63 protein-coding genes and 1 pseudogene (1 of these 64 only partly in view) are annotated in these 56,865 nt (G+C 44.4%); 16 read left to right on the forward strand and 48 right to left on the reverse strand.

Annotated features, from left to right (window positions below):
- Nucleotides 1-303 precede the first annotated feature (303 nt).
- Complete coding sequence (gene helD, locus M1K46_RS14155; RefSeq protein WP_256226471.1) at nt 304-2,652, reverse strand: RNA polymerase recycling motor HelD; 2,349 nt, start codon at nt 2,650-2,652, stop codon at nt 304-306.
- Nucleotides 2,653-3,021: 369 nt separating this feature from the next.
- Here helD and M1K46_RS14160 point away from each other — a divergent pair, with 369 nt between their 5' ends.
- Nucleotides 3,022-4,383 (forward strand): alkaline phosphatase, encoded by a 1,362-nt coding sequence (locus M1K46_RS14160; protein ID WP_305585348.1) that lies wholly within the window; start codon nt 3,022-3,024, stop codon nt 4,381-4,383.
- 196 nt (nt 4,384-4,579) lie between these two features.
- Here the strand turns inward: M1K46_RS14160 and M1K46_RS14165 are convergent, their stop codons facing one another.
- The 3 genes from M1K46_RS14165 to M1K46_RS14175 all read right to left on the reverse strand — a co-directional run bounded on the left by M1K46_RS14165 (nt 4,580) and on the right by M1K46_RS14175 (nt 7,193).
- Nucleotides 4,580-5,116: a GNAT family N-acetyltransferase gene (locus M1K46_RS14165; protein ID WP_256226472.1), complete on the reverse strand. Its 537-nt coding sequence runs from the start codon at nt 5,114-5,116 to the stop codon at nt 4,580-4,582.
- Between the two features lie 117 nt (nt 5,117-5,233).
- Nucleotides 5,234-5,479, reverse strand: coding sequence for a DUF3949 domain-containing protein (locus M1K46_RS14170; RefSeq protein WP_053355338.1), 246 nt, complete (start codon nt 5,477-5,479; stop codon nt 5,234-5,236).
- 61 nt (nt 5,480-5,540) lie between these two features.
- The gene (locus M1K46_RS14175; RefSeq protein WP_256226473.1) at nt 5,541-7,193 is read right to left on the reverse strand and encodes a diguanylate cyclase domain-containing protein; all 1,653 of its coding nucleotides are present in this window, start codon (nt 7,191-7,193) and stop codon (nt 5,541-5,543) included.
- A gap of 171 nt (nt 7,194-7,364) precedes the next feature.
- On the opposite strand from M1K46_RS14175, the gene M1K46_RS14180 reads away from it, so the two are divergent.
- From M1K46_RS14180 to M1K46_RS14190, 3 genes are all read left to right on the forward strand, one after another.
- The gene (locus M1K46_RS14180) at nt 7,365-7,550 is read left to right on the forward strand and encodes a hypothetical protein (protein ID WP_053355340.1); all 186 of its coding nucleotides are present in this window, start codon (nt 7,365-7,367) and stop codon (nt 7,548-7,550) included.
- A gap of 5 nt (nt 7,551-7,555) precedes the next feature.
- Complete coding sequence (locus M1K46_RS14185) at nt 7,556-8,380, forward strand: serine/threonine protein kinase (protein ID WP_256226474.1); 825 nt, start codon at nt 7,556-7,558, stop codon at nt 8,378-8,380.
- 98 nt (nt 8,381-8,478) lie between these two features.
- Nucleotides 8,479-8,793, forward strand: coding sequence for a hypothetical protein (locus tag M1K46_RS14190; RefSeq protein WP_053355341.1), 315 nt, complete (start codon nt 8,479-8,481; stop codon nt 8,791-8,793).
- On the opposite strand, the gene M1K46_RS14195 is transcribed toward M1K46_RS14190, so the two are convergent.
- A complete protein-coding gene (locus M1K46_RS14195) occupies nt 8,780-9,463 on the reverse strand; it encodes a diphthine--ammonia ligase (RefSeq protein WP_256226476.1) in 684 nt (227 codons plus the stop codon). The genes M1K46_RS14190 and M1K46_RS14195 overlap by 14 nt on opposite strands.
- A 92-nt stretch (nt 9,464-9,555) precedes the next feature.
- Between M1K46_RS14195 and M1K46_RS14200 the strand changes: the two genes are divergently transcribed.
- Nucleotides 9,556-10,020: an HIT family protein gene (locus tag M1K46_RS14200; protein ID WP_256226477.1), complete on the forward strand. Its 465-nt coding sequence runs from the start codon at nt 9,556-9,558 to the stop codon at nt 10,018-10,020.
- Complete coding sequence (locus M1K46_RS14205) at nt 10,001-10,840, forward strand: protein phosphatase 2C domain-containing protein (RefSeq protein ID WP_256226478.1); 840 nt, start codon at nt 10,001-10,003, stop codon at nt 10,838-10,840. Before M1K46_RS14200 ends, M1K46_RS14205 begins: the two co-directional genes overlap by 20 nt.
- Before the next feature lie 80 nt (nt 10,841-10,920).
- Here the strand turns inward: M1K46_RS14205 and M1K46_RS14210 are convergent, their stop codons facing one another.
- The 21 genes and pseudogenes from M1K46_RS14210 to M1K46_RS14310 all read right to left on the reverse strand — a co-directional run bounded on the left by M1K46_RS14210 (nt 10,921) and on the right by M1K46_RS14310 (nt 29,574).
- On the reverse strand, nt 10,921-12,453 hold the full coding sequence (locus M1K46_RS14210; RefSeq protein WP_256226479.1) for an MDR family MFS transporter: 1,533 nt from the start codon (nt 12,451-12,453) through the stop codon (nt 10,921-10,923).
- A 158-nt stretch (nt 12,454-12,611) separates the two neighbouring features.
- Nucleotides 12,612-13,370, reverse strand: a complete 759-nt coding sequence (locus M1K46_RS14215) for an ABC transporter permease (protein WP_256226480.1) — start codon at nt 13,368-13,370, stop codon at nt 12,612-12,614.
- Nucleotides 13,371-13,372: 2 nt separating this feature from the next.
- Nucleotides 13,373-14,134, reverse strand: a complete 762-nt coding sequence (locus tag M1K46_RS14220) for an ABC transporter ATP-binding protein (protein ID WP_256226481.1) — start codon at nt 14,132-14,134, stop codon at nt 13,373-13,375.
- 13 nt (nt 14,135-14,147) lie between these two features.
- A pseudogene (locus tag M1K46_RS14225) lies at nt 14,148-14,345 on the reverse strand (pentapeptide repeat-containing protein); the annotation flags it as partial.
- A gap of 88 nt (nt 14,346-14,433) precedes the next feature.
- On the reverse strand, nt 14,434-15,144 hold the full coding sequence (locus M1K46_RS14230) for a cytoplasmic protein (protein ID WP_256226483.1): 711 nt from the start codon (nt 15,142-15,144) through the stop codon (nt 14,434-14,436).
- A 23-nt stretch (nt 15,145-15,167) separates the two neighbouring features.
- On the reverse strand, nt 15,168-15,890 hold the full coding sequence (locus tag M1K46_RS14235; protein WP_256226484.1) for a polymer-forming cytoskeletal protein: 723 nt from the start codon (nt 15,888-15,890) through the stop codon (nt 15,168-15,170).
- Between the two features lie 12 nt (nt 15,891-15,902).
- A complete protein-coding gene (locus M1K46_RS14240) occupies nt 15,903-16,526 on the reverse strand; it encodes a YhbD family protein (RefSeq protein WP_091007195.1) in 624 nt (207 codons plus the stop codon).
- A gap of 206 nt (nt 16,527-16,732) precedes the next feature.
- A complete protein-coding gene (locus M1K46_RS14245; protein WP_256226486.1) occupies nt 16,733-17,209 on the reverse strand; it encodes a hypothetical protein in 477 nt (158 codons plus the stop codon).
- Nucleotides 17,210-17,234: 25 nt separating this feature from the next.
- Complete coding sequence (locus M1K46_RS14250) at nt 17,235-18,080, reverse strand: STAS domain-containing protein (protein ID WP_053355350.1); 846 nt, start codon at nt 18,078-18,080, stop codon at nt 17,235-17,237.
- A gap of 185 nt (nt 18,081-18,265) precedes the next feature.
- Nucleotides 18,266-19,471 (reverse strand): M20 family metallopeptidase, encoded by a 1,206-nt coding sequence (locus M1K46_RS14255; RefSeq protein WP_309144590.1) that lies wholly within the window; start codon nt 19,469-19,471, stop codon nt 18,266-18,268.
- Entirely contained in the window at nt 19,447-20,088 is a 642-nt protein-coding gene (locus M1K46_RS14260; protein ID WP_309144592.1) for a pyroglutamyl-peptidase I, read from the reverse strand. The genes M1K46_RS14255 and M1K46_RS14260 overlap by 25 nt, the downstream gene beginning before the upstream one ends.
- Before the next feature lie 5 nt (nt 20,089-20,093).
- Nucleotides 20,094-22,076, reverse strand: coding sequence for a S9 family peptidase (locus tag M1K46_RS14265; protein ID WP_256226488.1), 1,983 nt, complete (start codon nt 22,074-22,076; stop codon nt 20,094-20,096).
- A 27-nt stretch (nt 22,077-22,103) separates the two neighbouring features.
- Nucleotides 22,104-22,457: a DUF3899 domain-containing protein gene (locus M1K46_RS14270; protein WP_256226489.1), complete on the reverse strand. Its 354-nt coding sequence runs from the start codon at nt 22,455-22,457 to the stop codon at nt 22,104-22,106.
- A gap of 68 nt (nt 22,458-22,525) precedes the next feature.
- On the reverse strand, nt 22,526-24,136 hold the full coding sequence (locus M1K46_RS14275) for a peptide ABC transporter substrate-binding protein (RefSeq protein WP_375162210.1): 1,611 nt from the start codon (nt 24,134-24,136) through the stop codon (nt 22,526-22,528).
- Nucleotides 24,137-24,167: 31 nt separating this feature from the next.
- Entirely contained in the window at nt 24,168-25,118 is a 951-nt protein-coding gene (locus tag M1K46_RS14280; protein ID WP_256226491.1) for an ABC transporter ATP-binding protein, read from the reverse strand.
- Nucleotides 25,115-26,134, reverse strand: a complete 1,020-nt coding sequence (locus tag M1K46_RS14285) for an ABC transporter ATP-binding protein (RefSeq protein WP_091007213.1) — start codon at nt 26,132-26,134, stop codon at nt 25,115-25,117. The genes M1K46_RS14280 and M1K46_RS14285 overlap by 4 nt, the downstream gene beginning before the upstream one ends.
- A 10-nt stretch (nt 26,135-26,144) precedes the next feature.
- On the reverse strand, nt 26,145-27,092 hold the full coding sequence (locus M1K46_RS14290) for an ABC transporter permease (RefSeq protein ID WP_256226492.1): 948 nt from the start codon (nt 27,090-27,092) through the stop codon (nt 26,145-26,147).
- Between the two features lies 1 nt (nt 27,093).
- The gene (locus M1K46_RS14295) at nt 27,094-28,020 is read right to left on the reverse strand and encodes an ABC transporter permease (protein ID WP_305585573.1); all 927 of its coding nucleotides are present in this window, start codon (nt 28,018-28,020) and stop codon (nt 27,094-27,096) included.
- A 39-nt stretch (nt 28,021-28,059) separates the two neighbouring features.
- Nucleotides 28,060-28,908, reverse strand: coding sequence for a M55 family metallopeptidase (locus tag M1K46_RS14300; protein ID WP_256226494.1), 849 nt, complete (start codon nt 28,906-28,908; stop codon nt 28,060-28,062).
- 13 nt (nt 28,909-28,921) lie between these two features.
- Complete coding sequence (locus M1K46_RS14305) at nt 28,922-29,053, reverse strand: hypothetical protein (protein ID WP_255357575.1); 132 nt, start codon at nt 29,051-29,053, stop codon at nt 28,922-28,924.
- A gap of 71 nt (nt 29,054-29,124) precedes the next feature.
- Nucleotides 29,125-29,574 (reverse strand): Lrp/AsnC family transcriptional regulator, encoded by a 450-nt coding sequence (locus M1K46_RS14310; RefSeq protein ID WP_256226495.1) that lies wholly within the window; start codon nt 29,572-29,574, stop codon nt 29,125-29,127.
- Between the two features lie 191 nt (nt 29,575-29,765).
- Here M1K46_RS14310 and M1K46_RS14315 point away from each other — a divergent pair, with 191 nt between their 5' ends.
- Nucleotides 29,766-30,923, forward strand: coding sequence for an amidohydrolase (locus tag M1K46_RS14315; protein WP_256226496.1), 1,158 nt, complete (start codon nt 29,766-29,768; stop codon nt 30,921-30,923).
- Nucleotides 30,924-30,940: 17 nt separating this feature from the next.
- On the opposite strand, the gene msrA is transcribed toward M1K46_RS14315, so the two are convergent.
- The 3 genes from msrA to M1K46_RS14330 form a co-directional block, all read right to left on the reverse strand.
- Nucleotides 30,941-31,486, reverse strand: a complete 546-nt coding sequence (msrA, locus tag M1K46_RS14320; RefSeq protein WP_256226497.1) for a peptide-methionine (S)-S-oxide reductase MsrA — start codon at nt 31,484-31,486, stop codon at nt 30,941-30,943.
- Nucleotides 31,487-31,938: 452 nt separating this feature from the next.
- Complete coding sequence (locus M1K46_RS14325; RefSeq protein ID WP_256226498.1) at nt 31,939-32,769, reverse strand: aldo/keto reductase; 831 nt, start codon at nt 32,767-32,769, stop codon at nt 31,939-31,941.
- A gap of 169 nt (nt 32,770-32,938) precedes the next feature.
- Nucleotides 32,939-34,615, reverse strand: coding sequence for a methyl-accepting chemotaxis protein (locus M1K46_RS14330; protein ID WP_256226499.1), 1,677 nt, complete (start codon nt 34,613-34,615; stop codon nt 32,939-32,941).
- Between the two features lie 158 nt (nt 34,616-34,773).
- Here M1K46_RS14330 and M1K46_RS14335 point away from each other — a divergent pair, with 158 nt between their 5' ends.
- On the forward strand, nt 34,774-36,870 hold the full coding sequence (locus M1K46_RS14335) for a DNA topoisomerase III (protein ID WP_256226500.1): 2,097 nt from the start codon (nt 34,774-34,776) through the stop codon (nt 36,868-36,870).
- A gap of 76 nt (nt 36,871-36,946) precedes the next feature.
- Here the strand turns inward: M1K46_RS14335 and M1K46_RS14340 are convergent, their stop codons facing one another.
- A complete protein-coding gene (locus tag M1K46_RS14340) occupies nt 36,947-38,440 on the reverse strand; it encodes a helix-turn-helix transcriptional regulator (protein ID WP_256226501.1) in 1,494 nt (497 codons plus the stop codon).
- Between the two features lie 203 nt (nt 38,441-38,643).
- Here M1K46_RS14340 and M1K46_RS14345 point away from each other — a divergent pair, with 203 nt between their 5' ends.
- The 5 genes from M1K46_RS14345 to M1K46_RS14365 all read left to right on the forward strand — a co-directional run bounded on the left by M1K46_RS14345 (nt 38,644) and on the right by M1K46_RS14365 (nt 41,850).
- Nucleotides 38,644-39,243, forward strand: a complete 600-nt coding sequence (locus tag M1K46_RS14345; RefSeq protein ID WP_256226502.1) for a DUF6230 family protein — start codon at nt 38,644-38,646, stop codon at nt 39,241-39,243.
- Nucleotides 39,244-39,260: 17 nt separating this feature from the next.
- The gene (locus M1K46_RS14350; RefSeq protein ID WP_053355358.1) at nt 39,261-39,674 is read left to right on the forward strand and encodes a DUF6114 domain-containing protein; all 414 of its coding nucleotides are present in this window, start codon (nt 39,261-39,263) and stop codon (nt 39,672-39,674) included.
- On the forward strand, nt 39,671-40,918 hold the full coding sequence (locus tag M1K46_RS14355) for a hypothetical protein (RefSeq protein WP_256226503.1): 1,248 nt from the start codon (nt 39,671-39,673) through the stop codon (nt 40,916-40,918). The genes M1K46_RS14350 and M1K46_RS14355 overlap by 4 nt, the downstream gene beginning before the upstream one ends.
- Before the next feature lie 118 nt (nt 40,919-41,036).
- The gene (locus tag M1K46_RS14360; protein ID WP_062236214.1) at nt 41,037-41,453 is read left to right on the forward strand and encodes a GNAT family N-acetyltransferase; all 417 of its coding nucleotides are present in this window, start codon (nt 41,037-41,039) and stop codon (nt 41,451-41,453) included.
- Between the two features lie 109 nt (nt 41,454-41,562).
- Nucleotides 41,563-41,850, forward strand: a complete 288-nt coding sequence (locus M1K46_RS14365; protein ID WP_256226505.1) for a DUF3817 domain-containing protein — start codon at nt 41,563-41,565, stop codon at nt 41,848-41,850.
- A 70-nt stretch (nt 41,851-41,920) separates the two neighbouring features.
- On the opposite strand, the gene M1K46_RS14370 is transcribed toward M1K46_RS14365, so the two are convergent.
- The 3 genes from M1K46_RS14370 to M1K46_RS14380 form a co-directional block, all read right to left on the reverse strand.
- Complete coding sequence (locus M1K46_RS14370) at nt 41,921-42,661, reverse strand: amino acid ABC transporter ATP-binding protein (RefSeq protein ID WP_305585374.1); 741 nt, start codon at nt 42,659-42,661, stop codon at nt 41,921-41,923.
- Nucleotides 42,662-42,673: 12 nt separating this feature from the next.
- The gene (locus M1K46_RS14375) at nt 42,674-43,336 is read right to left on the reverse strand and encodes an amino acid ABC transporter permease (protein WP_053355363.1); all 663 of its coding nucleotides are present in this window, start codon (nt 43,334-43,336) and stop codon (nt 42,674-42,676) included.
- A 62-nt stretch (nt 43,337-43,398) separates the two neighbouring features.
- Nucleotides 43,399-44,184 (reverse strand): transporter substrate-binding domain-containing protein, encoded by a 786-nt coding sequence (locus tag M1K46_RS14380; protein WP_256226507.1) that lies wholly within the window; start codon nt 44,182-44,184, stop codon nt 43,399-43,401.
- Nucleotides 44,185-44,531: 347 nt separating this feature from the next.
- Between M1K46_RS14380 and M1K46_RS14385 the strand changes: the two genes are divergently transcribed.
- On the forward strand, nt 44,532-45,116 hold the full coding sequence (locus M1K46_RS14385) for a hypothetical protein (protein WP_256226509.1): 585 nt from the start codon (nt 44,532-44,534) through the stop codon (nt 45,114-45,116).
- Between the two features lie 48 nt (nt 45,117-45,164).
- Here the strand turns inward: M1K46_RS14385 and M1K46_RS25645 are convergent, their stop codons facing one another.
- Nucleotides 45,165-45,404 carry an STAS domain-containing protein gene (locus M1K46_RS25645; protein WP_305585378.1) on the reverse strand — a complete coding sequence of 80 codons (240 nt, stop codon included), beginning with the start codon at nt 45,402-45,404 and terminating at the stop codon, nt 45,165-45,167.
- A gap of 163 nt (nt 45,405-45,567) precedes the next feature.
- Nucleotides 45,568-45,840: a PAS domain-containing protein gene (locus M1K46_RS25650; RefSeq protein WP_305585381.1), complete on the reverse strand. Its 273-nt coding sequence runs from the start codon at nt 45,838-45,840 to the stop codon at nt 45,568-45,570.
- 218 nt (nt 45,841-46,058) lie between these two features.
- On the opposite strand from M1K46_RS25650, the gene M1K46_RS14395 reads away from it, so the two are divergent.
- Nucleotides 46,059-46,298 (forward strand): hypothetical protein, encoded by a 240-nt coding sequence (locus tag M1K46_RS14395; RefSeq protein ID WP_256226510.1) that lies wholly within the window; start codon nt 46,059-46,061, stop codon nt 46,296-46,298.
- Here M1K46_RS14395 and M1K46_RS14400 read toward each other — a convergent pair.
- From M1K46_RS14400 to M1K46_RS14415, 4 genes are all read right to left on the reverse strand, one after another.
- Nucleotides 46,276-46,557: a DUF5316 family protein gene (locus M1K46_RS14400; protein ID WP_256226511.1), complete on the reverse strand. Its 282-nt coding sequence runs from the start codon at nt 46,555-46,557 to the stop codon at nt 46,276-46,278. The two genes, M1K46_RS14395 and M1K46_RS14400, sit on opposite strands and share 23 nt — an antisense overlap.
- Nucleotides 46,558-46,620: 63 nt before the next feature.
- On the reverse strand, nt 46,621-46,944 hold the full coding sequence (locus M1K46_RS14405) for a hypothetical protein (protein ID WP_256226512.1): 324 nt from the start codon (nt 46,942-46,944) through the stop codon (nt 46,621-46,623).
- Between the two features lie 155 nt (nt 46,945-47,099).
- Nucleotides 47,100-47,759 carry a type 1 glutamine amidotransferase domain-containing protein gene (locus tag M1K46_RS14410; RefSeq protein ID WP_256226513.1) on the reverse strand — a complete coding sequence of 220 codons (660 nt, stop codon included), beginning with the start codon at nt 47,757-47,759 and terminating at the stop codon, nt 47,100-47,102.
- A gap of 151 nt (nt 47,760-47,910) precedes the next feature.
- Complete coding sequence (locus M1K46_RS14415) at nt 47,911-48,516, reverse strand: histidine phosphatase family protein (protein ID WP_256226514.1); 606 nt, start codon at nt 48,514-48,516, stop codon at nt 47,911-47,913.
- 157 nt (nt 48,517-48,673) lie between these two features.
- Between M1K46_RS14415 and M1K46_RS14420 the strand changes: the two genes are divergently transcribed.
- On the forward strand, nt 48,674-49,129 hold the full coding sequence (locus tag M1K46_RS14420; RefSeq protein WP_256226515.1) for a hypothetical protein: 456 nt from the start codon (nt 48,674-48,676) through the stop codon (nt 49,127-49,129).
- A 32-nt stretch (nt 49,130-49,161) separates the two neighbouring features.
- On the opposite strand, the gene M1K46_RS14425 is transcribed toward M1K46_RS14420, so the two are convergent.
- The 9 genes from M1K46_RS14425 to M1K46_RS14465 all read right to left on the reverse strand — a co-directional run.
- Nucleotides 49,162-49,398 carry a DUF2164 domain-containing protein gene (locus tag M1K46_RS14425; RefSeq protein WP_053355371.1) on the reverse strand — a complete coding sequence of 79 codons (237 nt, stop codon included), beginning with the start codon at nt 49,396-49,398 and terminating at the stop codon, nt 49,162-49,164.
- A 95-nt stretch (nt 49,399-49,493) separates the two neighbouring features.
- Nucleotides 49,494-50,714 (reverse strand): ABC transporter permease, encoded by a 1,221-nt coding sequence (locus M1K46_RS14430; RefSeq protein WP_256226516.1) that lies wholly within the window; start codon nt 50,712-50,714, stop codon nt 49,494-49,496.
- A gap of 1 nt (nt 50,715) precedes the next feature.
- Complete coding sequence (locus tag M1K46_RS14435) at nt 50,716-51,600, reverse strand: ABC transporter ATP-binding protein (RefSeq protein WP_256226517.1); 885 nt, start codon at nt 51,598-51,600, stop codon at nt 50,716-50,718.
- Nucleotides 51,601-51,789: 189 nt separating this feature from the next.
- Nucleotides 51,790-52,269 (reverse strand): GNAT family N-acetyltransferase, encoded by a 480-nt coding sequence (locus tag M1K46_RS14440; protein ID WP_256226518.1) that lies wholly within the window; start codon nt 52,267-52,269, stop codon nt 51,790-51,792.
- Nucleotides 52,270-52,307: 38 nt separating this feature from the next.
- Entirely contained in the window at nt 52,308-53,042 is a 735-nt protein-coding gene (locus M1K46_RS14445) for a PAS domain-containing protein (RefSeq protein ID WP_256226519.1), read from the reverse strand.
- Nucleotides 53,043-53,170: 128 nt separating this feature from the next.
- Nucleotides 53,171-54,454, reverse strand: coding sequence for an isocitrate lyase (aceA, locus tag M1K46_RS14450; protein WP_053355376.1), 1,284 nt, complete (start codon nt 54,452-54,454; stop codon nt 53,171-53,173).
- 13 nt (nt 54,455-54,467) lie between these two features.
- A complete protein-coding gene (gene aceB / locus M1K46_RS14455; protein ID WP_256226520.1) occupies nt 54,468-56,069 on the reverse strand; it encodes a malate synthase A in 1,602 nt (533 codons plus the stop codon).
- Entirely contained in the window at nt 56,054-56,236 is a 183-nt protein-coding gene (locus tag M1K46_RS14460; protein ID WP_375162206.1) for a hypothetical protein, read from the reverse strand. The genes aceB and M1K46_RS14460 overlap by 16 nt, the downstream gene beginning before the upstream one ends.
- A 458-nt stretch (nt 56,237-56,694) precedes the next feature.
- Nucleotides 56,695-56,865: the final stretch of an aldo/keto reductase gene (locus M1K46_RS14465; RefSeq protein WP_091007276.1), read on the reverse strand. It continues 654 nt past the right edge of the window; 171 of the gene's 825 nt are visible here — the last part of the coding sequence; the start codon falls outside the window, past its right edge; its stop codon occupies nt 56,695-56,697.

Consider the following 56,865-nt stretch of genomic DNA (forward strand, 5'->3'; position numbering starts at 1 on the left):
TGATTTCCGTTCCAGGCTGCTCGCTTTCCGCGGGGCGTGCGGTGAGCCTCTTGGTGCAAGCACCGGCGGGAGTCTCACCTGTCACGCTAGTCCCGCAGGAGTCTCGCATCTTCCACTTCAATTAACTTTTCATTGAAGATTTTTCAAGCCAAAAAGGGGCTGCCTGAAGGTCAATTTTCGACTTTCTGGACAGCCCCTCATGATGTTGGAAAACTGCTTTTAAGGCAGGTTTCATGATGTTGGAAAACTGCTTTTAAGACAGGTTTCATGTCTTGGAAAACTGCATTTCGGGCAGGTTTTTTGTCAATTTTCTCTCACAAAGGAATCTTGAGGAACCGCAGTGATGAACGGAGAAATCGCTCCACGGGAAAACAGATACAGTTCGTGCATGGCACGGGTACACACCGTATAAAACAGCCTGCGATCACTTTCTTTGCCGTATTGCAAATTTGACGCATTGTATACCAGAACCGCATCGAACTCGATCCCTTTAGCAAGATAAGATGGAATGATCAGCGTATCCTGCTTGAAAGAAAAAGAATCTTTCTTCATGAGTTCTACATGAACCTGGTCTTTCAGGCTTTCGTAAGCTTCCTCACATTCTTTCGCGGTCTTGCATATCACAGCGATCGTCTTTACCTGTTTATCCTGCAGTTTACGGATCGTGCCTGCAATGGCTCGAGTATGGTCCTCTTTCTTTTCGTACTGTTTCAGCACCGGCTTTTCTCCATCACGGTTAAAGGGAATGATGGATTCCTTCTCATTTAGCATTTCCCGTGTAAATTCAACGATCTGTCTTGTGGAACGATAGCTTCGCGTTAAAATAATGCGTTCTGTATGGTCTTTTCCATAACGCTCATACAGCATCTGAAACGCATCACCCGTGGAATGGGCATAAATCGATTGATTGAGATCACCCAAAACGGTCATTTTGCTTCGTGGAAACAGGCGCTGAATGAAGGCAAACTGAAACGGAGAATAGTCCTGTGCCTCATCTATAAATACATGGCGTACTGCCGTATTGGTCTGAAACCCTTCCAGCCGTTCTTTTAAATATAAGTAAGGAGTTGCATCCTCATATAAAAGTTCTCCATTGCTTAATGTTTCAGCAGTCAGCCTGGAGATTTCTTTCCAGCTGCCAGGAAGCAGATACTTCTCCTCCCTCTCCCAGGATAACCCCTCGCCTGTAAACAGCCTCATGTACAGCGCCTTAAGATTAATAAACGTTAAGGACTTGATCCTCTTTTTCAATGGCTTAAATGCTTTGGAAACCACATACGCCGATAACAGTCTCTGCTCCTGTTCAAAATCATTAAACGAATCTTCCGTGTATTGCTTTTTCTTCATTAGTTTTTGATAGAGCCTGACGTACACTTCTTTATCGAGCAGCTGTATTTTTTCTTCCACCCACGGTTCTTTCCGTTCGGTCTTTTCCCGTTTCCTGACCTCACTCACGAGCCATTCGGATACGAGCTTCATGCGGTTCGGAATGGAAACCGAAGAGGAGTAAGAATAGAATTTTTCTTTGATCTGTTCTGCTGAGACCAAGACTCTCCCTCTAAATGAAACAGATTTAAAGAGCATATCCTCATTGCGCAGATGAGTGATATACGCTTCAATCACGTTCATGAAATCAAGCGACGCTTTAAAACGGATGCCCTCCAGCCTGACTTTGTGATCCGGATGGTCTTCCTCAGTAAGTACGGCCTCCATCTGTTCCAACGGATCTTCAAGATCGTAGGAATCACCAAGATGGTGATACACATACTGCTGAAACGTCGTCTGCAGCATATTTTCTTCACCCAGCTCAGGCAAAACGTTTGAGACATAGCTGTTGAACACGTTGTTGGGAGAAAAGAGTACGATCTGGTTGGCCGAAAGTGTTTCTCTGTATCGATATAAGAGGTAAGCGACACGCTGAAGGGCCGCTGACGTTTTTCCGCACCCGGCAGCTCCTTGAACAATCAGAAGGTTCCCCTTCGTATTCCGGATAATTTGGTTCTGTTCTTTTTGGATAGTGGCCACGATACTTTTCATCTGAGGATTAGCCTGCCGGCTCAGTACTTCCTGCAGCAATTCATCGCCAATGGTCACACCCGTATCAAACATGCTCTTGATCTGGGCATTCCGAATGATATATTGCCGTTTCAGCTCCATCTCTCCTGAAACGGTACCTTCTGGCGCCTCGTATTCCGCTCTGCCAAGTGAATGGTCATAGTATAGACTGGAGATGGGCGCCCTCCAGTCATATACTAGAAATTCATCTGCCTTTTCATCATAAAACGAAGCGATTCCGAGATAAATTCGATCTGTCTTGGCATCCTTCACTTCTTTAAAATCTATTCTTCCGAAGTAAGGGGAGTCACTCAGTTTTACAAGGCTTTTTTTCTGGTCTTCAGCGTTTTTATGGCTGCGTTCCAATTCAGACAGCAATTCTGCCTGCTGCTTAATACTGGCTGCGGTTTCTGCTGCCTCATGCGCATCATCAAAATTGACGGTCACATCTTCCCAGAAGTCTTTTCTGATCTGGACCACATCTTCTTTTTTCCCGCCAAGATGCTCCTCAAGAACATTCATTTTCTTTTTTACTTGATCAACAACCGAATTAACGCGTTCCTGTTCTCTTTGCCATTCTGTTTCCCACTGGTTCATAACCCCTCTCCTTTATCTGCAAATTTCCATGCTAAAATTCTTGACAAAACTACCACTTACCTATTATAATAAACTTGGGTAGATTTAATCTTATATTAACAATTTCCGGTAAGTCGCAAACTTCATTTTAGCACACCGGCTGTACGTCAAGCAATGCTTTTTCTAAATAATTGAGTAAATAAAACTGCTAAAGAGCCATGGGAACGTTCCTGGCTCTTTTTTTTGTGTCAACTCCTTTGTTTACCACCTCAGCACCTCTTGTAATCTAGTACCATTTAGGCAATACCTATGGTCCATTGAGTGCCTGAAAGATTATGAATATACTTAATTTGACAAATAAATATAAAAAAATTACAGGAGGGGACGACAATGATAAGGGATAATTTTAAACGCTGGCTTCCGCTGGCCTTGGTAACTGCTGTCGGGCTTGGTGGCCTTTCAACCTCAATGCATGGTGATGCCAAAAACCTTAATACAAAAAAGGAACCGGAAATTAAGAATGTGATCTTTCTGATCGGTGATGGTATGGGGCCTGCGGCTACAACCGCACTGCGCTACTGGAAAGATGATCTGAATACGGTTGAAATGGAGAAAACAGCATTTGACCGCTATTTTGTCGGTAAACAAATGACCTATGCTGATGACCCTGATGAGAACATAACGGATTCAGCTTCTGCTGCCACAGCCATGTCGACTGGGGAAAAAACGTACAATGCAGCCATTGCTGTTGACAATGACAAATCTGAATTGAAGACTGTCCTTGAGGCCGCAAAGGCTCGCGGTAAATCTACCGGACTAGTTGCTACCTCAGAACTTGCCCATGCTACCCCCGCTTCTTTCGGTGCCCATGACCCGAGTCGAAAAAACATGAACGAGATTGCCAGTGACTATTTTGATGAGAAAATTAACCGCAAACATAAAGTGGATGTGCTCCTCGGGGGTGGTTCAGCCAACTTTATCCGTGATGACAGAAACTTGGTGAACGAGTTCAAAAATGCAGGCTTTAGTTATGTTACAACTAAAGAACAGCTTCTTCATAACAAGAACGAACAGATCCTGGGTCTTTTCTCTAAGGGCGGAATGCCTAAAATGATCGACCGCAATCATGACCTCCCTTCCCTGAAAGAGATGACCAACTCTGCGATCCAGAGGCTTGACCGGGATAAAGACGGCTTCTTCCTGATGGTTGAAGGCAGCCAGATCGACTGGGCGGAGCATGATAATGACATCGTCGGAACGATGAGCGAGATGCAGGACTTTGAAAAAGCCTTTCAGGCTGCTGTCCAGTTCGCCAAAAAGGACAAGCATACACTCGTTGTCGCCACAGCAGACCACTCAACCGGTGGTTTATCAATCGGAGCGAACGGCAAATACAACTGGTTCGCTGATCCGGTTAGAGCCTTTAAGCGCACACCTGATTTCCTCGGTGAAACCATTGCATCAGGAGCTGATGTGGAACAAACACTGCAAAAATATATAGATCTTACGTTAACCGAGTCTGAGATCCATAGTGTAAAAGAAGCTGCAAAAACAAAAGATATGGTTAAAATCGATGCTGCCATCGAAAAAATAGCCGATCTCCGTTCCAACACAGGCTGGACAACCACAGGCCATACGGGCGAGGATGTTAACGTTTATGCGTACGGACCAGGCAAGGAGAAGTTCGCCGGGTTAATCAACAATACCGATCAGGCGAAAAACATCTTCAAAATCATTCATACAGGGAAATAAGAAAAGTCCTGTTCAAGTCTGACAAGCGCTGGAACTCTTACGCAGCAACACGCTTTTTGTGTTGAGGTGAAAGAGTGAAGCGACCAAAGACGAATTGTGATTTTTCATTTCGTCCTCCGAGGACTTATGTTGAAAACGGTACTTCCGTTTTCAACCCTGGGCGCTGGAGCTAGACATTACAACCATGGCTTTTCTTTTATTGTTTCGGCTTGTCATAGATGTTAAAGCCGCTTTCACTTGTTCCGCGAAACGTAAAGCCAGCACCGCTGTAGAACCGGTTTAAGCTTTCATTGCTGGCAATGCAGTCCAGGCGGATGACGGATTTTCCGTTAAACGAAATGCCATTCGTTACCCAGTCCAGGATATCTGCTCCCAAATTTTTCCCAGCGGTGTTTCGGTCAATCGCCAGACGGTGAAGGTAGATCGCTTCCTCAAAATCATCTCCCCAAAGCTCAAGATCCCAAGCACTCGCCTTCTGAGGGAGCATGACCACCCCTACCATTTTATTTTCTTTATTTTTAAAAACGAACACGTCTCCGTCTAAAATGGATTGAGCCATTCCATGAACATCTTTACCTTCAAGCAGTTCGCTCCACTGCGTCGATCCTTTGCTCTGCAGCCATTGTGCTGTCCGGACAAGCAATGCCATAACTTCCTCTGTATCCCCTGCAGCAGCCTGGAACGCCCGGACTTCATGATTGACTGCTGGAATTGTAATGTTAAAATTCTTCAAGCTGATCCTCCTCATTCCGCATTCCTTTTTAAATTATCAACTATTCGGTAAAAAAACAACTAAATGACATAGGAAAAGCAGCAGCGCTTTTTAATAAGCACCGCTGCTTTTAGAACATTATCGATGTTTCAATTTATAAATCAGACTGGCGACAAGAGCAGACGGCAGATTAAAAAGGTTGCCCTGCACATGATAATGAAGCTGCTCTTCCTGTACTGGCATTTGATCATACATTTCCTGCTGGCTTAACGAAGTGTTTCGGCTCCGCTCTTTCATCCCGGAAATATAGGAATATTGAATAGGAATCATAATGATAAAATACAGAATGGCAATAGCTCCGAAAAAGATATACGCAGATGTCATGAAACCTCTCCTCTTTTTTCCATATTATAACATCTGTTTCTTTTCAGTACATTTTCTTTTCTTATTGCACGGCTTGTATTGATGGAAGATCGATAAAATTAACTTGGTTTTTACCTGATTTTTTTGAAAGATATAACGCCTGATCTGCCAGCTTCATCACATCTTCAATATCTTCACCGTTCATGGGCCAAACTGCACCGCCAATGCTGCAGCCGATTGTTAAACTGTTTCCATTGAACATAAAACGTTCATTAAGCACACTGATGATCCTGCTCCCGATCCGCTTCCCTTCCTCAATCGGTTCACCTGATGAAGATTCGATGAGAAGAACAAATTCATCTCCTCCCAATCTGGCGACATACTCACCTTTCCTCAGGCTCCGTTTTAACCGTTTTCCTACCTCCTTCAGAAGTTCATCGCCGATATGATGGCCGTATGTATCATTGACATACTTAAAGCCATCTAAATCCATAAACAGAAGAGTGAAATACCCGTCAGCAACCACCCTTGCACTCCGGATAGCCTGTTCAACCTGCAAATAAAGGGAGAGGCGGTTCGGCAGTCCAGTCAATGCATCGTTATGCGCCAGATCTTCCATTCTGCCAAGCTCTGATTCTGTTTCACTTAATGAAGCAACAAGATTTCGAAGGGAAGACGAAAGAACCTCAATGTCCTTTATCCCTCTCACTTGCGGAATCTCTACTCTATTTCCTTTACGAAGTTCATAGGCTGCGTTTGTAATTTGCTGCAGCGGACCTGCAATTTTTCCTGCGAGCAGCCAGCCGGCAATTGCGAACAGCACTGAACAAATACCTCCAAAAAACAAGATAAAGGACTGGAGGTTTTTTGCAGGAATAAATGCAGCATCTTCCGGTTGCCTGACAATGATAGCCCAACCGAGACCTTGATAGTCCAAATGACCCTGTCCCAATGCATAACCGGTTAAATAAGTTTTTCCATCCGGCCATCTCTCAAGGTTCCAATTATTTTTCTTTTGCTGTGCCTGTTTTACACTTTTAAGATGCAATGGTTTTCCAAGCAAATGCTTTGGACCGAGAAGGATCGTGTTCTGTTTGGCGCTGACAATGAAAATTTCTGTACTTCCCCTCTCACTTTTCATGGGCTGCAATACAGTATCCCGGATCTCTCTTGACCACTCCCAGCTCAGGTGTGCGGCCAATACCCCTTTGAAATCGCCGTTTTTCCTATATACAGGTATGCTGATATCCACGAACTGCACCGGCTCACCGGACGGATTAGGAAGCAGCTTTGCCAGAAGAACCGCATCATGGACATCTCCTATGAAAGGAGCCTTTTTCGCTCGCTGGAATACAGGGCGTTCCTCAATGTTTTTACCTTTTAAAATTCCTTGTGTGGATGCGATGACATTGCCTTTTTTATCAGTCAGACCAACCCATGAAAACGAGGGAATGCTGTCATGCAGACGATTTAGCATTTTTTCAATGCTTTCCAGGTGCTTCTGTTCTTTAAGCTGATCGAGTTCACTCAGCACTTTAATCTCACCATAACGCGACCACATAAAGTAATCCAGCTTATCAGCCATCTGATAGGCGTTCTGTGACAGCGTTACTCCAATTTCCTTTTTAAAATCAGCTCCCGACCTCTTGCTGATGGTGATGCTTAAAATGCCCGACAAAATAAAAATCAAAATAGCAATTGTTAGTGCGACTAGTGTTCTTAGCTTAATAGACAACTTGGTTTGCTCACTTTCTACAACAAGTAAAATACTATTCTAATATCGGCAGAAAATCTTTTTGTTGCAGTTTCTTCACGTAATTTCTATGGATTAGCCTACAGCAAATTTGGGCAAAAATGAAACTAAACTGAAGTAGAGCCGTATAGTTAGGAAAGGAGTTGATTTTTCATGTTAAAAAAATTATTGAAATCATTACTTGGCGGAAGCCACAAACGATACAGCAGCAGTGATTATCATAAACATTCATATAAGAAGTTCAGCAGCAGCGACCATGGGAAAAAACATTACGGAAAAAGCCATGGTCATTCTTATTACAAAGGAAAACGCAGAAAAAGCGGCTTCTTCAGCAGCTGATATCCATGATGTTTCATTGGGCAAAGGATCTGTATCGGCTGATCCTAGACCGGCCGCTTAAGCCGGGCACTATCCTATTTGGCCGTTATCGGATCAATAAAATGCTAGGCATGGGGAGTTACGGAATTACTTATACAGCTTTAGATAAGGATTCCGGAAAAACAGTGGCGGTTAAGCAGCTGAGGAAAACAAAGGCTTGGACAAAAGCTGGCCGGCAATTCTTTGAGCGGGAGACCGGAATTCATAAGCAGCTAAAATGTCCTTCCATCCCTTCTGTTCATCAAGCAGGGCAGGATAAGGGCCGGTTCATTGTTATGGATTATGTTTCCGGAAAAACGTTTGAGGATTTAATTTTTGAAGAGGGCATTCGCTATACGGAGGTGGAAGCTCTTGCCGTTTTGAAAGAGGTGCTGATCATTATCAGTTCCTTCCATGAAAAAGGAATCGTTCATCGGGATCTCCGTATTCCCAATATTATTTCGGACCATGGAAAATTGCACATTATCGATTTCGGTCTTGCTTGCAGGCTTTACAGAAAACAAGAACACCATAATCAGCGCAAGACAGTTAATAATCTGATGCGAGAGGTATCTGTCGAAAGTGACTTTTATGCTCTTGGCCACTTTCTCCTGTTTCTGCTCTATTCGAATTATGAACCTGATACAAAGAAAGAAAAAAGCTGGGAGGAAGAGCTTACATTGTCTCCGGAAGTCCACAGACTGATAAGAAGACTGCTTCAGATCGACGAGAGCTTCAGGTCTGCAGTAGAAATCATTGATGAAATAAGCTTTCTGCTGCCCGAAAACAAACATGAAATGAAAACGATATAAATAAAGGAGAACTGGTCTCAGTTCTCCTTTTCTCTCTGTTCACTTTCTTCCAATCCTTGAATAATTTAGTGTGACGTTTAAATGACAGGAGGGTTCATATGCTTCCTCTTTTTGATGATCAGCACCATCATTGCGGATGGCTTGATCATGGGAGAATACTTGATTTATACGGGCGAGTTGCCGTAGCTGTGCCGGCTGTACCAGGGGTCCCTGCCGTTCCTGCTGTTCCTGCGGTGCCTTTCACGACGGCTCCTCATCCTCCCGTGCCATTATCCTTTTCTTCTCCTTATTCATTTCCGCATTATTCATCACCGTACTATTCACCCTACCCATCTCCTTACTCCTACTCCATCTCCTATCCGTTTCCGCCATGGCCGCCATTATCCTTTCCAGGCTGGCTCACTCCCTATTGATTGCTGCTGATTGCAATGAGAGCTCCATTCGCTTTGTTGTTTCGAGTTCTACGATTTCACCCGATGTTACGGGAATGGCACGGCGAAACAGCGGTCCACTGTATACGTAACTGTGGTATTCGCCCGCCTCCCCCATCGGACAGATGCCGGTTTCTTGAATATCGTTTAAGAACGAAGCGTCTATTTCTCTTCCCAGCCACTTCTCTTCAAGATGCGCGTTGGATACTCTAATAATTTTAGCTTTATATCCAGACTCAACGAAATTTTTTAATGCTGAAGGTGCTTCTTCTTTTTTCATCCATAGCGGGTAAACGGCTTCGAGACCCGTTTGTTCGGCAACGTTTTCGCCCCATTGTCTGTGTTCATCCAAATACAGGTCACCGAAAGCCACTCCATCCAATTTGTATTTTTGTTTGAAGGATTTTAGCTCTGATATAAAATTAGCTGTGTATGACTCGAAAGAACACGGAATCCATTCAAGCGGAACGCCGAGTGCATCAGCCTGGGCCTGAATGAGTTCTGTTCTCTCTCCATGTCCAAACGTTCGGCCGATTTCTTTCGGAAGGGTCGTCATTAGACATGCCACTTCTTCTCCTTGTTTCACAAGCTGATCAAGCACCATGCACGCATCCTTTCCTCCACTCCATGAGAGCGCCCATCTTTTAGCCATTATGATTCCTCCTCTATCATTTGGAAAACTATTCCTTAATTAACTGATATCGTATATAATTTGAAAAAAATCTAAAAAGGGGGCTGTCCTGTATGAGTGATTCCTGTTTTATATGCAACAAGCACAAAGGTACGATAAACACAGCCGGAAAAATGATTTTCGAAGATGATTATGTATACATCGGACATATCGATAAAGGCTGCAACCCGGCTTATCTCGGCTATGTCATGATTGATTTAAAGCGCCATGTGCCTACATTGGCTGATATGAACCTGGAAGAAGCAAAGTCTTTTGGGATGGCCATGGCAAGGATCAGCAAAGCCCTCAAAAAAAGCGAAGGAGCCGAACACATTTACGCCCGTGTTTCCGGACATGGTGTTCCTCATCTTCACATGCATCTTACTCCCCGCTATCCCGGGACACCTGAAGAGTACTGGGGGCCACGGGAAGTATTAGACTGGGAGAACGCTCCGTACGGCACCGGAGAAGAAGTCGATGCGGTGTGCGAGAGGCTGAGAGCACATATGGAGATGGATTATGAAACAGTTAATGAATGAAATAAACTGGGTCGGCAGCTCTCATACTTATATTGATCAGCCTGATATCTCTTCCCTTCATCATATCACGGTCGGAAGATATGGTGGAAACTCTCTTTCTGGTGCCAATAAGAATGAAGACGGATGCCTCGTATGGGCTTGCGAAAAGGGAGATTGGGAGTTTGCCGTCATCCTGGATGCCCATTATAGTGCAGTGAGTGCCCAGCTTGTCGTTGAAGAGCTGGAAGCTGAAAAAGAGCGGTTGCTTGAAGCGGTCAGACTTCAGGCACCTGATTGTTTTACAGAGGTGGAGTCACGCATAGTTTCGTTGTTTAAGAGCGCTGAATTTCGCGGGAAGTGCCAAAGGGTAAAAGGTGAAACCGCCTGCCTGATCGCGTTCCGCAAAGAAAATTATGTGTGGTGGCTTTCAATCGGCGATTGCGTGCTCTATCTGTTCCATCCTGAACTTGCGGACTTTAAGCAGTATCAATTGAATCAGCGGAACTTTTATGAGTGGATCGGGAAGGTGAATACGTTTGAATTGCCTGTTCCTAGTTACAGCTCAGGTGTGCGTGAGCTTCGCAAAGGAAAAACCGTACTGCTTCTTGCTACGGATGGGATGATTGAGTGCCCTGATGCTGGTTTTGAGGATGCGGAGAAGGTGTATCGTCAGTTTGCTGATGACAGCATGGTGGAGGAAGGTGTACAGCGGCTTCTGCATTCGGTGGAGACTCATCATTGCCGCGACAGTGCCACATTGATAGCCTGGACAGTACATAACACAGAAGAAGGAAGCGAACCGAGCGACGGTCGCGTTCCGCCAGAGCTGAGAAAAGAATAAAAGAACGTAAAAAACGCGAAAACGCGGTGCCGAATAGTTTGGCATCGCGTTTTTTTATTTCGGGTGTCATATTTCGGGTGTCAGGCACCTTCTTTTGATACTTGTGTAACGCCGGTGCCTGGCACCGTCATTCGGTCCTTGCTCATGAGGAAGACGAACAGGAAGGCAACCGCTGCCGGAATGAGTGCCCACATGAAGGTATGGACGATGGAGCCGGACAAGGCGGCGGTGATCTTTTCCAGTATTGGCGCCGGAATCGCCGCCCTCGCCTGTTCAGAAAGAATCTGTCGGGCATCGCCTGCTCCGCTGCCCGGCATCGTTCCTCCCATTCCTTTAAATGTTTCCTTGAGCAGTGATGCCAGGTCGCTCCTCTGAATCGTACCGAAGATGGTAATTCCGAGCGTCATGCCGAGTGAACGGATAAAGTTGCTCGTTGATGTAGCGGATCCCCTCTGATGCATGCCGAAATTATGGATAGCGGCCATGCTGAGAACCGAGAAGGAGAATCCTACTCCAAGACCGACGACGATCATGTACAGCGTTAGTACCAGTCTGCTTGTATCCGGCGTGATCGTGCTCAATAAAGCAAATCCAGCAATCATGATGACTCCAGAAAGGAACATGATGCTGCGATAACTCATTTTAGAAGTAAGGAAGCCTCCGATCTGTGCTGAAACCACAGAACCCAGCATCATCGGCAGCAGGATCAGCCCTGAGTTGGTCGCTGTTCCACCGTACACGCCTTGAACAAAAATAGGAATATAAACGGTAGCAGCCATGAAAGTAGCACCATAAAAGAACGCGACAACAGTGCTCCCCGCAAACAAGCGGTTCTGAAACATTTTAAAGGAGATGATCGGTTCTTCCGCTTTTCGTTCCACTCCCAGGAACAGCAGGAACAGGATAGTAAAGCCGGCAAACAGACTGATGATCTGCCAAGAGTCCCAATCAAACTTCTGACCGCCGAGCTCCAGCGCAAACATAAGGCAAACAACTGCTCCAATCAGCGTAACAGCTCCGAGCCAGTCAATTTTTTGCTTCGTATGAACGTGTGATTCTTTGTAGAATAAGCCAACGAATACTAACGCAAGGATTCCGAGCGGCAGGTTAATGTAGAAAACCCAATGCCAGCTGATGTTATCGGTGATATAAGCTCCCAAAAGGGGACCGAAAATGCTGGAAAGCCCGAAGACCGCTCCAAACAGTCCGCCCATCTTTCCTCGCTTTTCTGGAGGAAAGATATCAAAAACAATGGTAAACGCTATCGGAATCAAAGCTCCTCCGCCAATCCCCTGAATCGCCCGGTAGATGCCGAGCTGAAGAATGCTGTCGGCCGTTCCGCATAGTGAAGAACCTGCCATAAACAGAATCAGTCCAAAAATAAAGAATCGTTTTCTGCCGTACATATCCGACAGCTTCCCGAAGATCGGCATTCCTGCCATTTCAGCTACCATGTAAGCAGAGACAACCCATACAAAGCTTTCAAGGCCGCCCAGATCACCCACGATCGTTCCCATCGCAGTAACAACAATCGTGTTATCCATCGATGCCATCAGGATGGCAAGCAGCAGCCCCGCTACTACAAATCCTAACCTGCTCCTTTTTTGACTCATTTTAATTCTCCCTATACACGTTTTAATTTTTTCAATCCCTTATTAAACCCGGCCTTATTGTTATATGCCGCCGAATAAGCTTCCTGAACCATTCCTTGTGGTGCCTTTTATTGCGGTTATAGCTGTACCTCTGCTAAACTATTTTTTCGTCACATTCTTCATACACGCTTTTTATACGTTCTCATTGCAAAGACATAAGCCACTATCATAATTCCAACGCACCACGCAAGAGCAATCCATATATCATTACCCACTGGCTGACTTGACAACAACGCACGAATGGATTCCACTATAGAGGTTACCGGCTGATTTTCGGCAAAGGCGCGAACTGCCGACGGCATCGACTTGGTTGGTACAAACGCTGAACTGATAAACGGCAGGAAGATTAGAGGATAGGAAAAGGCGCTTACACCGTCCACCGATTTTGCGGACAGTCCGGCAATCGCCGCGATCCAAGTCAGGGCGAGCGTAAACAGCGCGAGTATACCGGCTACAGCGAGCCATGACAGCACCCCGGCCGATGATTGAAAGCCCATAATGAGCGCTACGAGAATGATTACGACTACAGAAATGGCATTGGATACCAGCGAGGTTAGCACGTGCCCCCACAACACGGTGGAACGTGTAATCGGCATGGAGTGGAACCTCTCAAATATGCCCCTTTGCTTATCTAAAAACAGGCGGTAAGCCGTATAAGATATACCACTCGCAATCGCTATCAGCAATATGCCGGGCATCAGGTAGTTCACATAATTATCCGTACCGGTTTGGATTGCACCGCCAAACACATAGACGAACAGCAGCAATAATGCAATCGGCGTGATGCTGACCGTAATGATGGTGTCCATGCTTCGCAAAATATGGCGCATGGAACGTCCAAGCATAACACCCATGTCGCTGAAAAAATGTGTATTCATTGTTACTTTTCCTCCTTTTTATTGATGATTGCGAGGAAGATCTCTTCCAATGAAGGTTGTTTTTCCACATACTCCACCTTTGCAGGTGGAAATAGCTTTTTCAGTTCCTCAAGCGTGCCGTTGGCAATAATCCTGCCCTCATGCAAAATGGCAATTCTATCTGCAAGCTGTTCAGCCTCCTCCAAATACTGAGTGGTCAAGAATACAGTCGTACCGCTCTCAGCAAGTTCTTTGACTATCTTCCAAACCTCGATGCGCCCCTCGGGGTCTAGCCCGGTAGTCGGTTCGTCGAGGAAAATAATCTGCGGTTTTCCCACAAGGCTCATGGCGATATCGAGCCTGCGGCGCATGCCGCCTGAATAAGTAGACGTCCTGCGATCAGCGGCCTCCAGCAAACTGAACCGTTTTAGCAGCTCATCCGCTACTTGGCGTGGATGTTTAAGGTGCCGCAGTTTGGCAATCATGATCAGATTTTCCCGCCCTGTCAAAACCTCATCCACAGCGGCGAATTGCCCGGTCAGGCTGATTGACTGCCGCACTTCATCGTCCTTTGACACAACCTCGAATCCGTTTACGAAGGCAGTCCCTCCATTAGGTTTCAGCAGCGTGGTGAGGATTTTGACAATCGTTGTCTTACCTGCACCGTTGGAGCCAAGCAGAGCAAAAATATCTCCCTTTTCCACCTCGAAATCTACACTCTTAAGGACCTGAAGCTTCTTGAAGGATTTTTGCAAACCTTTTACTTGAATGGACTTGTTTGGCATATTCTTCTCCTCCTTATATAACAGTAACCTTTGATAAATCTGCTTCCTTGCCTTTTAGCGCTGCATAGGTCAGTTTATCCATCATTGCGCCATCAAAACAGATGGATTTAATAGCACGGTAATATTTCTTAGACAAGGTAATCCTCGAAATGAAAGACACATTTTTGAGTGTTGCGCCTCTAAACGAAACTTCTTTTATCGCTGCCTTTTCAAGGGTTCCCATACCCGCTTTTGACGGAGAAGCAGTTTCATTCATATTCCTCCTGGCTCCTGGCGACTGCCTTCAAATTTTTATCCTCTTAATCTATTTTCCGGTGTTCTTTAACCGACGATCCAGATAGAGCCTTAAACTCTTCATAGTACTCAACCAATCCAATTTCACAGCCAGAACCGATCCGTACGAATTTCCCCCGCACCACATCAGCCGTTGTATTTTCCAGAAAGATATCATCACCTTCAATGGTCTTAGCTTCAAGATATCCTTCATTTTTCATGAAAGGCAGGAAGGCGCCTTTCTTTTGGACACGAATTGTTTCTCCGCCCATCTCTTGAACATGGCTCGTGCTGTACCTCAGCTTGACGTCAATAACATCTGCATTCAACAGGCCCGAAACCTCAAAAAGGCCGCTTGATACAAATTCCTCCGCTTCAAGATCCCCTTTAACAACTATACTGCCCTTGAGGTCCACCTTATCCCCGGTAAATCTTCCGGCAACCTCCACCGTTCCTAGGATCTTTGTGTTTTCGATCTTTGCTGATTCTCCGATTGAAAGCGTTCCAAGTACTTTCATGTTTCGCGCGTCCAAATTCTTTTTCACTTCGGTCTCGCCAAAAATTTCAAAAACCTCCGCTTTGGCGTTCCCGGACACCTCACTCGATCCGTATGTTTTAAAAAGGGCACATTCAAAATCGTCAGTAATGGTTCCCTCTCCCATAATTTTCACTTTATTGTACAAGCCTCCCGATGCGCTTCCTGAACCGTTCATCATAAGGTTATTTGCTTTCGCCATTGTAATCCTCATTCCGTTTGTGGTTATATTTTTTTGATTTCTCTTACCTTTGCGTTATCATCCTGATGGAGTGTCCCTTGGTATTCAACCAAATCAATTTCGCAATCAGGGCCGATCGTAACATTGTTCCCCCGAACGACATCCGCCTTTGTGCTTTCAAGCTCAAGGTCATCGCCTTCAATTAATTTTACTGTCAGCTTGACAGGGAAAAAGGCTTTGAAAAGATGAAAGAAACGCCCCTTTTTTCCTTTTACTTTAATGGACTGGCCACCCATTTCGGTTACAGAGCTATCACCGTAAAGTCTGATATCAATATGATCCGCACTCAAGAGGCCTCCGATGGTAAACTGGCCGTCCGCTTTAAAGGTTTCAGCTTCACAATCGTTTGCAATTGTTGCTTTTCCATTGATCTTGATTTCATCGGCTTTAAGGCTGCCCCCAATTTTTCCTGAACCTGATAATTTCATTTTGTTGGTTAGGCTGACGCTATCGGACACTGAGCCGTGCCCTTCAATGGCAAAATCGTTTCCCTCCACTGCACCTTTAACTTTTCCGCTTCCGCTGATTTTTGCATCTTGCATTTTTAAATGACCATATACAGTTCCCGACCCATTGCACTCAAACCGGACACATTCAATACTGCCGTTCACAATGCCTCTGCCATTCAGTTTGACCTGCTCGAAATGTCCGCCATTCGATGATCCGTATCCATTGATGGTGAGATTTCCTTTGATCCCGCTTTGCATAATCATCCTCCATTACAAATTTGTTTTTAGCTCTTCTACACAGCTCGTTACGGAAAGCCTAACTGTCACTTTTGATCCCTGGTCAACCATTATACTTTCTGCTCCTGACAGCAGCAGGCATGAAGTAACGCCAAGCTTTCGGATAAACAAAAGTTCGTATTTGCTCTTGCTGAGTGAACCTCGGGCTTCCTTAAGAACTTGAAGGAGCATCTTTCCTTCGTCGAGACTGATGTCTCCGGAAGTCAGCAGCTTATCTAAGATAAACACTTCCAGCAGTTCATCAAACTGAAACTGCTCGATATTTCCATTTTCATTCAAATACAGATCAAGGACCGCTTTCGAAACAATGTTTCGCTGCAGCAGTTCTTCTTTAGTGATTTTGGTTTCCGTTTTTACGGAAGGTGAGAACCGTTCTGCAAGTTCATCGAGCGAAAGCGTTTCCTTCATCGATTGAATCTTGTCGATCCGTTCCAGCACTTTATCCTTCGGGAAGAATGTTTCTTGCCCTGTAAACGTTGATTTACGCACAAACCACTCTTCAGGAATGAGGTTTTTCCTTTTCCAGCGGTACAGCTGTCCATAAGAAATTCCAGCCAAATCCAACAGGTCTTTTTTTGATATCAGTTCATTGATCAAGTTACCGGCTCCTTTCTCTTCTGATATCAATGTAACATAACACTGTTACGTTTGTAAATACAGTATATGTAAATTTATTTTATTGGTGCCAGGCACCGGCTTTTGACACTTGTGTAATCGCAGTGCCTGGCACCAAAAACAACAAAAAGCGGCAGAACATGATATTCTGCCGCTACCCTATTTTTTCATTAAGTTACAAGCGTTCTTTAGCTTCCTGCTGCTTTGTTTTGCTCAAGAGCGGCTGGCTTGATCTGGATCTTTCTTCGGCCATCTTTTTCTTCTGGCACATCCAGCGTTGAAAGATTCCAGTGACCGGGCAGTGCCCCCTCCAGCTCTTTTACATCTTCCGCATTGATTTTCAGTGAAAAAACTCCTTCTTCACTGACATCAAATTCATGGCCATCCTTGAAACCAAAGCATATCTTCAAATAGTTCCTCAATCCATTGATCGTCAGGAATTTAAATTCGTAGCCATGATAGATCGCTACTTTTACTTCTTCTTCATGCTGTTCAGCATACGAAAACATGTACTCCCAATCCAAGTTTTCTCCCGCTGGCCGTAAGGCTTTCACATCTTTTTCTTTCAGTGCGCGAAACAGTGTTTCGTTATCCAGCCCGGCTGCTCTGGAAAGTTCTATTCTTAGACCAGCAGGCATCGGCAGCCTGGATATTGTTTTTTTCAATGTGATACCCCCTACTAGAAATAATTTATGAATGCAGACCGTCTTTAAAATATTCGGCTAACGTTTGCTGAAGCGTACCTTTAGTTGCCGCGTGCTCATCAAACGAAACATCCAAATGAATCATTTTCCTGACGAGTTCCGCACGCAGACCCGTAATGACCGCCTCACATCCCATCAATGAAACGCCGCTCAGTACTCTTTGAAAATGGTGGATCACATCAATATCCATATCTGTAATGGCTGATAGATCCATAATTAACGTTCGTATTTTTAAATTCGAAATGTCCGTTAATACTTTTTCTTCAATGGTATGCACACGGTATACATCAATAACCCCGATTAAAGGAAGAACCGCTATATGAGGATTGATCGGTATAATAGGAACCGATAAATGCTCAACCATTTTTCGCTGAGCGTTGATTAATTCATCTTTATAAGCCGAATAGCTTATGAAAAAACTATTAAGAAATTTATCGATGCCGTCATTGATCCGCTTCTCCATCTGAAAAAACGTTTCTCTATAGTCTGAAATGCTGAGTCCATATGTGTTCTGTTGATCATATTCAAACAGATAGTGCCACAGCGTCCTTCTAATTGCATGTACCCACTCCAGTTTAAGAGTAAGGGTTAAAGAATGCTTTGCCCAAGCCACCCCCTCTTGCTGAGCAAAGGAAGTAAGTTCAGTTTCTTTCCTTTCCACGACATACGTTACCAGCTTCTCAGCGTTTTTCAAAAGATCAATATTTCCTGATTGTAAAATATCATTTATTTTCGCTGCGACTTCTACAGCCTCGGATAACAGCTTATTTTGAAAATCTTCTCTGTGCAGGATGATAAAGTCAGTAATCTTCTTTTGCTCATACTGTTCCATTAGTATTTTCTCCTTCCAAGGATAAGAAATGTTCTCTTTTCTCATTCTTGTAATATAAAAGTATTCCCTTTATTTTTGGGGCATCCTTGCAAAAATTGTCTAAACGAAGAGGTGTCGCCTAAACATTTAAAAAGCTGGTCCGGCTTGTCGTTTTTGCCTGTGCGGAACCAGCTCTCGTTCTCTTTCTATTTTATTACAGCAGCCTCTTCTTTCTTTGCTGCTTCCTTCAAAAAGGTCAATGATGCAGCTCCCAATGTATTGGCCGCAACGAGCATGGCTCTTTCATCAATGTTAAATTTCGGGTGATGATGAGGGTACGTTTCACTCTTGCTTTCATCCTGTGCACCTGTATAGAAGAACGTTCCCTTCACATGCTCCAGAAAATAGGCGAAGTCCTCGCCGCCCATTTGCGGCTCACCTTCAACAACCTTTGTAACGCCAGGAACATCCTTTGCAATCCTTGCTATAAAATCAGTTTCTTCTTTATGGTTGACGACTGGTGGATATCCGCGCTTGTAGGACAGGCTATAGCCCGCATCAGCAGACATGCACGTTCCTTTCACAACTCGTTCAATTTCCCGCTCCATCAATGCCCTGACATCTTCTTTAAACGTACGGACAGTGCCTGTAATTTTAGCTGTATCCGCAATAACGTTAAAGGCGTTGATCGCTTCAAAAGCGCCAACTGACAGGACGGCTGCCTCCAGCGGATTGACACGGCGGCTGACAAGCTGCTGCAGGTTCATAACAAGCTGTGAACCTATTACCACCGCATCTTTTGTAAGGTGAGGCTGTGCACCGTGGCCTCCTTTTCCTTGGATAACAATATCAAACTTATCGGCCGCTGCCATAAAAGGACCTATCCGGTGTTCAATGCAGCCGAACGGTGCAACCGCCCAAAGATGGGTGCCAAAAATAACGTCTACGCCATCCAGGCAACCATCCTCAATCATGGCAATCGCCCCTCCAGGAGCAAGTTCTTCCGCATGCTGATGGATAAAAACGAGCGTTCCTTCGAGCTCATCCTTCAGGCTGTTCAGCACTTTAGCCAGGACAAGCAATGTGGCAGTATGACCGTCATGTCCGCAGGCATGCATGACACCATCGACTTTCGATTTGTATTCCACATCATTTTCTTCTTGAATCGGCAGTGCATCAAAATCCGCACGAAGAGCTACCGTTTTGCCAGGCTTGCCGCCGCGAAGCACAGCAACGACTCCTCTTCCCCCGACATTTCTGCGTACTTCGTGTCCCAACGCTTCATGATAGGCTGCGATATATTTCGGTGTTTCTACTTCTTCAAACGAAAGCTCGGGATTTTCATGCAGATGCCGGCGGATCTTCACCATTTCTGGATACAATTCTTTTAATCGGTCATATAATTTTTCCACTTCTGCTCATCTCCCGTTATTTTTTTATCCAGTGAATCAATCACGACTTCAATAGCGTTCAGCAGTGTTTCCTTTGGCCATCCGGAAATGGACCGGTCGTTCACAGCCAGCTCATAGGACGGAGGAACATGAATGAAGCCAGCAGGTATATCGAGTTTTGATTTTTCCAAGTGATGCAGCATACTGTACATGACATTATTACAAAGGTAGGCACCTGCAGTATTCGATAGTTCTGCAGGAATACCTCTTTTATTTAAAATTTTCGCAAATTTTCTGACGGGAAGAGTCGAAAAAATGGCCGCTGGTCCTCCATCGATAATCGGCATGTCAGACATCTCTTCTCCGCTATTATCGATTGGCCCGTCATTCACATTGATGGCCACCCGCTCAGGGGTAATCCGATTGCGGCCAACGGCCAGCCCGAGCATGATAACCGCATCGGGCTGCAGTTCTTCATAATGGGAAATCAGCTCGTTAGCAGACCTTCCGTACTCCACAGGGAGCACCCGCCCTTTTACCTCATATCCTCCAATGACTTTGCCGTTTAGCTCGGTTGCAATAAATTCTGTCGGATTAAAAGGATGATCCAGGAATGGCTCAAACCCGGTCAGCAGCATTTTTTTCAAGAATCGCCCCCCCCCTTATTCTCAAGCTCTTCCAGCTGTTGGTCAAACCAGCTCACGATATACTGAAGCCGCGCAACCCTTAATCCAGGATCGCCATTTCGTGAAAGGTTATGATCAGCCTTTGGAAAACGGACAAACTTCACCTTTTTGTCCTGCTGTTTTAAAGCGATAAACAGCTGTTCTGCCTGCTCGATCGGGCAGCGGTAATCCTCTTCGCCATGCAGGATGAGAAGCGGCGTATCCATCCTGCTGCTCAGCCGCAAGGGCGAGTGCTGCCACAGTTTTTCAGGGTCCTCAAAAAGATGGTACCCGACCTCCCATTTCGTAAAATAAAATCCAATATCGCTGACTCCGTAAAAACTCAGCCAGTTGGAGATGGACCGCTGGGTAACAGCAGCTTTAAACCGGGATGTGCGGCCGATGATCCAGTTCGTCATAAAGCCTCCGTAGCTTCCTCCAGTAACGACAAGCTGTTCCATATCCACAAAATCATAATGTGATAAAACATAATCTACAGCAGCCATCAGATCACGGTAATCTCCGCCGCCGTAATCCCCCATGCATGCTTTGACAAACTGCTGGCCGTAGCCGTAGCTGCCGCGCGGATTGCTGTAAAGGACCACATAGCCGGATGCTGCCAGCATCTGCAGCTCATGGAAGAACGTATTGCCGTACATCCCATGCGGGCCGCCATGGATTTCCAGCACGAGGGGGTATTTTTTTCCTTCTTCAAATCCGGGAGGCTTCAAAAGCCAGCTCTGAACCGAATTGCCTTCATCATTTGTAAATCTGAATTCCTCTGGATGTGATAGAACGATTTCGGATAGTACCTCACTGTTTACATCTGTCAGCCTTACTTCTTCGGCTAAATTGGACAGAGAAGCATAAAATAAATCCCCCGGGATGACCGGTGAGCTTGCAGCAAAGATTGCATAGCCATTTTCTGAATCAACCGCGCACCCATACAGATGACAGTCTTGATTTGTGATCTGCGAAACCTCTCCTTCAAGCGTGGCATAGTGCAGCGAAGAGTTTCCGTTTAAAGTGGCGATAAAATAAAGTCCCTTCCTATCCTTTGACCAGGCAGCCTTTGGTGCTGCGTGTCCGTAGTGCATATCGCCGATCACAGCGTCACCGGCATGTTCATCAAAATTCTTGGTCAAACATACCGTTACGCTGCTATCCAGATGTACAGCATGCAAATTACCGAGGGTCGCGCTGCCATGCTCAAATGTTTGGCCGAAATAGGCCAGGTATTCGCCATCTGCCGACCATACCGGATCAGTAAATGCTCCGGTTCCATGGCTGACGATTTTTTCTTCCCCTCCCAGCTGCTGGATCACCAGATCAGATGCATAAGAAACCGTATCTTCATTTGCCCTGCTCTTACTGTAAGCAATCTTATCGCCGTCTGGTGACCAAGCCGCACCAAAATGGTCGTTCGGCCCTGATGTCAGCTGTGTTTCGTTTCTTGTCTCCCTATCGATAAGAAAGAGCTGAGAATACTCGCCTTTCAGCATGCCTCTTCCGTCTGCTTTGTACTGAAGCTCAGTTACTTCCAGCGGCCGCAGCCTGTTCTCTCCATCCGTCTCTTTCTTCACGGTGATCGCCGCAAGCAAAGACTTTCCATCTGGAGACCAAACCGGGCTAGAAGCACCGCCCTCATTTGAAGTCAGCTGCTCGGCTTCCCCGCCTTCTGCAGAAATCAGCCAAATCTGGTTCTTGCCGCTTCGGTCTGAAACAAATGATAGCAGCTTACCGTCAGGCGACCATCTTGGACTGGTATCATTGTGGCTTCCTCTCGTCCATTGAACAGTAGCCCCTGAACTCAATGTGCAAATATAAAGATGAGATTCATAGTTTTTATCTTTATTGATCCTTTTTACGGTATAGGCAACCTTTTCCCCGTCCGGAGACACTTGAGGGTCGCTTACAAATTTGAGCCTGTATAAATCTTCTGCACTTATTCCAGGTAACATGTGAGTTTCCTTCTTTCTATTAAAATGCTAATAAACTAAGATTAACAGTAGAATGGAGCAAACACTTAATCCCGTGCCAATACCTAATAAGAAGATTGCCGGATTTGACAACGTCCTCTCTTTTATTGAAGCTGCCATTTCTTTCTCTGCTGCACTCACCGCATAGTGTTTGCGGAAAAACACTGGGTTAGCTGCTCTGACTACTTTTGTCAGCAGATGTAGAAAACCTGTTCCTGATATGATTGCGCCTACACCGCCCACCAAAAATAATAGCCCCAGTAAAAATGATTGATTTATAGCTTCTATACCTTTTATATCAAACAGCAGCATGTATGCCTTCCAGGCTCCTGCAGATAAAAGTCCTGCAGCTAAAAACCTCATGTATAAACACCTCCATCGAAGCAAAAGAGGAGGAGTCTGCCAATGGGGCAGACTGTCCTCCATTCTGTTTATTCAGACACTTTTTCTGCCCAACGGACATACGGATAACGGTTAATTGGATAGACAATTCCTTTAAACTTCTTGGAAGTTAAATAGTTATTAGAGTAATAGTATACCGGAAGAAAAGGAAGGTCTTTCATAAGTTCATCTTCTGCCTGATGAAGCAGTTCCATTCGTTTTCCTTCATTCTGTTCTGTTTTGGATTGTGCGAGAAGCTGATCATATTTTGGATTGACCCAGTTTGTTCTGTTGTTCGGGCTGTCTCCTAGATAGTAATCAAGAATTGGTGTCGGATCCACGTAGATGCCGATCCAACCCATACGCGCCATCTGGAAGTTCTTTTGTTTTGTAGTGTCCAAGTATGTTTTCCATTCCTGGTTTGTTAATTTCACATCGACGCCCAAGTTCTTTTTCAGCATTTCCTGAACTGCTTCGGCAATCTTCTTATGGCTTTCGAGGGTGTTGTAGGTCAGCTCAGTTTCAGGGAACTTGCTCCATCCTTCTTCCTTCATCGCTTCTTTTATCAGCTGTTTCGCCTTTTTCACATCTTCTTTAAAATACTGCTCTTTTTCTTTTCTAAAGTCTTTGCCGTTTACTTCTGCTCCATATGGCACAAAGCCCATAGCCGGTTTTTCTCCAGCTTGCGTGATCTTGTCTGTAATCATTTTTCTGTCGATCGCCAGGTTGAAGGCTTCACGCACTTTTTGGTTGTTAAATGGTTCTTTGTCGATATTGAACATGTACATGTACGTTCCGAAATAAGGTGTTACTTTGTACTCCTTATTATCTTTTTCCTGTGCGATCACATCGGATGGAAGGGTTTGAATCAGGTCGAGTTCACCTGATTTGTACATTTGATAATAGGTTGTGGCATCATTCACCATCTTCCACGTCACCTTTTCCATCTTCACATCGTCTTTTCCATAATAATTCTTGTTCTTCTCAATGACTACGGATCGGTTATGCTTCCATTCTGTTAGTTTGTAAGGTCCGTTGCTCACATAATCTTTTGCTTCTCCTGCCCAGTTTTTATTTCCTTCCGCTGAATCTTTTTTCACAGGGTAATACACCCAGAAAGAAAGAAGCTTTTCAAGGAATCCAGTTGGTGCCGCGAGCTCAACCTTGAGGGTCTTGTCGTCTAGAGCTTTTACCCCTACATCATCCACAGAGCCTTTGCCCTTGTTATACGCTTCAGCTCCTTTTATGTAATACATATAAAAAGCAAAAGAGCTGCCTGTTTTAGGATTCAGCACATGCTTCCACGCGTATTCAAAATCACCGGCAGTTACAGGATCTCCATCAGACCACTTCGCATCATCACGGAGTTTGAAAGTATAGACTTTTTTATCGGATGATACTTTTACGTCCTTCGCCAGGCCTTTGACCGAATCACCGCTTTTGTTTTTCATGTACAGCCCTTCGTATAAATGATCAAGAATCCACCCGGAAGTCGTATCTGTCGCAAGTGCAGGATCAAGAGAAGGCGGCTCACTCAGAGCGTTTAACGTGATTTCCTGCTTCACGCCTTCAGTAGATGAGGTTTTGCTTCCGCCAGAGCAGGCAGAGAGCACTGACATAACAAGCATAAAAACCAGCAGACCAGTAAACCGCTTTTTCAATGTTTTCGTCATAATCCTATACCCCCATTTTTTAGTATAAATGACAAGCTGTCCAATGCTTTGGCCTTACTTCCTTCCATTCCGGGACCGCACTCGCGCATACATCCATCACATGCGGGCAGCGGGTCCTGAACCGGCATCCGGATGGAGGAGAGATCGGGCTCGGCGGGTCGCCTTTTAAAATAATTCTTTCCCTTCTCGATCCTTTTGCTGTTGAAGGTACAGGAATCGCCGAGAGGAGCGCCTGTGTATAAGGGTGCAGCGGCTCACTGAATAAGTCACCGCTGTCCGCCAGTTCCATAAAGCCGCCCAGGTACATCACGCCGATCCTGTCGCTGATATGCTTCACCATTCCAAGATCATGAGCTATAAAGAGAAAGGTAAGCCCCATGTCCCGCTGCAAATCATCCATCAGATTAACGACCTGGGCCTGAATGGATACATCAAGAGCGGAGATTGGCTCATCAGCTACAATAAATTTTGGTTCTACCGCTAATGCCCGGGCAATTCCTATACGCTGGCGCTGCCCGCCGCTGAATTCGTGCGGGTAACGTTTCGCATGATCAGCCTGGAGCCCAACCCTCTCAAGTAGGCTGTAGATGCGCTCCATCCGTTCCTTCCCTGACGCAAGCCGGTGGGCGTCAATTCCTTCACCGATAATGTCGCCCACCTCCATTCTTGGATTGAGGGAAGCATGAGGATCCTGAAAGATCATTTGGACAATACGGTTGTAGTTCTTCTTTTCCTTTTTGTTTAGATGCCGGACGTCCTTTCCTTCAAAGAGCATCCTTCCGCCTGTCGCTTCATTGAGGCCGACAATCGTTCTTCCGAGCGTTGATTTCCCGCTTCCGCTTTCCCCGACAAGACCCAGTGTCTCTCCTTTTCTCACAGAAAAGGTAACTTCATCTACTGCTTTTAACGACTGGTTTCCGACCTTGAAATATTTTTTCAGGTTTTCCACTTCCAGCATGGCCTGTGTCATGATTCATTCCTCCCTGCCGCGGCAAACTCGGCCACTTTTGGCGCCCGCGGATCATTCAGCCAGCATCTGGAATGATGTCCCCTCTCCGCTTCAAAAGGAGCTGGCATTTCCTCCACACATATTTCCATCGCGTAGTCGCATCTTGCCGCAAACGGACATCCGGGAGGCGGCGCATATAGATCCGGCGGTGTGCCTTCAATGGGAATCAGCCGTTCTTTTTCCACGGTTTCATAGTTTGGCAGAGAGTTCAGCAGACCAAGGGTATACGGATGTTTAGGATTTTCTAAAATATTTTCGGCCGTCCCGCTCTCCACTACAATCCCTGCATACATGACAATTACCTTTTGAGCCATCTCTGCAACTACCCCCAGGTCATGGGTAATGAGCATAATGGATGTGCCGAACCCCTGCTGGAGGTCCTTCATTAAATCTAAAATTTGAGCCTGGATCGTCACATCAAGTGCGGTCGTAGGTTCATCAGCAATGAGCAATTTCGGATCACACGCCAGTGCGATGGCGATCAGTACGCGCTGTCTCATGCCGCCGCTTAGCTCATGCGGATACTGTTCATAGCGGGCCTCCGGATTCGGAATCCCCACCAGCTTTAACAGTTCAAGTGCCCTGGCTTTCACTTTTCTTTTGTCCAACCCTTTATGCTTAATAATTCCTTCCGCAATCTGGGGGCCGATCTTCATCGTCGGATTCAGGGACGTCATCGGATCCTGAAACACCATACTGATTTGCGAGCCTTTCAGCTGCTTCATCTCTTTGGATGAAAGTTTTAATAGATCTTTTCCTTCAAAAAAAATGGAGCCTTCCTTTATGCTGCATCCCCTTTTGGGAAGGAGTTTCATGATCGCCTGTGCAGTAACTGACTTTCCGCATCCGCTCTCTCCGACGACGGCCAAAACCTCGCCTTGCTCAATTCCAAAGCTTACTCCCCTGACTGCCTGAACTTCGCCTCCATGGGAGCGAAACGAAACTTTTAACTTCTCGACTTCTAATAACTGTCCCATCGTCTCCCTCCTAATCTTTTGTCTGGTGCGGATCAAGCGCATCCTGCAGTCCATCACCAAACACGTTAAACGCAAACATCGTCAATGAGATGAGGAGCCCTGGAAAAAACAGCCTCCACCATTGTCCGCTCAGAATGACACCGAGCGCATCATTGGCCATCGTTCCCCAGCTTGCGATCGGCGCCTGTACACCTAGTCCGATAAAGCTGAGAAAAGCTTCTGCAAAAATGGCCTGCGGAATCGTGAAAGTAAGATTGACAATGATAATACCCAGCATGTTGGGGAACAAATGTTTAAGAATAATCGTGCGGTGAGAAGTTCCAAGCTTTTGTGCTGCGGCTACAAACTCCTGCTGTTTGATCTGAAGGATCTGTCCCCTTACTACCCTCGCCATTGACACCCAGCCTGTTATGGAGAGAGCAATGATAATCGTCCATAAACCAGGCTTCATGACGACAAGCAGCAAAATAACGACAAGCAGGTAAGGTATACTGTATAGAATTTCAACGAGTCTCATCAGCAGACTGTCAACCCGGTCTCCGAGCTTTCCGCGGCCAGCCATGTATCCTGAAATTCCGCCGACAAGGAGTCCGATGACGAGGTCAATAAGAGCCGCAGCAACGCCAATCGTTAGTGATATCCTGGCTCCGTACCACGTTCTCGCCCACATGTCGCGTCCAAGGTCATCGGTTCCGAACCAGTGCTTACCGCCCGGAGCAAGATTTCCGTTAGCAAGGCTCTGATCCGAATAACTGTAAGGAACCATCTTTGGTCCGAAAAGAGCAAAGAACAGGATGAACAATAAGAGAATGGCACCGGTCAAAGCCAGCTTGTTCTTTATCACCCTTCTAATGCTTTCTTTTGCCTGGCTGACACTCGGGCGCTTTATCTCGTCTTTCCGCAGCCGGTCTTTCTGAAGCGGCCGGAAGAGTGTGTCTTGAGATGCTTTTTCCAGCATGTCATTCCCCCCTGCTCGTTAGTTTGATTCGCGGATCAATGAGCCTGTACGATAGATCGATCAGAAAAAGCGTGACGATCAGCACAACACTGAAAAATATTGTAGTCCCCAGAATTACCGGATAATCACGGTTAAAGATGCTGTCCACAAAGTATTTGCCGAGGCCCGGAATGGCGAATATTTTTTCAATGACAAACGTTCCGGTAAGAAGATGTGCGACGAGCGGTCCCATAAAAGAGATGACCGGTATAACCGCATTCCGGATTCCATGCTTTACAACAATTCCTGCTGTACCCAATCCCTTGGCATCTGCTGTCTTCATGTAGTTCTGCTTAAATACTTCAAGCATGCTTGAACGCGTAAACCTGGCGATAATAGCGAGTGGTCCGGCTGCAAGTGCAACAGATGGCAAGATGGTATGCTGCCATGTTCCCCATGAAGCTACCGGCAGCATCCCCCACTTGACCGCAAAAAATTTGATTAATAGAGGCGCCAGAATAAAGCTTGGAATCGAGATTCCGAGTATCGCAACCGCCATGGCAGCATAATCTACGGAACGGTTATGGAAAAGCGAAGCAATGATTCCGAGCGCCATTCCAAAGAAAAGAGCGATGACCAGCGCCTGAAACCCGAGCAATGCCGATACGGGCAGTCCTTCCGCAATCAGCGTATTCACATCTCTGGTCTCTGATTCGATCGACGGCCCAAGATCAAAGGATGCCAGATTTTTTAAATACAGCACATATTGAACCGGCAGAGGCTGATCGAGGTTGAATTTTGCTCGCATGTTATTCAGCACTTCTTCAGGAAGAACATCTGAATCCGAGGCAAATGGATCGCCCGGAATCGCGTGCATGATCACAAACGTCAGTGTTGTGATTACCCAGATGGTCAGCAGCATCGTTAATAGCCGTTTTACAACGTACATCATCATCTTCCCTCCCTCTTATTTTCATATGGCTTGACCTTATGCGTTGGCATGCCCGAGCACGCCGTTCGTTGCCGCCATGCCGATAATGACGGCTCCCCACATATGTTTGTAGGCGGTTATGTAATCCTCGCATGTAAACCGGATTCGTTTTGGGCCGATCAGTTCAACAGTCGGCAGGGTAGTCGTCATTAACGCCTGGTTTGTGCCTTTAAACTCGATCTCAAACGTGATCGGACCCTCTACAGTATAAGGAGGGATCTCCTTCGCTCTCTGTACTCCGCGCATGGCTTTCTCGCGGATGATCTGCCGTGCTTTTACAGGATGGATGAGCTCGGCAGCAAAACGGTCAACTGCATATTTAACCACTGCTCCTTCGATATCCGGCAGTGTTTCCATGACTTCTTCCACATAAGCGTCATCGCCAGTAGCAAGAATGGCAGGAACTCCGAAGGATCCAGCCGCACCGGCATTCATTTCTGTTTCACCGACGATCTTGCCGTTGATCTTCATTTCACCTACCGCGACACCTGCCAAAGTATGGCTGATAACAGCACGCTCTGACCCCGCTTCACGTCCGTGGTGACCTACGAACATAATGCCGTCGAAGCTTTCATCCAGTCCGGCCAGCTGGCAGAGAACCCTGTTGTTTCCAGAAACAAGACGGGCTCTTTCATCGAGTTCCTCAACCAGCAGGTTTGACATGTTGCCATGGCCATCAGCCACTGTAACTTCTGTCGCACCGCCTTCAAATGCTCCCGCGATCGCTGCGTTCACGTCCTGTGTCATTAATTTTCTGAACCGCTGATATTCGTCATTTTTCTTAAGCTGCATGTTTGTAGCTACACCTGAGATTCCTTCCATATCTGCCGAAATAAAAATTTTCATTGTTCTCCTCCTTTTAGATGAATGAAAATGGAACTTGTACATCGTCAGACAGACTTGAAACCTTATCTCTTATGTATTTGCTTACATTCTGCTCATGTCCGCATGGCCCGGTTAGCCCAGTAAGTTCTTTAATCAACTGAAACATTAATTCAATCACCCCCCAAAGAATACGGAATTTTCTGAACGTTTTAGTTATATAAAAAAGACCCGCGGGTCTTAAATATATTCAAATGAATTTTTGTAGATATCCATTTGCAGAATGACATTCGTTTTGTTGATGCCTTCGATATGATGAATACTTTTGACAATTTCAGTAATTTCCTCATAGTGGCGGACATTCGCCTGTACTAGAAGCTGATATTCTCCCGAAGTAAGGGTAATAAAACGGATACCGGCAATCTCCTGCAGCTTTTTAATTGTATCCTCCATCCTCGGAGGTATGGCACTGATCTGGATAATAGCACCAACCTTTACTCCAAGAGAAATTGGATTAACGACACCAACAACTTCAAGAATATTATTTTCAACTAAATTATTGTAGCGGGTTCTTACCGTCTTTTCCGTTACATTCAATCGCTGGGCAATTTCAGTAAAGGACATCCTCCCATCTTTGGAGAGGAGTTTAATAATTCCCTTGTCCAGCTGGTCTATGATTTCGACAGACACTAAACTTCCACCTTTCAGTACAAAAAAATAAAAAAATTACTAAATTAGTACTATTTATAGTTATTTAGTACCTCATTACATAACTAAGTCAAAATAAAAGTATTGTGTTTAGTAATTTTAACATAGTATAATTTTTTCAGAATATTTATTCAAGTGTTTTTTCAAAAAAATTGAAAAAGTGGGTGTAATATATGTTGCTCATTAAAAACGGAACGCTGATCATTGGAACCGAAAGCATAGGGAAAGGAGATCTTTTGATCGACGGTGGAAAAATTATAAAGACCGGGAAAAATCTCAAAGCGGATGATCGGACAAAAGTGCTTGATGCGGAGGGAAAGTTTGTAACACCAGGGCTTATCGACGTACATACACACCTCGGGATTCATGAAGAAGGAATCGGGCTGGCAGGACATGACTATAATGAAACGAGCGACCCGGTAACTCCTTATGTCAGGGCTATCGACGGCATCAATCCTAACGAAAAAGGTTTTGAGGATGCTCGAAAAGCAGGTGTGACGACCGTGCAGGTGATGCCGGGCAGCGCCAATGTCATCGGCGGAGAGATGGCTGTTTTAAAAACAGCCGGCATTGTCATCGATCAAATGGTCCTCCGCAGCCCTTCAGGCATGAAAGCGGCCTTTGGTGAGAACCCGAAGCGTTTCTATGGAAGCAAAGGAAAAACTCCAGTTACCCGTATGGGGATCGCAGCGTTGTTTCGAAAAGAGATGAAACGTGCACAAGATTATCTGCGAAAGCTTGAAAATGGAGAGGTGATTGATTTTGACCTTGGGGCAGAACAGCTCATTAATGTGCTGAAAGGTGTCATTCCCATTCGCGCCCACGCACATCGTGCGGATGATATTGCTACGATCCTAAGGTTGGCCAAAGAATTTAACTTTGAAGTGACGATTGAGCATTGTACAGAGGGGCACCAAATTGCCTCTTATATTGCAGAACATAATGTCCGAGTTTCCGTCGGGCCTACATTATCTACAAGGAGCAAGATAGAGCTTGCCGATAAAGGCTGGCACACGCTGAATGCTTTGGATCAGGCAGGTGTTCCCGTATCCATTACGACCGATCATCCTGTTGTAGGTATCGACAGCCTTATTTTAAGTGCTATTGCCGCGGTGAAACACGGCTTAAGCGAGGAAACCGCCTGGAAGGCTATTACAATCAATGCCGCAAAACATTTGGGTGTCGATGAGAGGGTCGGTTCTCTTGAACCTGGAAAGGATGCCGACGTCGTGGTTTGGAGCGGAGATCCGTTCGATGCGCGGAGCACTGTTGAAAAGACGCTGATTAACGGAGAGACCATTTACGATTCAGGGATATCGTCAAACAAATAAAAAAAGACAGCTGTCTATCAGCTGTCTTTCTTTGTCCAGTTTTCTTCAATAAAGGTATCTCTTCCGGAATCTATGCGTTCCTGCTTATATTTCTCAGGGTTTTTCTTGTAGAAACCCTGATGATAGTCTTCTGCTGAATAAAATGCTGAAGCCGGCAGAATCTCTGTTACAATTGGCTTGTTGAAACGGCCGCTGCTGGCCACTTCTTGTTTTGAGCGCTCGGCTAGTTTCCGCTGTTCTTCATTATGGAAAAAAATTGCGGTTTTATATTGGCTTCCTCTGTCAAAAAATTGTCCACCGTCATCGGTTGGATCGATTTGAGGCCAGTAAAGGTCCAATAGCTTTTGATAAGGAAATAGAACGGGATCGAAGGTGATCTCGACCGCTTCATAATGGCCGGTCGTACCTTTTTTGACTTCTTCATATGCCGGATTCTCAACATGGCCTCCAGTATACCCTGAAATGATGCCGTGGATGCCCGGAAGTTCATCAAATGGCTTTACCATGCACCAGAAACAGCCTCCGGCAAACGTTGCTTTTTCAAGCTGATTAACTTCTTTCATTTTGCCTCCCCCATATTTCATGTTCAGTCTTTTCATCATATATGGTTGGAGCCAGAAAATCCATCAAAAAGGCCGGTTCTTCAACAGAACCAGCCTTATCTTTTTTTCGATTAATCATCGAGATAATCTTTATGGTTTTTATTCCTTTTATTGCGTCTTGCTGAACGTACCACTAAAATGACAATGATGATAATGAGTAAGATACTAACGTTCAAGAATCCGCCTAAGAATAATAGTATGTCTTTTAACCAATCTGTTATTGATTCCATGCTGTCATTCACCTCTTATTTCTACATTACCCAGTTAAAGTCTAACTTAATCTTTAAGTGGCTTCCGTTTGGTTATTTATAGTTTTGGATACCCTGTCAGTGGAATTCTATTCAAAATCACGTCCATCCTTCATGAGAAAAAGCAAAAAACACCCAGCAATAAATCGCTGGATGTTTGTATGGTCAGTCATAAAAATATAGGCCGGAATCAGGTCCGATTCTCCTGTTTTCATTCAAAAAGTGAATGTTCACCATATCTTCAATCGGCAGTTCAAAATCAAAAATATCAATATTTTCACGTATGCGGTGAGGTGTCGCTGATTTAGGAATGACAGGAATTCCGTTTTGCAGCGCCCACCTCAATACCACCTGAGCCGGAGTTTTCCCGTGTTTCTCTGCAATCTGCAGGATAAGGCTCTCATGCAGAATCTCTCCCTGCATCAACGGGCTCCATGCTTCCACTTGAATATTGTTTTGATGGCAGAAATGCATCAACTTTTTCTGAGAGAGCCTCGGATGATACTCTACCTGGTTGACCTGAGGCTTAATCTCGCAATGCCTGATCAACTCTTCCAAATCTGATACACCAAAATTGGAAACGCCAATTGCTCTTACATCTCCACGGTTGTATAGGATCTCGAGCGCTCTCCACGTTTCCTTGATCTGCCCTTTAACCGGCCAATGAATCATGTAGAGATCAATATAATCCACACCAAGTTTTCGCCGGCTCTCATCAAAGGCTGCAAGCGTATTATTGTATCCGTGGGACGCATTCCATAGTTTTGTTGTAATAAAAAGAAGTTCTCTTGAGACTGTACTTTTTTGTAAAGCGTTTCCAATTTCTGTTTCGTTTTGATAGATTGCGGCCGTATCTATGCTCCTGTACCCGGCATCAAGAGCGGCATGCACCGCTCGTTCAACCGCTTGCGGGTGCCGAAGCTTGCAGGTGCCCAGCCCGACCCAAGGCATGTTTACCCCGTTCGCAAGCACCGTTCCTTCATCCAGATGAATCATCGTCCTTCCCCCGTTTTTCATACTTTCTATACCTTATGCTGACAAACTGGTTTTCATTTAAAAAAAAAGATGAAAAAACGTAAACAAAACCGGCTGGCGTCCGATATTAAATACAAGTAACATCAATCTAAAAAAGGGACCCTCAGGGGTCCCTTTTTAATTGCTTCGTTCATATTTTAAACTTCGAGATCATATCCTGAAGCTCTTCTGCCATATAGGATAATGACTGTGCAGAAGCTGTTATTTCTTCCATGGAAGCAAGCTGCTCTTCCGTCGAAGCCGCGATGCTTTGTGCACTTTCTGAAGATTCTTTGGCGCTTGCCGCCATCTCATCAGCTGATTGTGAAATAGAGTTAGAACCATTTGCCAGCAGCTGGATCGCGCCCGAAATTTCCATGATTTTTTCATTAACATCCATGACGGACTCTTGGATCAGATGGAATTGTTTTTCTGTTTCCTGGACAACCGTTAATCCCACTGAAACATTTTCTTTTACGTTCTCGATTGACTGGCTTGAAGCCCCAGTTTCATGCTGAATCTGTTCAATAAGACTCTTGATTTCTTGAGCCGATTGGCCGGATTGCTCGGCAAGCTTTCTTACTTCCTCAGCGACCACAGCAAACCCTCTTCCGCTTTCACCCGCCCGTGCAGCCTCAATGGATGCATTCAGAGCAAGAAGATTCGTTTGATTCGAGATATCGGTAATAATGGATACGATATCTCCAATGGATTGTGACCGTCCTCTTAGTTCATCGATCCCCTCATGGGTAATGTTTACCGATTCTTCGATTTGTTTCATTTGTTCTACAGTTCGGCTTACGTATTTTTTTCCTTCTTCAGCCTGTCCAGAAGCGGTGCCTGTCAGTTCACCCGCATGGGAGGCATTCGCAGAAATAACGTCCAGCTGCTGAACAGTTTCCTCAATCATTTCTGCACTGCCAGCTGATTTCTCCATCTGGATATCTGCGCCTGTTGCGACTTGCTGAATGCTTTGTGCAATGTGCCCTGCCGCATGGCTATTTTGCTCCGCGCTTGCTGTCAGCTGCTGTGATGAAGCTGCTACTTGCGAGGTTGTTTCCGAGATTCGTAAAATCATGGACTGCAAACTTTCTGTAAATTGATCAAATGTGCCGGCGAGGACTCCGAGTTCGTCTTTCGTATCTAACTGGATTCGTCTGGTCAGATCCCCTTCTCCCTCTGCAATCTCTTTTAGATTACGATTAAGAAGATGAATGGGACGAATAATAGAACGGACAATCAGGGTGCCGAAGATCACGCTTCCGATCATCAGCAAAAGCAATAGACCTGAGAACACCGTATTTTGAATCATCATGGCTTTTTTATTGTCTGCTTTTGCAGTGGCAATTTCTTTTTCAAGCTTTTTATCCAAGCCTTCAATGACCGGATTTAGTACTTCTTTGCGAATGTTCCGTTCATCGCCGAAGTGAACCGTCATCGCAAGTTCTTTTCCGCCGCCGTCATACGCTTTTATTGTACGTTCACTGGAATTAAAATAACCGGTTAGACCCGCTTCCGATTTTTTGCGGATTTTTTCATCCAGCAGCGGCAGAAGCGGTTTGGCAAGGCTCACAATGCTCTTCTTTTTGTCTGCCATTTCAGCTGTGTATTTTTTGTCGCCGGTCAGCAAATACGCCCGCTCATCGTTGGAGTAGCCAGCAATGTAAAACTGCAGATCTTTTAAAGATGTCTGCAGATCCTGTTTGTCTTGCAGTTCCCCGCTCATCTGTTCCTGCCTGTAGCTATGGAAGTATGAAAAACCTCCAGCTACAATCAGGGCAACAATGGTCGTCCCGATTAGAATGAATAACTTGTTTCGTATTTTCATTAGATGCACCTCTTTATTTTAGCTACTCTCTATATCGGAAAATACAAAGTATTCTTTACCAGGCTTCAAAACATTTTCGAAGAAACCTGCTTTCGGCTATACTGGTAAAGGACGCAGTTCAATCAAACTGCCTGATCGAGAAAGGAGCTTTTCATTACATGAAATCCATTGTTCTTGCCGAAAAGCCGAGTGTAGCCAGAGACCTGGCCCGTGTACTTGGCTGCAGTCAGCAAACAAAACAATATATAGAAGGACCAAAGTACATTGTCACTTGGGCGCTTGGCCATCTGGTAGAGCTGAAGATGCCTGAGGACTATAACAAAGAATATAAAACATGGCGAATGGAAGATCTGCCTATCATTCCTAATGAAATGGGCCTAAAGCTTATTCGCCAGGTAAGCCACCAATTTAAAGGAATCGAACACCTGGCCAGACGAAAAGATGTTGGGGAATTTATTATCGCCACGGATGCCGGGCGTGAAGGTGAGCTTGTCGCCCGCTGGATCCTGGAAAAACTCCGCTGGAAGAAACCGGTGAAGCGCCTTTGGATCTCATCACAGACAGATAGGGCGATCAAGGATGGGTTTCGCAATTTAAAACCTGCCAAAGAGTATGACTTTTTGTATCAGTCTGCCGTATGCCGCTCAGAAGCTGACTGGCTCATCGGATTGAATGTAACACGAGCGCTGACTACTAAGTACAACGAACAGCTGTCAGCAGGGCGTGTTCAGACCCCTGCCCTCTCCATGATTTTAGATAGGGAAGCGGAGATCAAAGCTTTTGTTCCAAAGGAGTATTTTACAATCGATGCCAAGATTGGACCGCTTGATGCGGCTTGGGAGAATAATGGGGAACGAAGAATTTTTGACCGCTCCAAAGCTGAAAAGGTCGTAGAGCTGGTCAAAAATGAGAAAGGTACTGTCGCATCTGTTCAAACGAAGGCAAAGTCTGAACAGCAGCCAATGCCCTATGACCTGACAGAACTTCAGCGTGACGCCAACCGGCGCTTCGGATTCTCAGCGAAAAAAACGTCAAGTGTGCTGCAGAACCTGTATGAGCGCTACAAGCTCGTGACCTATCCACGAACAGATTCCAAATATTTAACTGCCGATATGGAGCAGACGATGAACGATCGGCTGCAGGCCCTCTCCTCTGCCTATCGGGATGAGGTTCAGCCTGCGTTAAGGAATAAAGGCAGAGTGGCCGCGAAGAAGGTCTTTAACAACAGTAAGGTATCGGATCACCACGCCATTATACCAACAGATGAAACTCCTCATCTTGGCGACCTTTCCACTGATGAACGAAAGCTGTACGATATCATCGTCCGCCGCTTTCTTGCTTTATTTTACGGACCTTATCAGACGGAGACCATTCATGCAGTCATTGATGTAAAAGGCGAAATGTTCTCTGCCAGAGAAACCAAAATTGTAGATGCCGGATTTAAGAAAGTTACAGGAAAAGATGAAGACAGTTCTGATACGAAGCCGCTCGGTGCAGTTAAAACTGGACAGGAATTCAGTGTAAAAGATTCCCGCCTGCAGAAGAAACTGACGGAGCCGCCTGCCCGTTTCAATGAAGCAGACTTGCTGGCCCGCATGGAGAAGTTCGGCCTTGGAACGCCGGCTACCCGCGCCGATATCATTGAACGCCTTTTGAGCACAGAGGCCATCGACCGCCAGAACAACCGCCTTCATCCTACGCCAAAAGGAAAACAGTTGATTGAATTGGTAAACAGTGAATTAAAATCTCCTGAACTGACAGCAAAGTGGGAGAAAGAACTAGAAGACATTGCACGAGGAAAAGGAAATCCGAAAGCCTTTCTTGATAATATCCGCAAGCAGACAAAACAGCTTGTACAGGAGATTAAAGGCAGCGAGCAAACGTACAAAGCGCATAACCTCACCGGCTCCAAATGTCCTGAATGCGGAGAACTGATGAAAGAGGTCAAGGGGCGTGACGGAAAAATGCTCGTCTGCTCCAGCAGGGAATGCGGATTCAGGAAGCGAAAGGATCCGAAGCTGTCCAACCGCCGCTGTCCCCAATGCCATAAAAAGATGGAGATCCACAATGGCAAAGCAGGAACTTACTTCCAATGCCGTCCATGCAACGTCGTGGAAAAAGCTGAGGACCGGAAAAAAACGGTTACGAAGCGTGAAGAACGCCAACTGATGAAAAAGTATACGAAACAAGAAGAAGCTCCAATGGGGAACAGCCTTGCCGACGCCTTGAAGTCCGCTTTAGAGAAAAAAGAATAACGTTTTGGTGCCAGGCACCTGCTTTTGACACATGTCAAAAAGCGGTGCCTGGCACCATTTTTTATGGCACCATTTTTTATTCTATCAAATTCAGACGGATGGCTTTTACGACGGCTTCTGTCCGGTTTTTCACCTTTAATTTTTTAATGATGGCTGCTACATAATCCCGGACGGTATACGGGCTTAGATGAAGATGTTCAGCAGCGCATTGGATCGTTTCGCCCTGCGCCATAAGCTTCAATACATCCTTTTCTCTCGGAGTAAGCAAGGGTGATCCGACATCCAGCTGCTGGATAATGCTTCCCCACTGTTTATAGAGCGCTTCACCTGCATAATGGCCAAACTTCATGAGCATTGCCTGCTGATTTGGTTTTGGCTCTTCAAACCATTCCCCATCTTGATCTAACAGAATCAGTCCGAGCAGCCTTCCCTTTCTTGGTGTAAAGATCGGCACGGCGACAAGAGAAGCCAGCTGATATTCATCCGCCAGCCGCTTTGGAATATGCTCTGCTGCCTCTTCAAGGTAAACCGGCTTTGACTGCAGAATTTTCTGCAGATACTTTTTCAAAAATGAGACTTCCGAGAATTCTACCTTTATATTCTGTACATCCTTACCCAAATTCTTATGAGCGGCAAAAATAGCACTCTCCACTTTAGGTGAATAGAGAAACAATGCGCTTCGTTTATAGGATAGATAATCTACAAAGCCATCAGCCACTGTTTTTAATGTATCTGAACAGGTTTGTGCCATGAGCAGCCTGAGAGTATATAAGAGAGCAGCATCCTTCCATTCATTTTCGCTCTCCAGTGTATTCATCTTGATCTGCCGTTTGTACATATTGGAAATGAGCTCAATCCTTTGAGAAGAGATGCTGGAAGCGTCTGTTGATTTCAGACAAAGCAGCAGGGTCTCTTTTGCAAACGAAATCGGAATGACTCTTGGCTGCGTCTCTCCCGGATTCATGAGACGGCATAAAGCGAGAGAAAGCTGTTCCACTGTATGAGCAGACATCGTCATACAGATTTCAATAATAGACTTCGTTTCTTTCGTAGAATCGACACTTCTCAGTTCAATCAGTTTGTACTCGAAATCTTCTATTCGTAAAAGCGCAGCCCAGTGAAGCGGAATAATGTTGGAAGTTATCATTGTATCCAGCCATTTATGTCCGCTCGTTTCTGTTGTCAATGGAATCAGAACCTGGTCGAGCAGCTTATTGAAGATATACTGAATCGATTGATGGTCAATAATACTCGGGTTCTCCTGCTCCTCCAGAATATGATGAATCATATTTTCAATCGCGGATAGCAAAAAAATCACCTGGCTGTAATCTATGTCCATGGAGTACTGATCTCTCCATTGGGATAGCATGGCAAGAATCAGCTGATTAATATGTTCATAGTCATTTTTCTTCAGCAGTTCTTCAAATGAATAGGTCATCATGGCGTCAAATTCAGAGATGAGGTCGTCTTGCTGAGTGGACAGTTCACTTTTCACCCGCTTCCAGTTTGTTAAGATGTCTCCCCCATATTTTGTCAGGAGAGCCATACCATTTAAAAAAAGCTCCTCCATCCGAATTCCTCCCTCTATTTTGCCATAATATCTTACACTTCATATTTTTCGAAATATTTTTACAATATACGACCCATTTACCCCTACATTTGTCGGGTAAAAAAACTTGATTACGATACTTATCGGAATTGTCAGTTTACTGTCCTAAAAGTAAAGTAAGTGTATATTAAAGCGTTTTCATAAATATGAAAGAGGTGGCGTTGATGAATGAAAAAACGGTTCAGTTAAAGCCTGCTATGAAAAAAGGAGGAACCAACAAGAAAGTCTTCTGGAAAGCTTTTGGTTCCGGAATGATTGTACTGACTGCCCTCCTTAGTTTTATGGGGATTTCGGGTACGGCTTACGCCATTCCGATGGCAGGGGTCGGTGACTTTTACGTTGTTTTTGACCATCTTGAAGGAAAGGGCTATACGTTCTATCCGAAGATGGGTGAATCGAGCAAGGAAAAATCCACACCTCAAGGCACAAACCTGATTAAAGAACTGACCATCAATAACCTCCAGCTTTACAAAGATTTCAACATCAGCGGCGATAAATGGATTCGTGTAAAGATCACGGCAAGCAAGCCCGTGCATATTTCAGGGCTGCAGCAGGATGCTTCTGTCATTAATGCCGATGCCAAATTCAGCAACCTCGCTCTACAGGAAAAACATAGCAATGACTGGCAAAAACAATTTCAGCAAATGTCGTCTACCATCCAGCTCGATCATGCAAAATTGAAAACCCACTACCTTTTTCAAGAAAAGATTGTCATGAACGGTATGAAAGTAACAGTTGAACGCATCAACAAACCGGGCAACTAAAATGGGAGGTGAAGAATATGAGCGTAAGACAATGGAAGCAGGAACGTCCCTTTCTTGGATCGATTCTGACACTTCTCAGCGGGGCACTTATTTTGTGGGTTCCCTTAAATTTGATCGTCAAAGCCTTCCTGCCAGGCACAGTATCCGTTATTGGAATCCTATTCGGGGGCTTGGTGCTATTAATCGGCATCATGGGGCTTTTCTTTCCCCAGTTTTCTAAAGTATTTGGTATTGTTGCCATCTTTTTATCCATCCTGTCCATCATCGGTGCTCTTGGCGGCTTTATAGTAGGAACCCTACTTGGTATTACCGGGGGATCCTTGATGGTTGCCTGGAGTCCGCCTGCCTCTGACCGTCGGGCAGGCGAACAGCCTTCAGAGGAAACGGAGGAAGAAATCTACGTTCCTCATAAGATGGTGCAAGCAAAATGATGGCTCGAACACTGATGGCCATCACCTGTCTTTTAGGGCTGACAAGTTTTTTTAGCCCCTCTCAGGCAAAAGCAGAGACGGACGGCCAAAAGTTGGAAGGCTTTGTCATCAGTGCAGATCGGGTCGATGGGGGCACCATGCTTCCTCAAGTGGTCATGGGGGAAACTTCAGCCCAAAAACAAAAACCCATGATTCGTTTTCAGTACCGCAATGCTACACTTTATGGGATGAAACTGACGAAAGTACTGTCAACTAATCAAGGCCCAATCACCATCATCATGAAGGCAAACGGACCAGTTCACCTGACGAACATGACCGTGGATGCTTCCGCCTTTTCTTTAAAAGGAGCCTGTTTGAACGCAGGTGAATCTGTTCCTGAGCTTGGTCTTAAGAATGTAACGATGCTCGTTCATCAGATGAAAGCCGATCAAGGGGAGCTTTCGCGGCTTCAGCTTTCAACTGTAAAAGGCAATCATGAACTACAGAGGCCCGATGCGCCAAAGGTTCTTCAGGATCTCTCTTCTTTACCTTTGTTAGAAGCGAAAGATGCGATTGGCTCACTCATGAAGGGTCACCTTCCGCTTACGTGTGAAGACAAATCAAAGGAAGATCAGTCTGCAGACAAAGGAACAGATCCGCTCTTGCCTGATTCTAAAAAGCCGATTGATAAGAAACTTAAAAAACCGGTTGAGGATGCCGTTAAGCCAGTAAGTGATACTGTTGGCGAGGTAACTAAACCGGTCAAGGATACGATTGACCATACAACAGAACCGTTGAAGAAAATTAAGAAACCGGTAGATGATACCGTGGATACTGTTAAAAAACCAGTGAAAAAAGTAACAGACACCGTCCCTAAAGTGGTTCACCGCACAGAAAAAACAGTGCAGCAAGTCACAGAGCCTGTGAAGAAACATCTGAAGCGGACAAAACAGCAGCTCTGCCAGGACGCAGCCAAAATGGATGGAAAAGTTCCCAAACAGCTTGGGCTGGATTTAATCCATGCCGCCCAAAAGGAAAAAGTACCGCTAACCGATCTTTGTTCAGAAAATGACAAAGCGGAAAAACAACTGAAGCTGCTCCAAAACCAGCTGTTAAAAAATCTGGATCTGCTTTCTCTGCTGAAAAATGATGAAGAACTCGCCTCTCCTGATCTTTTTGAGAAAATGGAAAAGGAGATGAAAAAACATTCAACACTAAAACTGCTGCCAAATCTATTAAAACCGTTGGATGGCCTCTTTCAGTAAATAAACTCTTACAAAAGCAGTCGGGAAATTTATCTCCCGACTGCTTTTTTGTTATTCCATTCCATTTTTCTCAGTTGTAAAATAAAAAAATAATGATGAGTGAATGGAGGGAATGTTTGTGGCACACATTGAGAGAGGCCGATCAAACGTGATCTGGAACGATGTTCTGAAGCTTTATCACGCCGTTGGCTGGAGCAAGCATAATGCTGAAAACATAATCAAAATTTATAACAGCACCACCCATACCTCTTTTGCTTATGTGGATGGACAACTGGCCGGGCTGGGAAGAGCCCTTTCAGATGGCGTATTCAATGCAGCCATCTATGATATTATCGTTTCCCCCGATTATCAAGGCCTCGGGCTTGGACGAGAGATTGTAGTAGATCTGCTTGCTCAGCTACAAGATGTTTCCTGTGTCCACTTAATCTCAACAACTGGAAATGAGGAATTCTATCGGAAAGCGGGATTAAAAATGGCAAAAACCGCGATGGCCCGCTATTTGAACAAGGAAATGGAATCGGAATACTTGCTTTAATCTCTCCAAATAGACAAAAAGGGTTCACATATCGTCCATGATTCTACCTCAACACCTCCCCTCGATATGGTAAATTAATAGGGAAATGAGATACAGGAGGTTACCAGGTATGAATCCATCCCTCAAACGATTTATATTAATTGGAACACTTGAAGGAATATCTTTCCTCGTTCTGCTTGGCATCGCCATGCCGCTGAAGTATTTTGCAGGTTATCCCATAGCCGTTATGATTGCCGGCTCACTGCACGGGCTGTTCTTTGTACTTTACATAATTGCCCTCGCGAATGTCACCTTTAAAAATCGCTGGCCATTCACATTGGTCATGGGAGCACTTGTCGCCTCAGTCCTTCCATTCGGCCCTTTTGTCTTTGATTCTTACTTGAAAAGAAAAGCGTAAAAAACTTGGTGCCAGGCACCGCTTTTTGACAATTGTCAAAAGACGGTGCCTGGCACCTTTTTTATAAAAACTATAGTATTGTGCTGAGGAAATCTTTTGTGCGCTGATGCTGCGGCTCAGAAAAAATCTGGCTCGGGGTACCCTTTTCAACAATTTTACCATCATGCATATAAACAACCGTGTCGGCGGCTTCTCTAGCGAAGCCCATCTCATGGGTTACAACGAGCATCGTCATCCCTTCTCTCGCGAGGTCCTTCATCGTGGCTAGAACCTCACCGACAAGTTCGGGGTCAAGAGCAGAAGTCGGCTCATCAAAAAGCATGATTTTAGGCTTCATTGCGAGAGATCTAGCGATAGCCACCCTCTGCTTTTGTCCCCCAGAGAGTTTTGAAGGATACACATCTTCTTTATCGGCCAGTCCAACCTTTCTCAAGAGCGCTCTGCCTTCTTGAACGGCCTGATCTTTCGGCACCTTTTTTACCATCAGCGGAGCCTCTATGACATTCTCCAATACGGTTTTATGTGGAAAAAGGTTAAAATGCTGAAAAACCATTCCTACTTCCTGTCTGATCTTGTTCAGGTCGGTCTTATCGGGTTCCACCACTTTGCCATCAATCGTAATCGTGCCGCTTTCTTTGTACTCTAAATAGTTTAAACAGCGAAGCAGCGTACTTTTTCCTGAACCGCTGGCGCCAATCAAGACGACAACATCCTGTTCGTGCACTTCAAGATTCACATTTTTTAAAACGTGTAGATCACCGAATGATTTGTTTAAATCATTAACGTTAATCATAACTTTTCTCTGTTCCATGACACTCCCCCTCTACTCGTCTCCTCCGGCGATTTTACCTTCCAGTTTGTTCACCAAAAGGGTAAACAAAAGAACCAGAACTAAATAATAAATAGCAACAATCAGAAGATAGGTCATTTCTTCAAACGTCCGTGATCCTTGAGTTGTCGCCACGTTGAACAGTTCTGAAGAAGAGATAAAAGCAGCCAGCGAGGAATCCTTTAAACCGATTATAAATTGGTTACCAAGGGGCGGAAGCGCACGCCGGAATGCCTGTGGCAATACGATGCGCCTCATGGCAAGAGACGTACTCATCCCTAACGAACGCCCAGCTTCCAGCTGCCCTTTATTGATAGACTGAATCGATCCTCTGAAAATCTCCGCGATATATGCACTGTTATGCAAGGCAAGCCCAAGCGTGGCACACCAGTATGGCGAAATACCGAGCTCTGCCAATCCAAAATAAAAGAAGAAAATCTGCACGATCAGCGGTGTCCCCCTGATAATTGCAATGTAAACGTTCGCGATCGCATTTAAAACTTTGCTGCTCGAGAGCTTAAAAAAAGCAAACAGCAATCCTACTACTGTTCCTATTAAAATAGAAACGATTGTAATCTGCAGGGTCAGCAGCAATCCCTTCATAAAGAGCGGATAGCTGTCGATGAACACGTGAAAAAAATGTCCGATATTTGGCAAACAGGTTCAGCTCCTTCTGAAAGAAAAGAATGTGCCGCATGCTCACACATTCTTTAAGTGAATTATGATTTTTTTGTAATATCAATATCGAGATACTTTTTGCTCAGTTTCTCTAATGTTCCATCTTTTCTAAGTTCTTCGAGCGCTTTATTGATGGCTTTCAAAAGCTTTTTATCTTTTTTGGATACAGCGATCGCCTGTTCACTCGTCCCCAGCGTTTCTGCTTCTGAAACCTTAAATCCTTTTTTAATCGCTTGTTTGCCCGTAATGGAATCTGTGATAACTCCATCGTGCTTTCCTTCACTCAGGGCACGCAAAGCTGTGACATCACTGTCATACACCGATATGTCTTTAGTATATTTTTGAGCTTCGCTTTCATATGTAGATCCTTTAGCAACAGCAATATTTTTGCCTTTAATGTCTTTGACTCCTTTAATGGAGCTGTCTTTCTTAACAAATAATACCGGACCAGAATAATAATATGGCGTACTGAAATTAACAGCTTTCTTCCTCTCAGGAGTAATGGTATGGCTCGCAACCGCAGCGTCAAAGCGATTGGTTTTTACCGCTGTAACTATTCCGTGAAATTTTTGTTTGTCCACTTTTGCTTTTAATCCCATTTCCTTTGCGAGTGCTTTTCCTACCGCTACATCAAATCCATCAAGTTTCCCGTTCTTATCCGAGTAGCTGAAAGGATAAAACTCCCCTGATACGACAAACGAAAATACTCCATCTTCCTTCAGCTCCACTTCATCTCCACTTTTTGTTTTGGAAGTTGAGGACCCGCAGCCGGCAACCGACAAAACTATTGCAACTATTAGTAGTACTGGCAAATAGAACTTTTTCACTGCTTTTCCTCCTTTAGTATTGTTTGATAGTTCTGAATAATACAATGGTAACGTGAGAAAAAATTAAATACTAGCTACAAGAGTACTAGAGACTTTGTACTATACTGGGTAGAATTTCATGCAATTTTTTCCTCTTGGTGCTCTTCCCAAAGAATCATCCACGTTTATCAAACGATATACCTATGAAGTATTTACCCCAATAAAATCAAAATTAATCGTAGGAATATTCGAAATTTTGAAGAATACATAAGTAATCTCTTTATTTGAAGCAAAAAGGCAGCAGCAGAGCACTCTAGGTCTTTTGTTGCTGAGTTTTATACATTTTTTAAAAGGGAGGACAATTTGCCATGGCTGCTGATCATCAGAAAGTCATTCTTCTTTCGGAATATATAAGAAGGAAACGAATAAAAGAGCGTAAAGAAGCAGGTCCTGCCCGCCTGCTTCTCCGTCTTACACTTCTGTTTATTACGGCTAGCATCCTTATTTTCGGTGTATTCATGTGGCAGGATTTTAAACACACAACCCTATTATCACATAACCCGGACGAAATCTTTCAGTTGCTGAAGAATCAGAATGCGGAGGCGCTGACACCCGATGTTAAAGAAAAGATCACCTCATTGGCTTCTGAAATTAATGGATTGGAATATTTGGCTGTATTTTCAGAAAAACAAGGAACAGAAAGATCGGAAAAACGCCCTCCTGATTATGTTTTCTCGACTGCTGGAAAGGAAGTAAATGATACACTCGGAATGGGCAACGGCAAATGGCACATCGAATATAAATTCAAACAAGAAAAAAGCAAACTATTTTGGAACAGTTTCTTGGTTGTATTTATCTTTCTGTCCTTTGCTCTATTTATTTCCTGGATGGTAATCGGCTTTAAATATCCTAAAGGTATGGCAATGACAAACCGTATGATGTATATCAAATAGTATAAAAGCGGCAGGCCGATATGGCTGCCGTTTTGTTTATTGAAATTATTAATTTTTTTGAAAACTTTTTACCGCCTCCTGGACAGACGAGAAGGTTGTCAGTGAAGATAAAGTATTTTCATTGAAGGTGCCCAAACCTGATAAATCCAGGATCAAGTAGTCTGCACGGCTGATATTTATGGAGGATATGACTGTTTCTGTGATTTTTTCAAATCGCTCATCTGTTAAATTTCCGTTAAGCGGTAGAATGAACGTATTTTCAGTAATGGGAACTAGCGGAGTCGACAAACGGTCAATCTCCTTTAACGTAGTTTCCAGCCGATCCTGATACTCTTCTTGCTTTGTGATGTCTTTTTGAATCCCAATAAAATAGTATTTGGCTTCATCTTCTATGTAGAAAGGATCAATCGTTAATTCATTCCAGAAGGAAGTGTGGTCTTCCGGTAATTCTTTAATTTAACGGAAATCCTTTTCTTTTATGAAATAGCATCCTTAATAGCTTTACCTTACTCCGGTCTGTCTCGTCACCTTGCAGAAAGCGGCAGTTCTTACCTATAACTTCCTCGTGCGTATAACCAGACATTGAAAGAAACCCATCATTGACATAAACAATAGGATTATCTGTTAAAGAAGGATCTGTAATCGTGATGCCTGCTCTAGTAAAATCGAGGGCACGTTCAAGGAGTGTAATCTTGTCTTTAAAGAGGTATGGTGTTTGTTTCATAACAACTTCTCCCTTACGTGAGCAAGGCTCCAATGGGTTAGTTGCCATTATATCAATAATTGACCGCGTTTCATAACGTTCCCCTTATATATTGCTTGCTTTGATAAAATCCGACACGAAAAATGAATTATTTCCCGGAAAATGTTAAGAACTGGCGAACAGATGCAAAATCATTTTCGTTTTATTTATCGTATAATAAAGAAAAGGAGTGATTTACAATGAGCAAAAGCAATGCAAGAAAACAAAGAGAACGACTAATAAGGGACGGAAGAAGAAATCCTTTGGACAATCGCGGTATCTATGCACTCAAAGATATGAGGACGAGAAAAACTAAAACAAAATGGGAAAAATTGAATCAGCAGAAACATAAAGTCCTCTTATCAGATCTTCAAAATCCTGATAAGAGGCCTTTATGCGTATATATGCGTATGAATTCTATCTCATCAAATAAAGAATAGCAGCAGCAGCGCTCGGTAATCCAAATAACAAAATATGAAACGAATATTCACTTCTGCATTCTTTCCATTTTTTCTTTCTTGGATGTTTCTTAATCATTTTCCCGTCAAGAAAGAGACAGAGCATAATGCCTGATAACAAAAAGGCTCCAAATCCTACTGGTCCTGCAATTTCTAATAAAAATATCCATCGATCCGTAAACCAGGCAAATAATATAATGATGGCAGCTACTGCAACACCCGCAAACAGACAATTCCTCATTCCTTAACCCCCATTATGAATGATAAAGCATCGCTTCCAACTAAGTTAGTAAACGTTTAAACTTTACCAAAAAGGCCGAAATCGCCGTATCCCATAAAAAGGAAAACCGTACAAGCCGTATCCTGGAAACACTTCGCCTGATAAAATCGGAAAACGGCTGTCCGCCATTTCGTCACTTCTTAACGGCATTACCATATACATATTGCCATTGTCATAGGTGTGAAGCCTGCCATGATAAATCTTGCCATCGATCATTTCAAGCTCAATATGTTGTCCAACAAAATGCTGGCATAATAGATAATAATGATGATGGGAACCTTCTTTTCCTACTGATGGAGCAGATGGCATCGAATATTCTGTTGCTTTTATATCTTTGTCTATGTTCAAAATTACTCCTCCTTTGTCCATACATCTTATTCCACCCCAACTAAAGTGCATCATTGTTCACCTATCTTCCCACAAAATAGGTGCTGAAGGTTTTTTGCACATAAAAAATTGCCGGGTATTTTAAAATACCCGGCAATCAAAACAAAACTATAAAATTAGCTTTCCAGCACATCAATTACTTTTCGCGCTACACTGAGGCTGGATTGGGGATTCTGGCCTGTTACAAGCTTGCCATCCACAACCGCAAAGTCTGTCCAGTTGTCGCCATTCACAAATTCAGCTCCAAGTTCACGCAACCTTGTTTCCAAAAGAAATGGAACTTCTTCGGTCAGTTTCATTTCTCTCTCTTCAGAATCGGTAAACGCCGATACTTTTTTTCCTTTAACAATCGGAGTTCCGTCTTCATAGGCTGCTGTCACGAGCCCTGTTGGACCGTGGCAAACGGAGCCAATTACTTTGTCCTCTTGTGCGAATTGGGAAACAACAACTTGAAGATCCATGCTGTTCGGAAAATCAAAAACGGTACCATGCCCGCCTGGAAGATAAATTGCATCAAAACCGTGTGCTTCTTCCCTTGTTAGTGCTGGTGTATCCTTCAGCAGCGATTTCGCTTCTTCAAAATCTCCATTATCTCCTTCAAGGCTGTTAGGATCGAGAGGCACTTCTCCGCCTTCAATGCTGACAATCTTAATATCGTATCCTTGTTTTTTGAATTCATTGTAAGGAACTGCGAACTCTTCAAGCCATAGTCCCGTTTTATGATCACCGATTTTATCATGGCTCGTCACAACGATTAATACTTTTTTAGCAGACAATTGCTTCACTCCTTTTGAAAGTATGTTTTAAAAGATACTTACTTTTTCTTTTTATTTCAATGAATATGCTTGTTCTCTCCTGCACCCGTAGTTATTCCTTTTCCTTCAAAAAAATAAACGTCAATCCATGAGGAAAGACGTTGCTAAGCCTTTATTTTACTGTTGATGGTATTGCCGCAGTGTGAGACGTATCATTTAGAAAATGAATAATTCGTTTGGCTCCTTTTATCTCAAGCAAATGAATGCCCGTATCACCAGTTGGAAAAGAAAACTCAATATGTACCCCCATTTTAAAGAAAGAACGAAGTAAGCAGTGTATAACTCCTCCATGAGCAACAATAGCAATTCGCTGTTCACAGCATTCAGTCAATATTTTGGAAAAGATAGATTCCACCCTCATTCGAAATTCGATAGCAGATTCTCCTTTTTCAAACCTTTCATACATGGTTTTAGGGATAAAATACTTTTTTTCTTCCTCAAATGGAACTCCTGCGAGCACTCCATTATCATGCTCACGAAGCTTATCTTCAAAATTTAATGGTGCACCAGCTGCTTTTGACAAAATGGATGCTGTTTCCGATGCCCTGCAAAGCGTACTTGCGTATATGACATCCGGTCTATAGTCTTCAGTCACCCGTTTTGCCATCAGACGTGCTTGCTCTCTGCCCAAGCCTGTAAGGGGATAATCCGCCCTTCCTTCATGAACATTCAGGATATCAGCTTCTGATTGCCCATGCCTTATTAATAAAATCTGCATAACCACTCACCTCCATATTTTGTACAGACTGATTATTATTCCACTTTCCAACGATGAATCCTTCTTCTTTAGATGCCAGGCACCACATCCACCCGTCCAAGCCTCTGTCCCCCACACCGCATACCATAATTCATAACACTTTGAATGAGGTAAATGGATGAAATTTAATTTTGGCAACGGGAAAACGGATGCGAAAAAACACAGTACGTTTCAAAAGAAGCTTTCAATCAACAAGGAAATGGACCTGAACAGCCCAAGTGATTTTCTGCCAGCCAGTGAAGAGGTTCCGCTCCTTTACGTGCAATTTACCCAGCTCTCCAAAGGGGATAAGGTAGAAATAACGGCATCAGCCGGCTGGACGGCTGGCTTCCCGTGCGAACCAGCCACCATCACACTGACCGTCAGGCGCAATCAAGAGGTTGTTGTGGCACAGAACTCTCAGACGACTCAGGACCTTCAGCAGCAGAACACGGCAACCGTTACTGGATCGGAGGAATTAACCGAAAACCTGGAGGTTGCCCGGTATACCTTGTATGCTTCAACAGAGCAAGCCGGCAGAATACGGATGAGCGGTTCCTTCAAACTTCTTGCTATCGTAAGGCTCGCTAATTAAAAATAGACCAGGCATGGGTGCCTGGTCTATTTTTATTTCCTTTCAAGTGCATATAGATCATCTTCTACAGCAGCCAGTCTGTCTCTTACGACATTCTGTGAATCTCTGACTCCCTGATTATAAAAATGAGGTCCGATCTGCTTCGCGAAAAAATCAAGAAAATTTTCTGCTGCGATTATTCCTATTTCCTCCCCGCGTTCATCGTAAAAAAACTGCTGAATATCTCGGATGGCCTGATCCTTGTGTTCTTGTTTCCAATTGATTAACATTGTGCACCTCCCTCTCAAATCGAAGTCCTTTTGATTGTATCACTCTTTTTTGAGGACATAAAAAAAGCCGGTTTTCAATAGCCGGCTTCACTTTATTAACTATTTTTAGCGACTTGGATCATATCTTTCAGTTTCACTTTGCCGCCGTAATGCATCACACCATGCACATAAATGCGCCCTGCAATCCGGTTGATAATCCATAATGAAACAAGAAGTATTCCGATTGTAATACTTATCTCCATCGCTCCCGCTTCTCCCGCTACAATTCTTGAAAATGTAACGATCGGTGAGAAGAACGGAATGTACGAGCTGACAACAACAAGTGTAGTGGAGGGATCGAACAATGAGCGCATACCGATAAAGAATGCTCCCATGATCAGGATAATGATCGGAAACTGAGATGAGCCCAAGTCTTCTGTCCTGCTTACCATTGACCCGACTGCCGCATAAAGCATGGCGTACAATAAATACCCCAGTACAAAATACGAAATGAAAGCTGTAATGACGCCCGGTGTTAAATTCGATAGATCGATAGCTGCACCGAAAATCGACAATTGATCGGCATCAAGCCAGCCTGCCAAGTAAGCAATTCCGCCAGCCCCTCCGATAAACGCAATCTGAACAATTGCACCTGTCAGGATAGCGGCTATTTTGGCATACATCATCATGATCGGCTTTACTTTTGGAATCATGATTTCCATGACGCGCGAGGATTTTTCCGCTGCGATGGCCGTTGCAATCATCTGGCCGAACCCCATGATAAATATGTACATAAAGAATACAAAGAGATAAACAATTCCAAACGTGTTGCTCGTATCCTTTAATACTTCATCCTTCACTTGTACTGTTGCCAGCAAAGAAGAAGCCGTTTCTGCATTAATTTTATTTTTGGTGATCGTATTCGATATATATACTCGTTGCAATGCCTGAGATACGACAGGAACAACTTCATTATTCGGGAAGTTTTTATAAATATAGATCAAACCTGGTACACCTTTTTGATCTTTAACAATTAAAACTCCATCCAGATCTCCTTGCTCTACCTTCTTTCTTAAGCTTTTCCCCTGGCTTTGGCCGGCTTCATTCAGCTTTGTTTCTTCTAGCGTTTTATTTAATGCCTGAATATTAATCTCGTTGCTCGTTTCATTGATCAGCGAGATCTTATCCTTATTGCCGCTATCAGAGCTGTTTGCCCAGTTGGAGTAGCCAAGAAAAGCCAGAATGGCCACAAAGATGATGGTTGTTGATATTTTGAAAGCCCTGGAAGTCAGGTTTTCTTTTAAATGAAATTTATATACGGTTGAAAACTTTTTCATCTTATCTCACCTTTTCCAGGAAGATTTCATTCAGTGTAGGTTCGAGCATTTTAAAATATCGAATGGGAACGTTCGCCTGATGTAGCCGGTTAAACAGTTCGAAGGCTTCTGAATCATCCTTTACCTTTACAAGCAAGTCGTTCATCTTCTTCTCGTAGGAAACCTTCCATGCCTTCAGCTTCTCTTCCATATCTTCATGATTAAACAGCGTGAGATTGCGGTATCCGTAGTTCTGTTTAATCTCGCTAAGCCTGCCGTGTATAACCGCTTGCCCATCTTTCATCAGACAAACATTTTCACAGAATGATTCAATCTGCTCCATACGATGCGAGGAAAGGATCACTGTTTTTTTCTTTTTCACCTGTTCTTCTATAATCGCAGACAGCATATTCGCATTAACAGGATCGAGACCACTGAACGGCTCATCCAGTATCAAAAGCTCCGGATCATGAATAAGTGTGGCGATCAGCTGTATTTTTTGCTGATTTCCTTTGGAAAGATCGGAAGCCTTTTTATCTTTGTGTTCCGGAATTTGCAGTTTTTCAAGCCAATAATCGATAGCTTTATTGGCGCTTTGTCTGTCCATCCCCTCAAGCTCTGCAAAATATCGAAGCTGATCAGAAACTTTGCTTTTTTGATAGAGTCCTCTTTCTTCCGGCAAGTAGCCGATCGAAACTTGGCTGCGGTCGAGCAGGCTGCCTTTCCACAGAATCTCCCCCTGATCAGGTACGAGAAGGCCGAGAATCATTTTAATGGTTGTCGTCTTACCCGCACCATTTCTTCCTAAAAGCCCAAGTACTTCCCCGGCCGGCAAAGTAAGTGAAAGATTAGACACTGCCTTTGTATGCCCAAAAGATTTATGCAGATACTGCAGCTCCAATGCCAAGCTAAAAACCCCCTTATGTAGTACAAAAAGTTACCATCCTAGCATATTAATAAAATATCTTTTATATTTTCTCACACAAAAATGGAAATATCAAACAGTCAAAAACTATAAAAAAGAAGCCCTTATCCCCATAGGACAGGCCTCTCGCATACGATAAAACACCAGCTAGTTGTTCGGAAAAATACTCCTTTATAAGGGCAGCTGCAAAATATATTGAATGCCAATATTGCCAGCCCTTCTTTGTCCTCTGTCCTCAAAGCCCGTTTTAAAATACAGCTGCTGTGCGGCAATGTTCTTTTTGTTTACCGCCAGCACGAGCTCATCGCAAAATGGAAAATGGACGGAGGCAAAGCCAGGTAGGGCCAGCATCGCACGTTTTGCTACCCGTTTCCCCTGGTATTCCGGATGAACAGAAAGTGCACGGATGAAAAGGGCGTTCGGATTTTCTGTAAAGGGGGTGATGCCCGGTCCATGATGGAGCACAAAAAAACCGGCGGGCTTCCACTCGTACAAAATGACCACCGGATGTCTGCTCTGGTCTTCTTCGCAGACCTTTAATGCCGTTAACGGAAGTGCCGTAAATCGCAGCTGCTCTTTTGGAAGTTCAAATGTACTCAACTCCTGATTATGCTCAGGCTGATAGAAAGACAGGCTGACTTCAGCGGACATTTGTGTCCCCACCTTTTTCAATCAAATTAATGCCTTGTTCAGCTTCGATCATTACCCAGCTCCTTCAAAACTTGGCTCAAATGAGCAAAAGTACGGCCATCTTTAACAGGAAAAGCATAACCCGAAGAAACGATCGCGGCTGAAACCATTGGCTGAATTCCACTGACATATACCTCAGTCCCCAGTAATTGAAGAGCTGCAATCAGCTGTGTAAGTTCCGATACAAGGCTGTCATTTATCGAATATACAGCGGTTAAATCAATGATTAAATGTTCAATCCTTAATTCAGAACAGCGGTTTAATGTGTAATCAGTCAGCAAAAATATCTGGTCATTTCCAACTGTCGGCTGCATCGGAAGGACCCCGATCCGATCCATGACAGGAATAATATTGGAAGAAAGCTCTTTAATGATCCGCCCCAGTTCCCTTTCCTTTAGGACCTGGCTGGTCACCTCAATGAACTCCACATAAGCTCCGATGATCGTATCACCATCTTTTAAAATTCTTGTTTTGGCTGTAAAGATTCGGGTTTCTCCATTCCAAATATATTCAAAACGGCTTTTTTCATATTCCTCTCTGTTTTCCAGTGACAGCGAAAGAAACCTGCGATAGCCATCAATTCGGCTTAAAAATTCATCAATATGTACACCTATGGCATCTTCTCTATTTATGTTTAACATTTCTTCACATTTTTTGTTTACAAAAACGGTCTTATAATCCTTGTCAATCATATAAATTCCAATATCGCTTCGATCAAGAGCTTGCTGCAGCATTTTTGCGTAATTCCTTTCTTCTTCTTGCATTTTCCTTAATTATTGTCCAAATCTCGTTATTTGTCTATAAACAAAGGGAGCTAGACAAATATGAAAAAGGAAGCAGCCTCATTAAAGGCTGCTTCACTTTATTTAGCTATTGTAAACTGTTCTTCTTCTGTTGAACCTTTAAGTGCTGTAGTAGAGGAAAGCCCGCCGGAGACAGCTTGTGCCACTTCATCAAAGTAACCTGTGCCTACTTCACGCTGATGACGAGTTGCCGTGTATCCATTTTTTTCATTTGCAAACTCCCTCTGCTGAAGCTCTGAATAGGCGGCCATTCCTCTAGTTTTATATTCTTTTGCCAGTTCGAACATGCTATGGTTAAGAGTATGGAATCCTGCAAGAGTAACAAACTGGAACTTGTAACCCATCGATGCAATCTGCTGCTGGAAGGTAGCAATCGTCTCATCATCCAGCTTCTTTTTCCAGTTGAAAGACGGAGAGCAGTTATAGGCTAGCATTTTACCAGGAAAACGCTCGTGGATGGCATCGGCAAATCTCTGCGCTTCTTCAAGATTTGGCTCCGATGTCTCGCACCAGATGAGGTCTGCATACGGCGCGTAAGCAAGCCCTCTGGCAATCGCCTGGTCGATCCCTGCATTCGTTCTGTAAAACCCTTCAGTAGTCCTGTCCCCGGTTAAAAAATGATGGTCATAAGGATCCACATCGCTCGTGATTAAATTAGCGGCATTGGCATCCGTACGTGCGATTAAGATGGTATCTACTCCCATCACATCTGCTGCCAGCCTGGCGGAAACCAGATGGCGCACCGCCTGCTGTGTCGGCAGGAGCACTTTACCGCCAAGGTGACCGCACTTCTTTTCCGAAGAAAGCTGGTCTTCAAAATGAACCCCTGAGGCTCCTGCTTCAATCATCGCTTTCATCATCTCAAAAACGTTAAGCGCTCCGCCAAATCCTGCCTCGGCATCCGCGACAATTGGAACAAACCAGTCGATGTCGGTTTTTCCTTCGGAGCATTCAATCTGATCGGCACGCTGCAGCGCCTGGTTAATCTTTTTCACGACATTAGGTACACTGTTTGCAGGGTAAAGGCTTTGGTCAGGATACATATGTCCGGAAAGGTTGGCATCGGCCGCCACTTGCCAGCCGCTTAAGTAGATCGCCTTCAGCCCCGCCTTCACTTGCTGAACTGCCTGATTTCCCGTCAGTGCTCCAAGCGCATGAACATAATTTTCGTCTTGGAGTGATTTCCATAGCCGTTCTGCTCCTCTTTTGGCCAGGGTATGTTCAATTTGAACCGAGCCTCTTAGTTTGGCAACATCTTCTGCCGTATACGTCCTCTCGATTCCTTCCCACCGTTTTTCTTTCCAATTCTCATTAATTTGTGCTGCCGTATCTTTTTGATTCATTCTATTTCACTCCTTATTTAATATGGGTATAACCAGGCAATGTTAAAAATTCGATGAACTCATCTTGTCTAACCAGCTGCTCAAAGAGAGTAATGGCTTCTTCAAACCGGCCATCTTCCCATTGCTGCTCATTCAGTGTTGTTTTGATTTTCTGAACTTCTTCTTCCATCACTTGTCCCACAAGCTCAAGGGTTACCTGTCTGCCATCTTCCAGGACGCCTTGCGTATGGCGGATCCATTGCCAGACTTGAGCTCTGGAGATCTCAGCTGTAGCTGCATCCTCCATCAGATGGTTAAGCGGTACTGCTCCGTGGCCTGTAAGCCATGCGGCAATGTATTGTATTCCTACAGAGATATTGGTCCTCAGGCCGTTTTCAGTAATCGGTCCGATCGTCGGCTGCAAAAGATCCTCAGCCGTTACTACTACGTCATTCCGCTGTTTCTCCAATTGATTTGCCGAAGGCATCAGACGGTCAAATACTTCAAGGACGACCGGCACTAATCCGGGATGGGCTACCCAGCTGCCGTCATGCCCGTCAGCCGCTTCTCTTTCTTTGTCTGTTTTTACTTTTTGCAGTGCTTCTTCATTGGCTTCGGGATTGTTTTTGATTGGAATCTGTGCCGCCATTCCCCCGATGGCATGAGCACCTCTTTTATGGCAGACCTTAATGACAAACTGTGTATACGCTCTCATAAAAGGCACCGTCATCGTGACCTGTGCTCGGTCGGGCAGCAGATAGGACGTATGATTCTTAAGCTTTTTGATGTAGCTGAAAATATAGTCCCAGCGTCCGCAATTTAATCCCGCACTGTGTTCTTGTAATTCATAAAGAATCTCTTCCGCTTCAAAGGTCGCTAGGATGGTTTCAATCAAAACAGTTGCTTTGACCGTCCCTTGAGGAATTCCCATTTCCTCTTGGGCAAAGACAAACACTTCGTTCCAAAGTCTGGCTTCCAGATGCCCCTCAAGCTTCGGCAGATAAAAGTAGGGGCCAGAGCCTTTTTCCATCAGCGCTTTAGCATTATGAAAAAAATAAAGTCCAAAATCTACTAAACTGCCAGACATTGGCTCTCCTTTATACGACAGATGCTTCTCCTCAAGATGCCAGCCCCTGGGCCGTACAACGAGAGTCGCTGTTTTCTCATGCAGGCGGTACTCTTTTCCTTGCAGAGAAGTATACTCCAGCTCTCCCCGAATCGCATCCCGCAAATACACCTGTCCGAGCAGACTGTTTTCCCACGTCGGAGAGTTGGCATCTTCAAAATCTGCCATGAAGACCTTGGCTCCTGAGTTCAAAGCATTGATGACCATCTTTGCATCACCAGCTGGCCCGGTAATTTCTACTCTTCGATCCTGCAAATCATCAGGCACATCTGCAACAGACCAATTGCTTTCCCGTATTTTCTTTGTTTCAGGCAAAAAATCTGGAAGCTCACCTTGATCTATTTTTTTCTGTCTGTTTACTCTGTTCTGCAAGAGTTGCAATCTTGCATTCTGAAAACGATCATGAAGCTTTTCAAGAAAAGCCATGGCTTCTGCTGACAGTATTTCATGGTCCACATCTCCCTGTACTGCAACAGTTTGTGTTTTAGATGTTACTACCGAATTATCCATGTGTTAACCTCCTGTTCAGTCAATGATTCCGTTTCCATTACAGCGCTTGCAGCAGACACTCCTTCGCCCATGCAATCCGGGCAGTTTCCATTTTGATGCATTCCTGATCCGTTGCACTCTAAGCATGTTTCTTCACCATTCCCATGGCAGCTGGCACAATTCATCACGATTTCTCCTCCTTATTACGAGATGGGGTTTCTGTTATAAAACAGATATTTATCTTGTAAAATAATATATAACAGTTGAGATAATTTGTGCAACACATTTTTTAAATAAAAATAAAAATAGGTCCTCTGTTCTATAACAGAGGACCTTACTAAGGACGATTTTACTGAAAGTCTGCAAATATTTAGTTATCAAACTCTTAAGTTTTGCTAAAGCCGAAGATTGATTTTCGTTCGTAACGGACATCGCACACTGTTGCTTGAAAGAGGCCCTCAAGTCTTTTACATACAAACACCGAAGGAGGGAATAGCTGGCTCTTTTTTGAGCCATTTGATTTGTGAAACAAATGAAAAGCCTGAAAAGCAGACAGGGATCAGCGAGCTGATCCCTGTCTGCTTTTCAAATGGCTATTCAATTCCCTTTCACCCTAATAAAACCTCATTGTCTAATTTAGTTTTTCTTAAAACTCGTCCGGATCTGGGCCGTTTCGAAGATCTTTATTCAATGAATCAATCTGCTCCATGTCTTCCATGCTTAATTCAAAATCAAAGATATCGGCATTTTCCTTAATACGGTTTTCATTCACTGATTTAGGAATGGTAATTACTCCATTCTGAAGATCCCAGCGGAG

Source organism: Fictibacillus sp. WQ 8-8 (assembly GCF_024494405.1).
GTDB classification, from domain to species: domain Bacteria; phylum Bacillota; class Bacilli; order Bacillales; family Fictibacillaceae; genus Fictibacillus_C; species Fictibacillus_C marinisediminis.

Coding starts and splice junctions, on each gene's coding strand:
- M1K46_RS25650 (WP_305585381.1), bottom strand. CDS start 45,840: ATGAAACAAACACCATACCTCTTTAAAGACAAGATTACACTCCTTGAA.
- M1K46_RS14265 (WP_256226488.1), bottom strand. CDS start 22,076: ATGTTACCTGGAATAAGTGCAGAAGATTTATACAGGCTCAAATTTGTA.
- M1K46_RS14335 (WP_256226500.1), top strand. CDS start 34,774: ATGAAATCCATTGTTCTTGCCGAAAAGCCGAGTGTAGCCAGAGACCTG.
- M1K46_RS14180 (WP_053355340.1), top strand. CDS start 7,365: ATGTTAAAAAAATTATTGAAATCATTACTTGGCGGAAGCCACAAACGA.
- M1K46_RS14300 (WP_256226494.1), bottom strand. CDS start 28,908: ATGAAAATTTTTATTTCGGCAGATATGGAAGGAATCTCAGGTGTAGCT.
- M1K46_RS14250 (WP_053355350.1), bottom strand. CDS start 18,080: ATGGAACAGTATGAGCAAAAGAAGATTACTGACTTTATCATCCTGCAC.
- M1K46_RS14280 (WP_256226491.1), bottom strand. CDS start 25,118: ATGACACAGGCCATGCTGGAAGTGGAAAACCTGAAAAAATATTTCAAG.
- M1K46_RS14285 (WP_091007213.1), bottom strand. CDS start 26,134: ATGGGACAGTTATTAGAAGTCGAGAAGTTAAAAGTTTCGTTTCGCTCC.
- M1K46_RS14325 (WP_256226498.1), bottom strand. CDS start 32,769: ATGATTCATCTGGATGAAGGAACGGTGCTTGCGAACGGGGTAAACATG.
- M1K46_RS14385 (WP_256226509.1), top strand. CDS start 44,532: ATGGCTGCTGATCATCAGAAAGTCATTCTTCTTTCGGAATATATAAGA.
- M1K46_RS14230 (WP_256226483.1), bottom strand. CDS start 15,144: ATGGCGAAAGCAAATAACCTTATGATGAACGGTTCAGGAAGCGCATCG.
- M1K46_RS14260 (WP_309144592.1), bottom strand. CDS start 20,088: ATGCTGCTGACCGGGTTTGAGCCATTCCTGGATCATCCTTTTAATCCG.
- M1K46_RS14445 (WP_256226519.1), bottom strand. CDS start 53,042: ATGCTGCAGCAAGCTCTTGATCGAAGCGATATTGGAATTTATATGATT.
- M1K46_RS14315 (WP_256226496.1), top strand. CDS start 29,766: ATGTTGCTCATTAAAAACGGAACGCTGATCATTGGAACCGAAAGCATA.
- M1K46_RS14355 (WP_256226503.1), top strand. CDS start 39,671: ATGATGGCTCGAACACTGATGGCCATCACCTGTCTTTTAGGGCTGACA.
- aceA (WP_053355376.1), bottom strand. CDS start 54,454: ATGAATCAAAAAGATACGGCAGCACAAATTAATGAGAATTGGAAAGAA.
- M1K46_RS14295 (WP_305585573.1), bottom strand. CDS start 28,020: ATGTACGTTGTAAAACGGCTATTAACGATGCTGCTGACCATCTGGGTA.
- M1K46_RS14350 (WP_053355358.1), top strand. CDS start 39,261: ATGAGCGTAAGACAATGGAAGCAGGAACGTCCCTTTCTTGGATCGATT.
- M1K46_RS14305 (WP_255357575.1), bottom strand. CDS start 29,053: ATGTTTCAGTTGATTAAAGAACTTACTGGGCTAACCGGGCCATGCGGA.
- M1K46_RS14170 (WP_053355338.1), bottom strand. CDS start 5,479: ATGACATCTGCGTATATCTTTTTCGGAGCTATTGCCATTCTGTATTTT.
- M1K46_RS14365 (WP_256226505.1), top strand. CDS start 41,563: ATGAATCCATCCCTCAAACGATTTATATTAATTGGAACACTTGAAGGA.
- M1K46_RS14160 (WP_305585348.1), top strand. CDS start 3,022: ATGATAAGGGATAATTTTAAACGCTGGCTTCCGCTGGCCTTGGTAACT.
- M1K46_RS14430 (WP_256226516.1), bottom strand. CDS start 50,714: ATGAAAAAGTTTTCAACCGTATATAAATTTCATTTAAAAGAAAACCTG.
- M1K46_RS14235 (WP_256226484.1), bottom strand. CDS start 15,890: ATGCAAAGCGGGATCAAAGGAAATCTCACCATCAATGGATACGGATCA.
- M1K46_RS14415 (WP_256226514.1), bottom strand. CDS start 48,516: ATGCAGATTTTATTAATAAGGCATGGGCAATCAGAAGCTGATATCCTG.
- helD (WP_256226471.1), bottom strand. CDS start 2,652: ATGAACCAGTGGGAAACAGAATGGCAAAGAGAACAGGAACGCGTTAAT.
- M1K46_RS14210 (WP_256226479.1), bottom strand. CDS start 12,453: ATGAGTCAAAAAAGGAGCAGGTTAGGATTTGTAGTAGCGGGGCTGCTG.
- M1K46_RS14420 (WP_256226515.1), top strand. CDS start 48,674: ATGAAATTTAATTTTGGCAACGGGAAAACGGATGCGAAAAAACACAGT.
- M1K46_RS14195 (WP_256226476.1), bottom strand. CDS start 9,463: ATGGCTAAAAGATGGGCGCTCTCATGGAGTGGAGGAAAGGATGCGTGC.
- M1K46_RS14190 (WP_053355341.1), top strand. CDS start 8,479: ATGCTTCCTCTTTTTGATGATCAGCACCATCATTGCGGATGGCTTGAT.
- M1K46_RS14400 (WP_256226511.1), bottom strand. CDS start 46,557: ATGAGGAATTGTCTGTTTGCGGGTGTTGCAGTAGCTGCCATCATTATA.
- M1K46_RS14270 (WP_256226489.1), bottom strand. CDS start 22,457: ATGAGGTTTTTAGCTGCAGGACTTTTATCTGCAGGAGCCTGGAAGGCA.
- M1K46_RS14395 (WP_256226510.1), top strand. CDS start 46,059: ATGAGCAAAAGCAATGCAAGAAAACAAAGAGAACGACTAATAAGGGAC.
- M1K46_RS14440 (WP_256226518.1), bottom strand. CDS start 52,269: ATGTCCGCTGAAGTCAGCCTGTCTTTCTATCAGCCTGAGCATAATCAG.
- aceB (WP_256226520.1), bottom strand. CDS start 56,069: ATGGATAATTCGGTAGTAACATCTAAAACACAAACTGTTGCAGTACAG.
- M1K46_RS14370 (WP_305585374.1), bottom strand. CDS start 42,661: ATGGAACAGAGAAAAGTTATGATTAACGTTAATGATTTAAACAAATCA.
- msrA (WP_256226497.1), bottom strand. CDS start 31,486: ATGAAAGAAGTTAATCAGCTTGAAAAAGCAACGTTTGCCGGAGGCTGT.
- M1K46_RS14220 (WP_256226481.1), bottom strand. CDS start 14,134: ATGCCAAACAAGTCCATTCAAGTAAAAGGTTTGCAAAAATCCTTCAAG.
- M1K46_RS14330 (WP_256226499.1), bottom strand. CDS start 34,615: ATGAAAATACGAAACAAGTTATTCATTCTAATCGGGACGACCATTGTT.
- M1K46_RS14215 (WP_256226480.1), bottom strand. CDS start 13,370: ATGAATACACATTTTTTCAGCGACATGGGTGTTATGCTTGGACGTTCC.
- M1K46_RS14345 (WP_256226502.1), top strand. CDS start 38,644: ATGAATGAAAAAACGGTTCAGTTAAAGCCTGCTATGAAAAAAGGAGGA.
- M1K46_RS14200 (WP_256226477.1), top strand. CDS start 9,556: ATGAGTGATTCCTGTTTTATATGCAACAAGCACAAAGGTACGATAAAC.
- M1K46_RS14205 (WP_256226478.1), top strand. CDS start 10,001: ATGAAACAGTTAATGAATGAAATAAACTGGGTCGGCAGCTCTCATACT.
- M1K46_RS14425 (WP_053355371.1), bottom strand. CDS start 49,398: ATGTTAATCAATTGGAAACAAGAACACAAGGATCAGGCCATCCGAGAT.
- M1K46_RS14290 (WP_256226492.1), bottom strand. CDS start 27,092: ATGCTGGAAAAAGCATCTCAAGACACACTCTTCCGGCCGCTTCAGAAA.
- M1K46_RS14340 (WP_256226501.1), bottom strand. CDS start 38,440: ATGGAGGAGCTTTTTTTAAATGGTATGGCTCTCCTGACAAAATATGGG.
- M1K46_RS14185 (WP_256226474.1), top strand. CDS start 7,556: ATGATGTTTCATTGGGCAAAGGATCTGTATCGGCTGATCCTAGACCGG.